The organism is Hymenobacter sp. BT491 (assembly GCF_014349165.1).
GTDB lineage: Bacteria > Bacteroidota > Bacteroidia > Cytophagales > Hymenobacteraceae > Hymenobacter > Hymenobacter jejuensis.
This window is the reverse complement of record NZ_JACSJJ010000006.1, coordinates 56,052-110,341: the sequence shown is the minus strand read 5'-3', so window position 1 is coordinate 110,341 and position 54,290 is coordinate 56,052. Positions and strand designations below refer to the sequence as shown.

Annotated in this window: 62 protein-coding genes and 1 pseudogene (2 of these 63 cut by a window edge); 33 read left to right on the top strand and 30 right to left on the bottom strand. The window is 61.9% G+C overall.

Annotation, left to right across the window (positions count from 1 at the left end; translation table 11 throughout):
• The 10 genes in view from H9I52_RS21030 to H9I52_RS20985 are tightly spaced (at most 49 nt apart) and all read left to right on the top strand, a layout consistent with a single transcriptional unit that may run on beyond the window.
• Positions 1–305 carry the 3' portion of a hypothetical protein gene (locus tag H9I52_RS21030; RefSeq protein ID WP_187455483.1) on the top strand. 25 nt of this gene lie to the left of the window's left edge, so only the last 305 of its 330 coding nucleotides appear in the window; its start codon lies beyond the left edge, outside the window; its stop codon occupies positions 303–305.
• The gene (locus H9I52_RS21025; protein ID WP_187455482.1) at positions 274–2,889 is read left to right on the top strand and encodes a type IV secretion system protein VirB4; all 2,616 of its coding nucleotides are present in this window, start codon (positions 274–276) and stop codon (positions 2,887–2,889) included. Before H9I52_RS21030 ends, H9I52_RS21025 begins: the two co-directional genes overlap by 32 nt.
• Positions 2,886–4,031, top strand: a complete 1,146-nt coding sequence (locus H9I52_RS21020) for a conjugal transfer protein TraG N-terminal domain-containing protein (protein ID WP_187455481.1) — start codon at positions 2,886–2,888, stop codon at positions 4,029–4,031. Before H9I52_RS21025 ends, H9I52_RS21020 begins: the two co-directional genes overlap by 4 nt.
• Positions 4,032–4,054: 23 nt before the next feature.
• Positions 4,055–4,714, top strand: a complete 660-nt coding sequence (locus tag H9I52_RS21015) for a hypothetical protein (RefSeq protein WP_187455480.1) — start codon at positions 4,055–4,057, stop codon at positions 4,712–4,714.
• Positions 4,715–4,763: 49 nt separating this feature from the next.
• Positions 4,764–5,513: a conjugal transfer protein TraK gene (locus H9I52_RS21010; protein WP_187455479.1), complete on the top strand. Its 750-nt coding sequence runs from the start codon at positions 4,764–4,766 to the stop codon at positions 5,511–5,513.
• Positions 5,514–5,532: 19 nt separating this feature from the next.
• Complete coding sequence (locus H9I52_RS21005) at positions 5,533–6,432, top strand: DUF4138 domain-containing protein (protein WP_187455478.1); 900 nt, start codon at positions 5,533–5,535, stop codon at positions 6,430–6,432.
• 17 nt (positions 6,433–6,449) lie between these two features.
• Positions 6,450–7,844, top strand: coding sequence for a conjugative transposon protein TraM (gene traM, locus H9I52_RS21000; RefSeq protein ID WP_187455477.1), 1,395 nt, complete (start codon positions 6,450–6,452; stop codon positions 7,842–7,844).
• A 30-nt stretch (positions 7,845–7,874) separates the two neighbouring features.
• A complete protein-coding gene (locus H9I52_RS20995) occupies positions 7,875–8,765 on the top strand; it encodes a hypothetical protein (protein ID WP_187455476.1) in 891 nt (296 codons plus the stop codon).
• 6 nt (positions 8,766–8,771) lie between these two features.
• Positions 8,772–9,311, top strand: coding sequence for a hypothetical protein (locus tag H9I52_RS20990; protein ID WP_187455475.1), 540 nt, complete (start codon positions 8,772–8,774; stop codon positions 9,309–9,311).
• A gap of 17 nt (positions 9,312–9,328) precedes the next feature.
• The gene (locus H9I52_RS20985; RefSeq protein WP_187455474.1) at positions 9,329–9,715 is read left to right on the top strand and encodes a hypothetical protein; all 387 of its coding nucleotides are present in this window, start codon (positions 9,329–9,331) and stop codon (positions 9,713–9,715) included.
• Between the two features lie 107 nt (positions 9,716–9,822).
• Here the strand turns inward: H9I52_RS20985 and H9I52_RS20980 are convergent, their stop codons facing one another.
• Positions 9,823–10,080: a hypothetical protein gene (locus tag H9I52_RS20980; protein WP_187455473.1), complete on the bottom strand. Its 258-nt coding sequence runs from the start codon at positions 10,078–10,080 to the stop codon at positions 9,823–9,825.
• Positions 10,081–10,686: 606 nt separating this feature from the next.
• Between H9I52_RS20980 and H9I52_RS20975 the strand changes: the two genes are divergently transcribed.
• The 5 genes from H9I52_RS20975 to H9I52_RS20955 all read left to right on the top strand — a co-directional run bounded on the left by H9I52_RS20975 (position 10,687) and on the right by H9I52_RS20955 (position 16,566).
• Positions 10,687–11,070, top strand: a complete 384-nt coding sequence (locus H9I52_RS20975) for a hypothetical protein (protein ID WP_187455472.1) — start codon at positions 10,687–10,689, stop codon at positions 11,068–11,070.
• A 249-nt stretch (positions 11,071–11,319) separates the two neighbouring features.
• The gene (locus H9I52_RS20970) at positions 11,320–12,279 is read left to right on the top strand and encodes a site-specific integrase (RefSeq protein ID WP_187455471.1); all 960 of its coding nucleotides are present in this window, start codon (positions 11,320–11,322) and stop codon (positions 12,277–12,279) included.
• 895 nt (positions 12,280–13,174) lie between these two features.
• Complete coding sequence (locus H9I52_RS20965) at positions 13,175–14,227, top strand: ABC-three component system protein (protein WP_187455470.1); 1,053 nt, start codon at positions 13,175–13,177, stop codon at positions 14,225–14,227.
• Positions 14,193–14,714: an ABC-three component system middle component 2 gene (locus H9I52_RS20960; RefSeq protein WP_187455469.1), complete on the top strand. Its 522-nt coding sequence runs from the start codon at positions 14,193–14,195 to the stop codon at positions 14,712–14,714. The genes H9I52_RS20965 and H9I52_RS20960 overlap by 35 nt, the downstream gene beginning before the upstream one ends.
• Positions 14,715–14,718: 4 nt before the next feature.
• Positions 14,719–16,566: an AAA family ATPase gene (locus tag H9I52_RS20955; RefSeq protein ID WP_187455468.1), complete on the top strand. Its 1,848-nt coding sequence runs from the start codon at positions 14,719–14,721 to the stop codon at positions 16,564–16,566.
• 272 nt (positions 16,567–16,838) lie between these two features.
• Here the strand turns inward: H9I52_RS20955 and H9I52_RS20950 are convergent, their stop codons facing one another.
• The 5 genes from H9I52_RS20950 to H9I52_RS20930 all read right to left on the bottom strand — a co-directional run bounded on the left by H9I52_RS20950 (position 16,839) and on the right by H9I52_RS20930 (position 22,452).
• Positions 16,839–18,206 (bottom strand): Fic/DOC family protein, encoded by a 1,368-nt coding sequence (locus tag H9I52_RS20950; protein ID WP_187455467.1) that lies wholly within the window; start codon positions 18,204–18,206, stop codon positions 16,839–16,841.
• Positions 18,206–18,478, bottom strand: coding sequence for an antitoxin VbhA family protein (locus H9I52_RS20945; RefSeq protein WP_187455466.1), 273 nt, complete (start codon positions 18,476–18,478; stop codon positions 18,206–18,208). Before H9I52_RS20945 ends, H9I52_RS20950 begins: the two co-directional genes overlap by 1 nt.
• Before the next feature lie 80 nt (positions 18,479–18,558).
• The gene (locus tag H9I52_RS20940) at positions 18,559–20,817 is read right to left on the bottom strand and encodes a TraM recognition domain-containing protein (protein WP_187455465.1); all 2,259 of its coding nucleotides are present in this window, start codon (positions 20,815–20,817) and stop codon (positions 18,559–18,561) included.
• Positions 20,818–20,852: 35 nt separating this feature from the next.
• Positions 20,853–21,887 (bottom strand): DUF5712 family protein, encoded by a 1,035-nt coding sequence (locus tag H9I52_RS20935; RefSeq protein WP_187455464.1) that lies wholly within the window; start codon positions 21,885–21,887, stop codon positions 20,853–20,855.
• 49 nt (positions 21,888–21,936) lie between these two features.
• Positions 21,937–22,452 (bottom strand): BfmA/BtgA family mobilization protein, encoded by a 516-nt coding sequence (locus H9I52_RS20930; RefSeq protein WP_187455463.1) that lies wholly within the window; start codon positions 22,450–22,452, stop codon positions 21,937–21,939.
• An 866-nt stretch (positions 22,453–23,318) separates the two neighbouring features.
• Here H9I52_RS20930 and H9I52_RS20925 point away from each other — a divergent pair.
• On the top strand, positions 23,319–24,086 hold the full coding sequence (locus H9I52_RS20925) for a ParA family protein (RefSeq protein WP_187455462.1): 768 nt from the start codon (positions 23,319–23,321) through the stop codon (positions 24,084–24,086).
• Entirely contained in the window at positions 24,086–24,571 is a 486-nt protein-coding gene (locus H9I52_RS22885; protein ID WP_222940592.1) for a hypothetical protein, read from the top strand. Before H9I52_RS20925 ends, H9I52_RS22885 begins: the two co-directional genes overlap by 1 nt.
• Before the next feature lie 131 nt (positions 24,572–24,702).
• On the opposite strand, the gene H9I52_RS20915 is transcribed toward H9I52_RS22885, so the two are convergent.
• Both H9I52_RS20915 and H9I52_RS20910 read right to left on the bottom strand, forming a co-directional pair.
• Entirely contained in the window at positions 24,703–25,200 is a 498-nt protein-coding gene (locus H9I52_RS20915) for an SRPBCC domain-containing protein (RefSeq protein ID WP_187455461.1), read from the bottom strand.
• On the bottom strand, positions 25,197–25,517 hold the full coding sequence (locus H9I52_RS20910) for an ArsR/SmtB family transcription factor (protein ID WP_187455460.1): 321 nt from the start codon (positions 25,515–25,517) through the stop codon (positions 25,197–25,199). The genes H9I52_RS20915 and H9I52_RS20910 overlap by 4 nt, the downstream gene beginning before the upstream one ends.
• Positions 25,518–25,984: 467 nt before the next feature.
• On the opposite strand from H9I52_RS20910, the gene H9I52_RS20905 reads away from it, so the two are divergent.
• Both H9I52_RS20905 and H9I52_RS20900 read left to right on the top strand, forming a co-directional pair.
• On the top strand, positions 25,985–27,097 hold the full coding sequence (locus H9I52_RS20905; protein WP_135533088.1) for a sensor histidine kinase: 1,113 nt from the start codon (positions 25,985–25,987) through the stop codon (positions 27,095–27,097).
• Positions 27,094–27,873 carry a LytR/AlgR family response regulator transcription factor gene (locus tag H9I52_RS20900; RefSeq protein ID WP_073112399.1) on the top strand — a complete coding sequence of 260 codons (780 nt, stop codon included), beginning with the start codon at positions 27,094–27,096 and terminating at the stop codon, positions 27,871–27,873. Before H9I52_RS20905 ends, H9I52_RS20900 begins: the two co-directional genes overlap by 4 nt.
• 85 nt (positions 27,874–27,958) lie before the next feature.
• Here H9I52_RS20900 and H9I52_RS20895 read toward each other — a convergent pair whose 3' ends face one another.
• A complete protein-coding gene (locus tag H9I52_RS20895; RefSeq protein ID WP_187455492.1) occupies positions 27,959–28,117 on the bottom strand; it encodes a hypothetical protein in 159 nt (52 codons plus the stop codon).
• Positions 28,118–28,171: 54 nt separating this feature from the next.
• On the opposite strand from H9I52_RS20895, the gene H9I52_RS20890 reads away from it, so the two are divergent.
• The 4 genes from H9I52_RS20890 to H9I52_RS20875 all read left to right on the top strand — a co-directional run bounded on the left by H9I52_RS20890 (position 28,172) and on the right by H9I52_RS20875 (position 32,862).
• Positions 28,172–28,438, top strand: coding sequence for a DUF305 domain-containing protein (locus H9I52_RS20890; RefSeq protein ID WP_222940591.1), 267 nt, complete (start codon positions 28,172–28,174; stop codon positions 28,436–28,438).
• Positions 28,439–28,534: 96 nt separating this feature from the next.
• On the top strand, positions 28,535–29,941 hold the full coding sequence (locus H9I52_RS20885) for a YncE family protein (RefSeq protein WP_135533086.1): 1,407 nt from the start codon (positions 28,535–28,537) through the stop codon (positions 29,939–29,941).
• Between the two features lie 111 nt (positions 29,942–30,052).
• Positions 30,053–31,282: a hypothetical protein gene (locus H9I52_RS20880; protein ID WP_073112403.1), complete on the top strand. Its 1,230-nt coding sequence runs from the start codon at positions 30,053–30,055 to the stop codon at positions 31,280–31,282.
• A gap of 107 nt (positions 31,283–31,389) precedes the next feature.
• Complete coding sequence (locus H9I52_RS20875; protein ID WP_187455459.1) at positions 31,390–32,862, top strand: hypothetical protein; 1,473 nt, start codon at positions 31,390–31,392, stop codon at positions 32,860–32,862.
• A 102-nt stretch (positions 32,863–32,964) separates the two neighbouring features.
• On the opposite strand, the gene H9I52_RS20870 is transcribed toward H9I52_RS20875, so the two are convergent.
• The 13 genes from H9I52_RS20870 to H9I52_RS20810 all read right to left on the bottom strand — a co-directional run bounded on the left by H9I52_RS20870 (position 32,965) and on the right by H9I52_RS20810 (position 42,269).
• A complete protein-coding gene (locus tag H9I52_RS20870) occupies positions 32,965–33,246 on the bottom strand; it encodes a YidH family protein (RefSeq protein ID WP_073112405.1) in 282 nt (93 codons plus the stop codon).
• 8 nt (positions 33,247–33,254) lie between these two features.
• The gene (locus H9I52_RS20865) at positions 33,255–33,917 is read right to left on the bottom strand and encodes an MBL fold metallo-hydrolase (protein WP_073112407.1); all 663 of its coding nucleotides are present in this window, start codon (positions 33,915–33,917) and stop codon (positions 33,255–33,257) included.
• An 87-nt stretch (positions 33,918–34,004) separates the two neighbouring features.
• Positions 34,005–34,490, bottom strand: a complete 486-nt coding sequence (locus H9I52_RS20860) for a hypothetical protein (protein WP_073112409.1) — start codon at positions 34,488–34,490, stop codon at positions 34,005–34,007.
• 83 nt (positions 34,491–34,573) lie between these two features.
• Complete coding sequence (locus tag H9I52_RS20855; protein WP_084539176.1) at positions 34,574–35,224, bottom strand: TMEM175 family protein; 651 nt, start codon at positions 35,222–35,224, stop codon at positions 34,574–34,576.
• 3 nt (positions 35,225–35,227) lie between these two features.
• On the bottom strand, positions 35,228–35,515 hold the full coding sequence (locus H9I52_RS20850) for a hypothetical protein (RefSeq protein ID WP_073112411.1): 288 nt from the start codon (positions 35,513–35,515) through the stop codon (positions 35,228–35,230).
• 65 nt (positions 35,516–35,580) lie between these two features.
• On the bottom strand, positions 35,581–35,787 hold the full coding sequence (locus tag H9I52_RS20845) for a hypothetical protein (protein WP_073112413.1): 207 nt from the start codon (positions 35,785–35,787) through the stop codon (positions 35,581–35,583).
• A gap of 116 nt (positions 35,788–35,903) precedes the next feature.
• Entirely contained in the window at positions 35,904–36,668 is a 765-nt protein-coding gene (locus H9I52_RS20840) for a substrate-binding domain-containing protein (protein WP_073112416.1), read from the bottom strand.
• 13 nt (positions 36,669–36,681) lie between these two features.
• Positions 36,682–37,638 carry a molybdate ABC transporter substrate-binding protein gene (locus tag H9I52_RS20835; RefSeq protein ID WP_019949220.1) on the bottom strand — a complete coding sequence of 319 codons (957 nt, stop codon included), beginning with the start codon at positions 37,636–37,638 and terminating at the stop codon, positions 36,682–36,684.
• Between the two features lie 53 nt (positions 37,639–37,691).
• Positions 37,692–38,186: a DsrE family protein gene (locus H9I52_RS20830; RefSeq protein WP_019949221.1), complete on the bottom strand. Its 495-nt coding sequence runs from the start codon at positions 38,184–38,186 to the stop codon at positions 37,692–37,694.
• A 74-nt stretch (positions 38,187–38,260) separates the two neighbouring features.
• Entirely contained in the window at positions 38,261–39,391 is a 1,131-nt protein-coding gene (locus tag H9I52_RS20825; RefSeq protein ID WP_019949222.1) for a c-type cytochrome, read from the bottom strand.
• A gap of 140 nt (positions 39,392–39,531) precedes the next feature.
• Positions 39,532–40,602 carry a YeiH family protein gene (locus H9I52_RS20820; RefSeq protein ID WP_187455458.1) on the bottom strand — a complete coding sequence of 357 codons (1,071 nt, stop codon included), beginning with the start codon at positions 40,600–40,602 and terminating at the stop codon, positions 39,532–39,534.
• Positions 40,603–40,829: 227 nt separating this feature from the next.
• Entirely contained in the window at positions 40,830–41,231 is a 402-nt protein-coding gene (locus tag H9I52_RS20815) for a hypothetical protein (protein ID WP_019949224.1), read from the bottom strand.
• A 126-nt stretch (positions 41,232–41,357) separates the two neighbouring features.
• On the bottom strand, positions 41,358–42,269 hold the full coding sequence (locus H9I52_RS20810) for a LysR substrate-binding domain-containing protein (RefSeq protein ID WP_073112418.1): 912 nt from the start codon (positions 42,267–42,269) through the stop codon (positions 41,358–41,360).
• Between the two features lie 104 nt (positions 42,270–42,373).
• Between H9I52_RS20810 and H9I52_RS20800 the strand changes: the two are divergent.
• The 3 genes and pseudogenes from H9I52_RS20800 (at position 42,374) to H9I52_RS20790 (ending at position 45,076) form a co-directional block, all read left to right on the top strand.
• Positions 42,374–42,706 (top strand): annotated as a pseudogene (locus H9I52_RS20800) (recombinase family protein).
• 1,111 nt (positions 42,707–43,817) lie between these two features.
• Positions 43,818–44,768, top strand: coding sequence for a replication initiation protein (locus tag H9I52_RS20795; protein ID WP_187455457.1), 951 nt, complete (start codon positions 43,818–43,820; stop codon positions 44,766–44,768).
• 41 nt (positions 44,769–44,809) lie between these two features.
• Positions 44,810–45,076 (top strand): thioredoxin family protein, encoded by a 267-nt coding sequence (locus H9I52_RS20790; RefSeq protein ID WP_187455456.1) that lies wholly within the window; start codon positions 44,810–44,812, stop codon positions 45,074–45,076.
• A 9-nt stretch (positions 45,077–45,085) separates the two neighbouring features.
• Here the strand turns inward: H9I52_RS20790 and H9I52_RS20785 are convergent, their stop codons facing one another.
• Entirely contained in the window at positions 45,086–45,340 is a 255-nt protein-coding gene (locus H9I52_RS20785; protein WP_187455455.1) for a hypothetical protein, read from the bottom strand.
• A gap of 209 nt (positions 45,341–45,549) precedes the next feature.
• On the opposite strand from H9I52_RS20785, the gene H9I52_RS20780 reads away from it, so the two are divergent.
• Positions 45,550–45,720 (top strand): hypothetical protein, encoded by a 171-nt coding sequence (locus H9I52_RS20780; protein ID WP_187455454.1) that lies wholly within the window; start codon positions 45,550–45,552, stop codon positions 45,718–45,720.
• 40 nt (positions 45,721–45,760) lie between these two features.
• Positions 45,761–46,009 (top strand): hypothetical protein, encoded by a 249-nt coding sequence (locus H9I52_RS20775; protein WP_187455453.1) that lies wholly within the window; start codon positions 45,761–45,763, stop codon positions 46,007–46,009.
• A gap of 12 nt (positions 46,010–46,021) precedes the next feature.
• Here H9I52_RS20775 and H9I52_RS20770 read toward each other — a convergent pair whose 3' ends face one another.
• From H9I52_RS20770 to H9I52_RS20750, 5 genes are all read right to left on the bottom strand, one after another.
• Positions 46,022–46,648, bottom strand: coding sequence for an RNA polymerase sigma factor (locus H9I52_RS20770; RefSeq protein ID WP_187455452.1), 627 nt, complete (start codon positions 46,646–46,648; stop codon positions 46,022–46,024).
• Between the two features lie 471 nt (positions 46,649–47,119).
• Positions 47,120–47,413, bottom strand: a complete 294-nt coding sequence (locus tag H9I52_RS20765; RefSeq protein ID WP_187455451.1) for a hypothetical protein — start codon at positions 47,411–47,413, stop codon at positions 47,120–47,122.
• Between the two features lie 137 nt (positions 47,414–47,550).
• Complete coding sequence (locus H9I52_RS20760; protein ID WP_187455450.1) at positions 47,551–47,829, bottom strand: hypothetical protein; 279 nt, start codon at positions 47,827–47,829, stop codon at positions 47,551–47,553.
• Positions 47,830–47,906: 77 nt separating this feature from the next.
• Positions 47,907–48,509, bottom strand: coding sequence for a hypothetical protein (locus tag H9I52_RS20755; protein WP_187455449.1), 603 nt, complete (start codon positions 48,507–48,509; stop codon positions 47,907–47,909).
• A gap of 249 nt (positions 48,510–48,758) precedes the next feature.
• A complete protein-coding gene (locus tag H9I52_RS20750) occupies positions 48,759–49,163 on the bottom strand; it encodes a hypothetical protein (RefSeq protein WP_187455448.1) in 405 nt (134 codons plus the stop codon).
• Positions 49,164–49,218: 55 nt separating this feature from the next.
• Here H9I52_RS20750 and H9I52_RS20745 point away from each other — a divergent pair, with 55 nt between their 5' ends.
• Complete coding sequence (locus H9I52_RS20745; RefSeq protein ID WP_187455447.1) at positions 49,219–49,470, top strand: hypothetical protein; 252 nt, start codon at positions 49,219–49,221, stop codon at positions 49,468–49,470.
• Positions 49,471–49,562: 92 nt separating this feature from the next.
• Here H9I52_RS20745 and H9I52_RS20740 read toward each other — a convergent pair whose 3' ends face one another.
• Entirely contained in the window at positions 49,563–49,853 is a 291-nt protein-coding gene (locus H9I52_RS20740; RefSeq protein WP_187455446.1) for a hypothetical protein, read from the bottom strand.
• A 92-nt stretch (positions 49,854–49,945) separates the two neighbouring features.
• Positions 49,946–50,953, bottom strand: coding sequence for an ArdC family protein (locus tag H9I52_RS20735; protein WP_187455445.1), 1,008 nt, complete (start codon positions 50,951–50,953; stop codon positions 49,946–49,948).
• Between the two features lie 397 nt (positions 50,954–51,350).
• On the opposite strand from H9I52_RS20735, the gene H9I52_RS20730 reads away from it, so the two are divergent.
• From H9I52_RS20730 to H9I52_RS20715, 4 genes are all read left to right on the top strand, one after another.
• Complete coding sequence (locus H9I52_RS20730) at positions 51,351–51,818, top strand: LexA family protein (protein ID WP_187455491.1); 468 nt, start codon at positions 51,351–51,353, stop codon at positions 51,816–51,818.
• Between the two features lie 2 nt (positions 51,819–51,820).
• On the top strand, positions 51,821–53,119 hold the full coding sequence (locus H9I52_RS20725) for a Y-family DNA polymerase (RefSeq protein WP_187455444.1): 1,299 nt from the start codon (positions 51,821–51,823) through the stop codon (positions 53,117–53,119).
• Between the two features lie 108 nt (positions 53,120–53,227).
• Positions 53,228–53,557, top strand: coding sequence for a DUF6660 family protein (locus H9I52_RS20720; protein ID WP_187455443.1), 330 nt, complete (start codon positions 53,228–53,230; stop codon positions 53,555–53,557).
• 176 nt (positions 53,558–53,733) lie between these two features.
• Positions 53,734–54,290, top strand: partial view of a CusA/CzcA family heavy metal efflux RND transporter gene (locus H9I52_RS20715; RefSeq protein ID WP_187455442.1) — the beginning only. The gene runs 3,877 nt beyond the window's last position; only the first 557 of its 4,434 coding nucleotides appear in the window; its start codon is at positions 53,734–53,736; its stop codon lies off the right edge, out of view.

Here is a 54,290-nt window from a genome sequence, read left to right as displayed (position 1 = left end):
GGCCCGCGCAGGTGCTGGGCATGAACATTCAGGACCTGGGCATCATGGTGGGCCTGTTCATCGGCTCCGTGCTGCTGCTCGGCTTCCTGGGCATGGCCGTCAAGATTCCCCGCCTGGTGTACCTGCTCGTCATCCTGGTGGAGCTGGGCCTGATTCTGGGCCTGCGCTACCTGAGCAAGCGGCAGGCGCCCGGCTTTTTGATGGGCTGGCTCTCCTTCACCTTCATCCAGCCCCGCCGCTTGGCGGTGGGGCCCATTCCCACCCCTTCCCGCAATGACCAAAAAGCCCAAAACGGCCGCGTTTAACGCCGTGATGCCCGTGCACAGCTTCGAGGGCGACAAGGTGGTCTTCAAAGACGGCCGCGTCGCGGTGGGCTTCCGCGTGGAGCCCGCCGAAATGGAAAGCTGGACCTCGGACGACTACGAGGCCTTCCAGACCGCGCTGGTGGGCGTGCTGCGCCCGCTGCCGGTGGGCACCATCGTCCAGAAAACCGACATCTACTACGACCGGCCCTACCGCGAAGACAAAACCCAGCAGACCTACTTCGAGAACAAGATGAACAAGCACTTCTTCGAACGGCTGGTGCTGTTCCAAAAGTCCTACCTGTTCCTCTCGTTCGCGCCGGCGGCCGTCAAGTCGCCCAAGACCAACGCGGTGAATGCGCTGGTGGCCCGCGCCGGCGAGGCCGTGCTCAAGAACCCCTTTGCCCAGCTCGTGCACACGCTCGAAGCCGCGGAAAGCGGTGCCGTGGAATTCATTCAGGGCATCAAGAACCTGGGCGGTGTGACGTTCGAGCGGCTGCAAAGCGCGGAGATTCACCAGCTCTACCTGCAGTACTTCAACCTGAACTTCGACGGCCAGCCCACCCGGCAGGAGCGCGAAATCGGCAACGACCTAGGCACCTTCAGCGTGGGCGAGCACAAAGTGAACGTGCTGTCGATGGTGGGGCAGGGCTCGGATGCCTACCCGGCCGTGCGCAACGGGTACGGGGTGACGGCGCCAATGCTCTACCCGCTCACCCACATCCTGCAGTGCCCGCACGTGCTTACCCAGGCCCTGCTCATTCAGGATACCCGCGCCGAGCTCAGCTCGCTCGATACCGACCGCAAGCTTAATGCCTCCCTCTCGTTTCTGGCCACCCAGGACAACCACCTGCGCGCGGCCGAAGTAGAGGAGTTCACGGCCGAGGTGCGGGCCGAGAACAAGCAGATTGTGGGCCTGCACCTCTCGTGCGTGCTCTGGGACACCAACGACACCAGCCGGCGCGAGAACGTGGAGCGGGCCACGGCCGCCTTTCGCTACATGTTCGGCACGGAAAGCGTGGTCGAAAGCTACCTGGCTTTGCCGGTGTTTTTCGGCCTGCTGCCCGGCAACGCCTGGCAGGTGCCGGACCGCTGGCTGACCAGCACCGCCGACCGCGGCGCCTGCTACACCCACTGGACGGCCACCTACCGAACCGACCCGGTAGGGGAGTTCCTGACCGACCGGTTCCGCAACCTGGTGCAGGTAAACCTGTTCAACACCGCCCTGGACAACCAGAACGCCATTGTCATCGGCCCCTCGGGCTCGGGCAAGAGCTACACCTTCGGTAACCTGATTGTGCAGCGCTTCGAGAAGGGCGCCCGCCAGATTATCATGGACGTGGGCGGCACCTACCGCAACGTGCTGCAGTCGCTCAACGGCGAGGACTTCGACAACACCTACTTCGAGTACGACCCGCAGCGCCCCATCGAGTTCAACCCTTTCGTGGTCCCGCGCGACGCCGCGGGCAAGTGGCTCTACAACGACGAAAAAACCAACTTCCACCTGGCCCTGCTCGCCGCGCTCTGGAAGGGCGGCAAGGACACGGCGCTGGACAAGTCGGAGCGCACCATACTCTCGCGCTTTCTGATTGAGTACTACGCCTGCCTCAACGAGAGCCCGCGCCTGAACCAGAAGGACGAGGAGTTTCCCGGCATGGAAAGCTTCTACCGCTTTGTCGAGCAATACGACCAGGAAATGCAGAAACCGGTGGCGCAGCCCGGCGACGGGGTGGAGCCGGACCCGCTGGATGGGGCCCGCCGGCAGTACCAGAAAAACCTGAAGTACATCGACATGCACCAGTTCTTCCTGGTGCTGGGCCAGTACATCACCGGCGGCCGCTACGAGCGGGTGCTCAACGCCCAGCGCGACGTGGACTTGAGCGAGTACCGGCTCATTTGCTTCGACCTGGCCAAGGTGCAGGCCGACCCCGACCTCTACCCGGTGGTGGCCATGCTCATCACCGAGCTGAGTCTGGATTTGTTCCGCAGGTTCCCCGACGACATCAAGTACATCGCCCTGGACGAGGCCTGGACCATGCTCTCGGGCGTGCTGTCAGAATTCATCGAGTCGATGTACCGCACCATCCGCAAAACCAACGGCTCGGTGACCATCATCACCCAGGGCATTACCGAGATTACCAGCAGCAAAATCGGGCCGGCTATCATCAACAACTCGGCCACCAAGATTATCCTGCGCCACGTCAACCCTGACTCGCTCACCCAGCTGCAGGCCCCGCTGGGCCTGACCGGCCACGAGATGGATTTGATTAAGTCGGTGCGCTCCACCGAGGCCCTGCGGGAGTTTTTCATCAAGCAGGGCGCCAAGGGCAAGGTCTTCGCCCTGGAAGCCTCGCCGCAGCTCGATGCCATCCTGACCTCCAAGCCCGTGGAGCGCAACCACCTCAACAAGCTGGTGAAGTTCTACCAGCAAACCCAGCAGCGGCCCCGGACCGACAAAAACGGCCACGTGCTGCTCAACGACGAGGGGCAGATGGAGTACGAGCCCGTGCGGGTGCAGCGCCTGGACTACGCCGTGGACCAGTTTGTGGAAGATAAACAGGCCCGGAAGGGGGCCCTGGCACCATGAGTATGCTGGGGAGTATGCTCGCGATGGTCGCCTACGGCATCGACCCGGGCTTTCTGCGGGCCTGCGACCAGACCCTGCAGGTCGTGCTCACCGCCTGCCGCTTCATCACGCCCAGCCTGATGGGCATTGCCCTGCTCTACACCATCGGGCGGGGCTTCATCTCCGGCAGCGGCCTGGCCATGGACTGGGGGCCGATTATCAAGGCCACCTGGATATTCTTCCTGCTCTTCTTCTACCAGACGCTGATGGACACGCTGGGGGCGGGGCTGGCGGCCTTTACGGCCATGTTCTCCACCGACAAGTCGGCCGCCGAAGCCATCCGCGACCTGACCACGCCGGCCTCGGTGGCCGCCGCGGCCCGCAACGACTCCATGGGCATCGGCGACATCGTGGCGGGTGCCAGCTCGCTGATGACCAGCATTTCGCAGACGCTGAGCTCGTTCACGCTCTCGGGCATCCTGACCCGCCTGTTTACGGCCACGGCGGTGCTCATCATCCGCCACATCATGCAGTTTATCCAGCAGTTCATCCTGGGCTTTCTGTACGTGTGCGGGCCGATTGCCATGACGCTGTCAGTGATTCCGGCCTTTGGGCAGCTGGCCATGAAGTGGCTGCAGAACTTCCTGGCCGTGCAGCTCTGGGGCCTCACGTTCGTGCTGCTCGACACCATCTACGGCTTTTACGCCGAGACGGCGCAGGCCCCCAACGGCCTGTTCGGCGGGCTCACCAATGGCCCGCAGCAGTCGGTGGACGACGAGAAGTTCATGGTCATGTCCGTGGCCTTCGTGCTGCTCTACGTGATGGTGCCCTACCTCACCTCGATGTTCATCGGCTCCTCGGCGGTGCAGGGCTTCGTGGGCTCCATGGTCGGCTCGGCCGTGGGCGCCGCGACGGCTGCGGCCGGCGTGGTCTCGCCCGGTGGCGGGGGCCTGTCAAGTGCCGTGGGCCGCGCCCTGGGCAACGGCGGCAGCCGCGGGGGAGGGGGAAGCCACGGCACTGGTGGGGGCGGTGGTACCGGTGCTAGCAGCGAGGCGGGCGAATCAGCCGCGTCCTCGGCTTCCTCGGGCCTGCCCACCATCACCATGTCGGAAGCGCTGAACCCGTCTTATCGCCAGCGGGCCTCGGGCATCTGGACCAAATAACCCATCCTTCTGACTTCCTATCCATGAAGAATCTTCCCTCATTCATCGTAGCCGGCTTTACCCTGGGCCTGACCGCGGCCTGCCAGTCCAACCCGACGCCGGAAGCCGCTACCACCCCGGACGCGCCGGCCGCCACCCGGCCCACTACTCCGCCCACTACTGCCCGGCCGGCCCACCTGCCCATCACGGCCGTGGACCTCAAGCCCGGCGTAGCCGAGCAAACTCCCCGCGAGGGCTACCTGCAGGTCGTTTCCGCCAAGGTGCTGCAAGCCGAGCCCATGCAGCTACGGCTGCCGGCTATGTGGCAGGCAGACCCGGACCGGGCCGACGGCGTGAAAGCCGCGCCCGGCTACCGCATTTCCTACGAGGCCGTGTTGCAGTGGATACCCCAGGGCTTTGGCCGCCAGCAGGTACCGGCCTCGCTGCCGCTGTACTCACCCAACGGCCGCGACACCCTGGCCTCCTTTCGCGTCGGCGGCCTCAACCTGAATGTCCCGGGCCGGGAGCGATACTCGGTCACGCCGATTGCGCCCCGCAAGCCGCTGACCGTGCGCGGCACGCTCTACGCCTACCTGGGCCAGAACGAGCAGAAGCAGCCCGCCCTGGTCGTGTACCCGTACCGCGGCCGCGCCGGCGGGTTCGATGACTCCTTCAAAAAGGTGCTGCTGCCCATCAGCCAGTAAGGGCCGTGGGAAGAAAACGCACCATTTACCACAACCAGACTCTCAATCAATGGATTCCGCCAAAGACTTAAGTACCTCCTTTTCCACCATGCGCAACCTGGCGCTGGGCAGCGTGCTGGCCCTGCTGCTCGTGGCCCTGGCCTCGGGCTTTCTCGTGTACCGGGCCTACGAAAACAGCGGCCGGCGCGTGTACGTCGTCTCGCAAACCGGCTCGGTGGCGGCCCTCTCGGCCGGCAACGACGCCCACACGCCCTACGAGGCCCGCAACCTGGTGCGCCAGTTCATGCAAACCATGTTCGGCCACGACCAATACACCTACAAGGCCAACCTGGACGCGGCCCTGCCCCTGATTGAGGGCCGGGGTGGCCGGCGCATCTACGAGGGCTTCACCCGCGGGCAGGTGCTGCAGAACTACGAGCGCTACGCCGCCCGCAACGTGGTGACTGTGGACAGTGTGCTGGTAGACATGAGCAAGCGGCCCTGGTCCGGCGCGGTCTACATCAAGCAGCGCATTTTCATTGGGGGCCAGCAGAAGGAGCCGCTGCCGCTGGCCGCCAAGTTCAATCTGGTGGAAACCAACCGCTCGGATGCCAACCCCTACGGGCTGCTCATCACCAATTTCGACTACATCCCCTACACCCCGCAGCTGACGCGGGAAGAGCAGGAGTTGCTGCAGTCCCAGGAAGCCGACCGCCAGCGCCGCCTGCAGGAAGCCGAGCGCGGCCTGGCTCCGGCCGGCCCACCCACGGCCCCGACGGCCCCCGCCGCGACTCCGGCCCCCACTACCCCGGCTAAGTAACCCTTTATCCTTCTCACTCATGCGTCTTCACACCCTTCCGGCCCTGTTGGGGCTGCTCACACTCCTTTTCCAAACTACGCCAAGTGCCGCGCAGGGCGCCGCCACTTCCCCGGCCACGGCCGTGGTGGCCAGCGATAACCTGCTGGACGTGGCCGTGTCCGACTCTTCCACCACCTACCTGGTCTTTGGCGGGCCGGTGTCGCTGGTCGACGTGGGCATGGCCAACAACTACCTGGTCAAGATTGAGGCCAACGCCGTGTTTGTGCGCGCCAGGCGCAAGCACGCCCCGCCCACGCCCATCCTCATCCGCTACGGCTCGAAGTACTGGATGGGCCGGCTCGTGTACGTGAACCGCCCGGTGCTGCAGCTCTACGACTTTCAAAAGGACGGCACGCTGAGCATCAACGGCAAAAACGCCTCCTCCACGGGCGCGGCCCCGGAAAACGAGCTGGCCCTGGACAAGGAGCGGGAAAAGAAAGCCGTCGTCGAGGGCAAGCTCCAGCAGCTGCGCAAAGTCCGCGAAGAGCACCAGGCCGTGGCCGTGGTCGACAACGACCTGGTGCTTTCGCTGGCCAACGTGCGCAACGACAAGGATTTTACCTACCTGCGCTTCAAGGTCATCAACAAGACCAACATCGACTACAACGTGGACTTCACCGACTTCCAGCTGGTGGAAAACGCGCAGAAGAAGTTTCTGGCCCGCAAAAAGAACGAGGCCCGGCGCCCGCTGGCTCCCTCCGGCGGCGGACCCAACCAGGTGATTACCGGGCGCACCACCGGCTACCTGACCTACGCCATTCCCCTGTACGCGGCCACCGAGCGCGGCTACCTGGAAGTGACCCTGCGGGAGCTCAACGGCGCCCGGGTGCTGGTGCTGCCCGTGCCGTCCCGCGTGATTAACCGCGCCGCTACCATCTAATGCTGCCCGCTATCTCTATGGAACCCATCACTCCCCCTACCCAACCAGCCGCCCCGGTTGCCCGCCCGGAAAGCGAGCAGCCGGCCCCGGCGGTCGCGCCCGTTAAACGCACCCCCACGGAAATACTGCGCGCGAACTGGATGGCCTTCGCCGGCCTGCTGCTGGTGCTCGTCATCGGCGGCCTGTTTCTGTGGCTGAAATCGGCCAAGGAAGCCGCCCAGCAGCAGCGCGAGCCGGTAGCCGCGGCCTCGGCCAACATCGAGCCCGAAATCCCCTCGGTGGAAAACGCGCCCCCGGCGCCGACCACTTCCCCTTCGGCCCAGATTGAAGCCCAGCGCCGCGCCGAGCAGGATGCCCAGAGCGCCCCGGTCCGGGCCACGGACCAAGATGTCGTGGACGTGTTTGCGGTCGACACCACCGGCCTGGCCCTGCGCAAGCGGCGCCGGGCGCAGGCGGCCGCCCAAGCGGCAGCCCGCCGCACCGAAGCCGCCCGCCTGGCCGCGGCCGACGTGGACACGATTGAAACCACGATTCAGGACCCTGCCACGGGCTCCTACCGGGCGCAGACCCTGGTGGTGCCGCGCCGGCGCCTCACCGCCAGTGGCGGAGGCCGACCCCGGCCGGTTACTAGCCGAAGCGGGCGCAGCCTGATGCCCACCCGCGACGTGGACGGCACCCCGTTTGAAACCGACCCGGACGTACTGGCCATGCTGGGCTCCTCGCCGCCCGAAACCCGCGCCGCCTACGAGCGCATGACCGGCAAGCGCTACCGCGACCCCAACCAGACCGCGCAACTGCTGGCCAACCGGATGAATGCCCCCGGCATGGATGGCTTCAATACGGTGAAGGTGGCGGGCGCTACCCGCATGATGGCCCAGGGCAGCCAGCGCGAGCAGCAGTTGGCCCCGGACGTGTTTTTCAAGTGCGTCATCAACGGCGAGCAGAAGGTGCGCACCGGCTCGGTGGTCATCCTGCGCCTGCTGGAGGATGCCGTGGTTTCCGGGGTCACCTTCCCCAAGAACATGGTTTTTGCCGGCGTGGCCACCGTGGGCACCAACAACGTGACGCTGGAAGTCAACCGCCTGGGCCCGACGCGGGTGCAGGCCGACATCTACGACTTCAACTACATGCCGGGCATCATGATTGACCCGGTGAAGCGCGTGGCCCGGGAAGCCGGCATGGCCGGCAACGAGCTGCAGCAGCAGACCACCCAGGAAATCAGCACGGCCATCGACCGCTCGGCTTCAGCCGCTAACTCGGTGGTGGGCGTGGGCGGCCGGGTGGCCGCCTCGGTGCTCGCCCGCCCCAAAACCCGCACCAAGCTGCGCGACGTGCTGCTGCCCGATGGCTACCCCATCCTGATTACCACGGCGGCCGCCGGCCGGCTGGGCCCGGAAGCCGCGGCGCGCTAATCCTTTCCTTTCACTTAACCGGATAAGACGATGAAAAAGATGCTTTTGCCGGCCCTCGTGGCCCTGGCACTGACGCTGGCTACCGCTGCTGAGTCAAAGGCCCAGATGGTGGTGAATGACCCGCTGCACATGGGCGTGCAGATTGGGGAGTTTGCCAAGCGCCTCGCGCAGTGGACCGAAACAGTCAAAAACTACCAGGTCATCAAGGATGCCAGGCAGATTGCGGGCGTCACCAAGGACATTACCGGGGAGGTCAAGAACATCACCGATGAGACCCTCCAGCTGCAGCGCCAAGTGCAGGCCGACCTGCGCAAGGTGCAGAGCATTCAGGACCTGCGCCTCTCCAACCCGCAGGAGCTGTTTGCCCGCGCCCTGGCCATGTCGGGCCGGGGGCAGAGCAACCAGTACATGCCCGTGTTTCAGAAGGCCGAGCGCCTGCGCCAGGCCCTGCAACTCAATAACCCCCAGCAGGACCTGAATACGGTGTACGACGTGTTTTCCCGCTTCGGCTCGGGCGCCACGGCGGGCAACAACCGCATGAGCTCCCAGCAGTACCAGCAGAAGCGCGAAGAAGCGGCCGTCTCCACGTTTGCCTACGAGGAGATGATGCAGAAAAAGAAGATTGCCACGGCCTTCGGCTACTACAAGATTGCCGACGAGATGACTCAGCAGAGCATCGAGATGAATGCCACGCTCAAGAACCCCGGCCGCTACGCCATGACCGAAGGCGAGCGAATGGTGGCCTTGAATACTTCGAACGACAACATGATTAAGGCCATGCAGCTGCGCCAGGAAGCCGACCGGCTGCTGGCCGAAGCCTCCCAGCCCGGCCCCTCCCGGCAGGCGGCCGAAATGGTCTATTCCGACATTCTGGTGCAAAACGCCCTTATCAAAGCGGACCGGGCCCGTCCCCGCAACTAACCCCTTATGAAGAACCTACTGCTAGTGGCCCTGCTGCTGGCGGGGGCCGGCGCCGTGCCGGCCTCCGCCCAGCGCCACGTCCAACACATTTCCAGCTGGGGCGCCCACCTGGGCCGCTCCGAGAAGGGCGACTTCTACGAGCTGAGCTACACCAGCATGCTCACCAACCGCCTGGCCCTGCGCGCCAGCGGGCTGCGCGAATCCGGCACCCTGAACGGCCGCGGCGAATACTCCAGCTATGTGGGCCGGGTACTGCTCGCCCCGCAGCTTTTCCGACTGGGCGAAATAGCCTACGTGCACCTGCTGCTGGGTGCCGGCGCCGGCTATGAGCGCACCGGGGAGAACGGCACCGCCGAGCTGGCGACCGACGCCAAGGCGCCGCAGCGCTTCACCTACGGCCCGCAGGCCGGGGCGGAAGTCGACTGCTTCCTGGGCAACCGGCTCTCGCTCGTGGCCACTGCAACCAAAGGCTACTTGTTCAACAACCCGCTTATCGACCAATGGCCGGGCCATACCAGCGCCGGCCTGCGGTACCACTTTCGCTAACCCTGTTTTTCTGACCTATGAAACGACTGACTTATCTGCTGCTGAGCGGCCTCACCCTGGCCACGGCCGGCTGCTCCAAAGACGGCGCGACGCCCACCGGCACCAAGGAATACCAGGTGGAATACCGCATTTCCTCCACCACCGCCCATCTATCCGACTACATCAGCTACGATAACGAGAGCGGCGGCACAACTACCCTGAGCAACGTGCCGCTGCCGGCTACCTACCGCTTCAAGCGCACGATGAAGCAGGGCGACCACCTCAGCTTGCTGGCCAGCCTCGACGGAGGCACGGCCGCGTCCGAAATCACGGCCGCCATCCTGCTCGACGGACGGGAAGTGAAGAAAGAAACCGGTCGCGGCGCCGATGCTCAGGCCGTGCCGGTGTACGTGATTGGGCAGTAGGGAAGCAAGCTGTACGCAGCTACTTGTTCACCTCACGCCTTACTAGACCAAAGAGAAAGCCCGACCAGATTCCTGGCCGGGCTTTTCTTATGGGGCGGAGCATTCTACTACGCCCTGGTCAGCTCGCGTTGCAGCACGGCCTGCAGCTGCTGGTAGGACTCCGGGCAGATGCGAATGGCGGGCTCGGCAGCGGTGCAGTAGAGAAATGTGGGGTCGGCCAGTGCCACGGCGCGGGCCCAGGCAGCCTCGGAAACGTCAGCGGAAAGAGATAGTAAGGGGGTGAATTCTTCTTGGATGAGCCGAATGACCAGCTTCTGCACGGTAGGGCAAATGCTGGAAAAGCGGCGATAAGGACTCGCGGCCATAGAAAATGTCAACGAAAAGGATGGGAAACGCCCCGCCTGCAGCCGCAGCACGCGGCCGGGCAGGAATCAGCTTATCAGTACCGCCGACCGCTTAAAGGTCCAGCAGAGTACCGATTTCAGAAAGTAGGGAGCGTTACCCGAGAGAGCCGACAAACAGGGCGGGCCGCTGCTGGATGGGCAGCGGCTGCCGGTGAGCCCAGCGCAGCCAGTCCGCAAAAAGAACCGCTGACGAGGGGCAGCTATGCAAAGCGTAGGATTTCTGGGCTAGCATACTCAGCTATCGGTTTGGCAGGCAAAGCTAGCCAATACGGTCAAAACAGGCAGCTGTTGTGCTTTATAACCGGCAAAATTGATAGCATCCGGGTGCTCCATCTGCATCACCGCAGGGTGCAGAATCTGCCAATCGGTGCGGATGGCTTTACTTGCTTAGTGCTGCTCCAGCCCGGCAGCCAGCAGCTACGCTCGTCAGTGCACGTTTCCTGCGGCAACGTCTGGCAGAAGATGCGTGGGAATAACCCCGGTTTAACCCCTGCAAGCGGACGGGGCTACTGTACGAAGACAGCCGCGCATTATATTGTCTGGCCAACCAAGAGCTGGCTGAATAACATGGAAGAACTGCTCCAGCCGCGCCACCCGCTCGACAAAAATCATCAGGCCCAACTGCAGGCCTTGCAGCAGCTACCCGAAAGCCAGCGGGCCGAAATGGCCCGGCTGTTTCGCTTGGGCAACGCGACTTACCGTTACCAACAGCTGGCCGCCGGAGAAGTCACGGTGGCCGACTACCAGGACTGGCTCGAAGGCTTACCCGAACGGATGCGCCGGGCCATGGACAAGGAAGGGTTTGAAGGCTGTAAAACCAGTCTGGCCCTGCGCCGGCACGCGCTGGAGCGGCGCGACGTGGGCTACGGGGAATTTATGCAATCCATCTTGTCGCCCGAGGACTGGGCCTTCGAGCAGCAGCACAGCCAGCGCGCCAACTCCTCTTTATAAGGAGTAGTTGTTGCTCGTCACTTTGCCCCGAGGTTCGGGCTTCGACCAGCGCATAAGTACGTTTTAAGTCACGGGAGCTTTTCGACTGGTTAGGTATCATAATTCTTACTTATGATACCTAAAGGTCACTAAGCACATCAGCTTTGCTCGCCAGACAATAGGTATCGATTAGTAAGTTTTATCGCTACCTATCTACTATCTTGCTTGCCCAACCCAAAACCGGGCAAGTATACCTTATATATAGACTGCATGGAAAACGACGTCGCACTCACTGTGAATCCCGTGGGTCACGGGTTGGCGCACCACACCGGCGCGGCCGCCCGCTACGTCGAGGCCGGACTGACCGGCGCGCCCAACACGGCCCGGTCCTACGCGGCCCACCTGAAGCGCTTCAGTGCCTGGTGCACCGAACATGGCTTCTTAGCATTGCCAGCACCCGTCGATGCCCTGGTTGGCTTTTGTACCCACCTGGCCGAAACGGGCAAAAAGGTCGGCACCCTGGAACAGCACTGCGCGGCCATCAGCAAGGCCCACGCCGTCCGGGGCGTTGACTCGCCGACGGATGACAAGCAGTTTAAGATTTTCATGGACGGCGTGCGCCGGGTGCACGGCGTGCGACAAAAGCAGGCACCGGCGTTTTCGCTGGTGCAGCTCAAACAACTGGTTCGCAGCCTGGATGTGAAGACACTGACCGGGCTGCGAGACCGGGCCATTCTGCTGCTCGGGTTTACGGGGGCATTTCGCCGCTCCGAGCTGACGGCGCTCAATGTGCAGGACTTGCGCTTTACCGAAGAGTGCCTCGTCGTGTCGCTAGGCAAGAGCAAAACTAACCAGCTGGGTGACTACGAGGAAAAGGCCATTTTCTACTCCCCTGAGCCAGCCGTCTGCCCTATTCGCTCCTTAAAAGCTTGGCTGGAGCAACTGGAACGCAGTGAAGGTCCCGTATTCGTGATGTTGCGCAAGGGCAACCGACTCACCACGAACCGCCTGTCGGACCAGACCATCAATACGTTGGTGCAGCGCTACCTAGGGCCGGGTTATACAGCTCACTCATTGCGGGCTTCCTTTGTCACGGTGGCCAAGCTCAACGGGGCCGATGACAGCAAAATCATGAATCAGACCAAGCATAAGACTAGTGCGATGATTCGCCGCTACACTCGTTTGGACAACGTGCAGCAACACAATGCCGCTAAAGAATTAGGATTATAACAGCCTATAAACGCTCGTTTACAACATGTAAAATCGCAGTTCTGCTCCCCTACCCCAGTAAACATGGTTAGCATGTTCTACAACCTCGAAGGTGTCCATCCTGAGCCGACATGATGAGAAGGCATAGAAGCATGTTTGCTGGGGTTGGGCTATCCAGCAAGGGCTAGATTATCAATCATGTCAAGTGGTTGTGGTTTAATACGGGCTGGGCTCCGGCTATACAACTCCGCCTTTCGTGCCTCTTTTCGTTACCACGGCCAAACCGAGTGGCGCGGATGACAGCATAAAATCTGAACCAGACCAAGCACAAGACGAGCGCTGTGATTCGCCGTCACGCCCGCCTCGACAACGCACGCGAACACAACTCCGCGAAGGCGTTGGGTTTCTAATGGCGTGCCCATGACATGTTAGAATTGTCGTGCTTTCCGCTACTTTTGGCTAGGTGCGCCGGGTTTGCGCCGAAATTCAATGCGTATCCGCTCGCCGAACATCTTAACCCGGCCTTGTCCATCAAACGGGCCCGGGTAACACCCAAACCGTGCACCTGAAGCCGGTGCAGCGGCTGCGCCCGTGCCGGGCCGGCTGCGAGGCGCGCACGCGGGAGTTACCTTGCGACAGACACTGGTGGCGGCCAAAGAGGAGATGCTGGTGCTGCTGCGAGGAAGTAGTGACTAGGCCGAGCTAAATGCTCACCGCCTGCTCATCTACTCGTAGGACGGAGCCATCAATCAATGAGCTTATCGTTTTAGCTAGCTGTACAAATCCTTAATCAATCAATCCGTTGGCCCAGCTTACAATACCTCTGATGTCGTCGCTAACAGTACTTCCCCAACCACAGGCTTGGCCTAATGGCAATAGAACTCGGTTGTTGGGCAGCGCTGCAATCGGAGATTTCATGACACCTGAAGAACGACTGTCAACATTTGATAGTAAGAAATTTGAAACCTTTGTTCTTCAGTGGGCTGATGAATACTTGCGCAGCCGATACGATTTGGTAGAATGCCGTGGGGGAGCTAATGATAAAGGACGTGATGTTGTGGCTTGGATAGACCCACCCGGCACTCCAAATCGCCGCTATGACACCTATCAGTGTAAGTACTATGGAGATAAGTTAACGCCGGGAGAGTTTTGGGAAGAATTAGCGAAGCTTTGTCACTACACTTACACGGGAGAAATCAACATACCAAATAGGTATGTACTTATGACATCCAAAGGTGTCGGCTCATCACTATCAGAACTCATTGATGCTCCGCATAGACTTCGTAAAGAACTTTTGCAACGGTGGGAGGGAAAGGGCATCAAAGGCGCTGGTAAACATATACCAGAAATATTATCAGGCGATTTCAAAAAGTACGTTGAAGCCTTCGATTTTTCCATTGTCGAAAGTGTTCCTCCAGGGGAATTTATCAAGCAACACCAGACCACAAAGTATCATGCACACGTTTTTGGTATAGTAACGGAAAAAGAGAGGCCAGTTCTACAGCCTCCTGCGGAAATTGACGAGACAAGAGAATCAATCTATATAAAGCTAGCACTCGAAGCCTATGGAGATGCGTGTAACAAAGCAGGATACACGCAGACTGATTTGGATTCTTTTCCGCATTTCAAAGACCATCTCGCGCAAACCAGAATTGATTTCTATTCCGCAGAAGCCCTAAAAGAATTCAGTAGAGACAACTATATAGAAACTGCTTTTGACAGTTTACTTACTCAGTTTGAGGCTGGGATTAAGCCGACTTATACTCGAAGCCACGCAAATGCTTTTGAGCGCCTACTAAACGTCACTCAGACGGCATCTCTGCTACCCATTAACCATAGCTTGCTTCAAAATGAAGTATCTGCCAACGATAGAATTGGCATTTGTCATCATTTAGCAAATAACGGTCGGATAACATCTTGGATTTTTAGCTACTATGGAACAAATCAAATCTCTAGCACCTCCAAATAATATTCCGAGGCCATTTAATCAGCCACTTGAGCTAGGCTTACGGGCTCTGTATATACTAGGCGCATTACGACCGCTGAAAACAGACCTTCAAAGGCTTCTTTTTTTAGATTATATCCTTGTACACTCTGCTGACATAGAAGGCGGGCCGGAGAGCCTGCATGCAGCTGTGCCATATCGAACAGGAGAGTGGCTTGCACACAAAACAAATTTGGAAAAAGGACTTTTGATGTTTGCAGCAAAAGAGCTAGTTACCAAAGAGTTTTCGAGCGAAGGTATCGTTTATTTCGCTTCTGACCTGACGATTCCATTCACTGACCATTTAAGTTCCAGCTATTCTAAAGCGCTAAAATCACGCGCACGATGGCTGGTTGAAAGGTTTGGTCAAACCTCGCTAGAAAGCATGTCTAAGCTAATGCTTTCGAATATCTCTGTCTGGGGTAGCGAAATGCAGCAGATGAGCAACGCACGAAACAAGATTACTCCATAAGGCGATGTTGGGATTTAGAATTACAAAATTGGTTGTCACAGGTGAAAATATGGCACCAGCCTCTCTAGATTTCGGACCTGGCCTGAATATTATTACTGGCCCTACAGACACTGGTAAGAGTTGGGTATTTGAATGCATCGCCTTTTTACTCGGGAGTAGCAATAAGCCCAGAGAAATAGCTCAATCTAAAGGCTATACAGAAGCTTACTTAGAACTACTCGCTTTCCCTACGATGCAGTACACTCTTAAACGAAAGTTTGAGGATACAGACACCTTGCTTTTTAGAGGGGCTTATCAAGCTATTTCAGAGCTAAAATCTACTTTATTAAAGCAAAAAGAGCCAAGCAAGAAACATCCACATACCATATCCTCTTTTCTGCTCCAGTTGTGCGGTTTTGGGGAGGCAACCCATCTACCCAAGAACGAGGAAGGAATAACGGAGAAATTTTCGTTTCATACACTTCGCCCCTTACTATTAGCTGATGAAGTAGGTATTATCGAAAAGAATAGCCCGCTCACGGTAAAAGGTTTTGCAAATTCAACGAAAGCAGCTTCGCTTTTCAATCTGCTCCTTACCGGGATTGGTGCTGCCGAACCTGTTAAAAAGCTTAAAAAAGAAGTAGTATCAGCGGGACGTAATGGAGAGTTGAAGATGATTTCAACCCTTATCAAACGTCTCGAAGATGAACTAGCTGCATTACTTGAACTCGAGTCAGCAGATGTTGAAAATGAAATAGGTCAAACCAATATCAGATTGAACCGGGCGTTATCAATGCTAAACACTCTTGATAGCGAACGCAGAACCCTATTAAATCGAGCTTCGGACATAGAAACGAAAGCGCTTACACTTTCAGAAATAAGGATTCGGTTTGACACCCTTAAAGAGCATTATTATTCTGATGTCCAGCGTCTAGAATTTATCTCTGAAGGACTTTTTCTTTTCGACGACTTACATTACATCGCCTGCCCTTTCTGCGCTACACCTCTAGGAAGCGACCATCGCAGGGCAGTCTGCGAAAGAGACTCCTTATCCAATGAACTAGTTCAACAAGCCTGCCAGCAGGAAGCAGCAAACATCAGAAGACAACTTTCTGAACTAGAGCTAGCCTTAGGTAATATTTCTACTCAGCAGGAAGAATTATCCACTGAAAGCAACACTATTTCAGCTCAGTATCAAGAAATTGATAATCGTATTGCACAAGGCATTGTTCCAGAAATCGAGTCATTACGCTATCAGTTATCGTCATTCGCTGAAAAGCGGACGCAAGCTTTTGAAAGAGAGCTATTGGTCAGAAGGCTTGAGCAGTTTCGGGATTTAGAAGACAGCTTGTCAATTACTTCTGGTGAAAAGGCCACCAAGCTGGATAGGTCTCTTGCACCAATGGCAATAGCCTCCTTTTGTCAGCAAGTAGAATACTTGCTGACAGAATGGAAAATAGAATTTTCCCCACCTATTACATTTGACCAATCCCCTAAAGTTCTCGATATAGTTTTGGGAGGAGAACCCCGCACAAACTCGGGTAAAGGAACGCGGGCTATTACTTACTCAGCTTTCTTGTTGGGACTTTTGATGCATTGCAAGGTGTCGCAGATACCTCACAGTAATTGTATAGTCCTTGACTCTCCACTCACAACACGGCAAAACCCTGAGCAGACTACTGATGACAAATTACTGCCTCAGGAAGTCCAAGCCAGTGTTTTGCGTATAATAGCCGAGGTTTTCAGCAATGAGCAAGTCATTGTTATTGAAAATAAGATACCTCATTTCGAATCTAAAGCCCCTGTACACTACAATATTTTTACAAAGAACCCGAATAATGGTCGTTATGGGTTTTTTCCGTATTTACAATAAGTAAATGAAACTCGCCCGCCAGCTTCGCCTCGACGCCTTGGCCGCTGACGGCACCGCCCCCATCCAGCTCACCATTACCTGGCAGGGTGGCCACAATAGCCTTAACGCAATTGGATAATCCTCTTGAACTCTGTTTACAAAGGTTTCCTTTGCTGAATAAGGTTCGATAAACTACCATTTTCCGAATAGTAATTCTATCCTCGTCCAAGGCCTAAAAACCCATATTTCTATGCTATTTTTTTCGTAGGTTTTTCGAACCCTGTCTTTGATGCCTATCGTTCTATACCTCTGACATCGCGGCCATACGCTTCCATCTTGGCTGTGCCAAGTTCCAATTCTTTAGGGGGCTTTTCCATTATACCTACCGCGCTTTTCAACTCGTCCAGTTGTCGACTGCCATTCAGCGCCGCAATCTTATCCGCTGCGTCGATGGATTTACCGATGTTTTCCCGATTCAACCCGCCAATAAACGGCGTACGCTCTACGTGCCGGGACACTTCCTGCAGTCGGGTCGCTTCCAGTCCTTTTCCGTGCTCGCGTAGGCCCTGGGCCACCTGCCTGGCAGCGTCCTTAAAAACGGTCTGGGCTTCCGCGTGAGTTTGGGGTAGCGGCCGTTGGGCACTAGCTGCTTCTCTAGTCACTGCTATTACCTGCACCTGTTCGGCCGCCGCGCGAAACCGCCGCGCGTCCCGCTGGTCCTGCGCGGCATCGGGCCCCTGCAAAGCCGGATGCTTGCTGATTTTCTCCGCCGCCTGCTGAAACTGCCCCAAGTGGGTCTGAATAGCCGCCGGATTCAGGTTAGTAGCCTCTACCCCCTTCCCGACCGCGACGCCCTTCTCATAATTGCCGGCCCCGGGCATGTTGGCCACAATGTCCATTACCCGATAGCCCGTCACCTCAAATTCGCGGCGCGCATCCATGGCTTGCATCTGCGCGGATAAGGCAGCTAATGGCCGCGCCTGGCTGGGGTCACGCAGCTTTTCAGCTTCGAGGCCCGGCGCCGGGCTGATGACCTGCTCAAACATGGCCTTCAGCGCCTGCAGGTTCTTCTCTGCTTCCTGGGGCGCATGTGGGCGCACCATCGCCAGGTCGCGGGCCCGGTTGAGCGTGGCCGGGTCGATGCGGGCAAAGTCAACCTGGTAGCCGGCTTCCTTGCCCAGCTGCACAAACGTGGCCTGCAGCGTCCGTCCGTTGCCGTCCCGAAAGGCATGGGCATGGTTATACTGGTCGAGGTAGTAGGCCGCCCGTTCGGCAAACTTCTCTTCCGGCAGCCCTTTCAGGTAGTTCTCTTTGCCCAGCTGCTCACCGATGGCGTTCAGGCGCGGCTCTATCTCCTTGTAGGGCGCGTAGGTCATCGTTTCCTTGAAGCCGGTGACGTACGTGGGTTTGTGCCCCTGAAACTCCCGGTCGGCCCGGGTTTCGCCGGCCCACTGGTAGACGCCCTCAAACAGCTTCTCGTGCACCTGCTTGAGATGGGCGTGGTCATAGCGCCCGCCGGGTATGCCACCCTGCATATTAAGCCGCTGCAGGCGCAGCAGCGAGGAATCGGTTTCGGCCTGGGCCAGTTGCTGAGAGTCGGTAATGCCCAGCCGGTTTATCCGCACCCCGTTCTCGTCGCTGAATCGGTCGCCGGCTACCATCAGCGCGCGGGGTTAGGCTCGGAGGTAGCGGAGTCGGCTGCCGGCCGGTAGCGGGCCAGCAGCATGGCGTCAGTCAGCTCAATGGCCTCCTCGATGCTTATATCCCCGTCCACGTGTCGCTGCATGATGGCCAGGGCCTCCGGGCTGGGCGCGGGCCCGTTGCTCATCAGGATGGCAATGGAGTTGTTGGCGTGCCGCTCGCGCTCCTGGCGGGCGGTCAGCTGCTCGGGGGTGAGGCCGGCCGGGGCGGGCGTGAAAAAGGTCTTCATCATAAGGTTCTGGGTGTGGATACTCGGGTACTTACTTAACAGTAAAAAGGGCTTAAACGTCGCTTTTAACGGTCTTTTTGAGGCTAATCCACCTCATTCTTTGTGCCTCCTGCTAAGGTGTTTACATGCAGGGCCAGCGTTTCTTTTACCTGCTGGCTGACCCGCCGGTAGTTCTCCTGCACCACCGTCGACAATACGGCGGCGCTGTCCTCTTCGCCAGTCCCGAACGTGGCCACGGGGTGCAGCGGAAACCGCTCCTGTGTGGCGTCGGCCCGGGAGATGACGCCCTGGAAGAAGGTGCGCTCGGTTTCCACCGTCTGCCCGATAAACTCGCCCTGCTGCAGGCCGATGGCGTCCTGCACCCGCACCAGGTTGCGCTCCTGGTAGCTGGTGCTCAGGTTGGAGCTGTGGCTGCCGTGGCCCCCTCCCCCGCCCTGGCTCTTGCCCGTGCTGGTGCTGTGCATCTGCTTGTCCTCGCGGCCCACGAGCTCCGAGATGAACTTGGCCGTATCGAGCGAGTTGACCTTGCCGAAAAACTGGTTGTTGAGGTTGCTCACCATAACCTTCATCTTTTCAGGGCCATAGGCATCGGTCATTTGAGCTAAGTCCTGGGTCATGTAGATGGTGGCCACCTTGTTGCTGCGGGCCGTGGCCGGCAGCAGCTCCAGTCCCGGCACGTACACCGTGGCGGCCTCGTCGAGGAACACGTAGCTGCGGTGCTTGTGCTGCTGGTTCATGAGCTTGATGGCAACCGTGATGATGCAGCTGACCACCGGCGAGAAGGTTTCCTTAAGCGTGGGGTCGTTGCCGATGCACAGCAGCGCGGGCTGCTTCGGGTCATTCAGATTAAGCGAGAACCCCTCCCCTTTCGCCTCGTCGGGCGTGAGCACCCACACGATTTCCGGCGAGTTAATGCGGTTCAGAATCACCTGCAGCGTGCCCACCACGGCCGCCACCTGCTTCTCGGCCCGCTGCTCCACGGCCGTCACGATGCTGCGCACCATGCCGGCGCACTCCGGGTCCGTTTCCAGCATGCTCAGCACGTGCTTGAAGTCCTTGTGCACGGCCGTGGCCACCACGTGGGGAATAGTGCAGTAGCGGGAAAAGTGCTTTTTGTAAAACCAGATGATGCCCGTCAGGTAAGCCACCGCGCTGATATCGAAGAACTCCATCTTGCGGATGCTGGCCGGGTTGAGGTTGTTGATGATGGCCCGCGAGTACTCCTCGGCGAAAGCTACCACCGGCATGTCCTCGGCCCGCAGCGGGTTCACCCGCTCGCTGCGGGTCAGGTCGCGGAAGTTGATGACGTGCAGCACCACCGCCGGCTCGGGCTCTCCGTTGGCCAGCAGCCGCGGCGGATTCTGTCGGCGCCCGGCCAGCTCCAGCGCTTTCTGCGCCGTTTCGGCCAGCACCGGAAACTTGAAGTCGTAGATGAGCCCGGCAAAGTTCTTGGCCGCCAGCTGCTCGATGAGCGGCTCCCCGATGGAGTAGGTCTTGCCCGCGCCAGCACCGCCCAGCACCAGCACGCCGCGGTAGGGATTGGGCACGTTCACCCAACCGCCCCCTTCCGTGGGCAGGTTGAACCCATCCGGCGTCTCCAGCTTCTTACGCTCCACACTTAGCCCAAACTCCGGGCTCCTGGTTGCGGCCCGCAGCAGCCCCACCACAAAGCCGCTGGCCAGCGCGATAGTCACTGCGACGGGGTAGCCCACGCGGATGAAGCCCGGCTGGTAGGAAGCCATGGTGAGCAGCCCGTAGGCGCTAAGCAGAAACAGCCCCGCGCAGCTGGCCACGACGACGCGCACGGCCTGGGGCCGCAGCGGCTTGCGCCGGGCCGGGCCGCCGGGTTTGCGCTCCGGTGCGGGCAGCACAAATACCAGCACTCCGGCCCCGAGCAGCACCAGCGCCCGCAGATAGCCGCCGGCGGCTTCGTAGAACCGGCCCGCCTTGACCAGCAGCTTGCCTTTAAACCCCTGCCCGGCGGTGGCCACGCGCAGCGCGGCTGCCCCTCCCCTGCTCACTACCTGGTCGCCGGCCCGGCTCGTGGCCGTGGCCAGTCCGGCGGCCGGCTTGCCTACTACCGGCGCCGTCTGCCGCTGCAGCCGTGCCCGGCGGGCTTCGGCCCGTTGCTGGTTAATGACGGCCATCCGGGCCGCCAGGCGCTGGCCGGGCGTCAGGCCGGGAGTTTGCGCGGCCTGGTGCTGGGCCGCTCGGGCCGCCGCTAGTTCCGCCGGGTGCTGCAGCACGTACCATTCGCCGGCCAGCAAGGCCAGCAGCAGCAGGCCGATGAGCAAACCAATTGATTGGGACTGGGCCGCCGGCCGGGGAGGTGAACTGGTCATAGGATACAGGGAAAGGGGGTAGATTGCTGGTGGGCTTACATCTCGATGTCGAGCTCCGCGCCGCGTCGTCCGGGCTTCTCGGCCACGTGCTCGGTGCGCTCGTCTTGGGTGTTCTGCGCGCGGCGTACCAGGTGCTGCACCGCGTGCAGAGCAGTGGCGGCCTGGCGCTGTGGTGCCGCCGCCTGCTCCCGTCCCGTACTAAGCAGCTGCAGGGCGTTGTCAATGGGACGTCCGTCGCGGGCCCGCTCTTCCACCCGGGCCAGCATCCGGTAAAAGGTCTTGTCAAATTCCCGGGCCACCGCGATGCCCTGCACCGTGTCCGGCGCCAGGTGCTGCTCACGGGGCACCAGCAGGTTAATGCGCGCCACGCGCTCGGCAATCTTTTCCAACCGGCCGGCGTCGTGGGTACTGTCCCGCTGCCGGGTGGCCTGGGGCCGTAGCTTCTCATGCTCCTGGGCCACGTAGCCGAACTGCCGCTCGAACTGCCGGCCCGAAGCCGCCTGCCAGCGCATCAAATCAAACCGCTGCCGGCGCCCGCCGGGGTTGAGAGTTATCTGTTGCTCCGCGTCGCGGGCGCTGACAATGACGTGCACGTGGGCCTGTAGGCCCGTCCGCTTCTCTCCGGCTTTGGCCGTGCCGGCCACAACTTCGGGGTCCGTGCCCCGGTGGGTGCGGTCCTGGTGGAGCACGGCGCCCCACACGATATCCTGGCTGCCCAGCTTTCGGCCGCCGGGCAGGTTGAAGTTCTGCGCGTACTGCTGCATCACTTCCCGCGTGTAGGCCCTGAGCTTTTCCGGGTCGCTGCCGATGTGAGCCAGCTCCTGCTCGCTCGGGCTCAGCACCAGGGAGTAGAATTTAGCCTCGGTGGCCCGCAGGCCTTTCACGTTGGTGTCGATGGCCTGCCGCACCTGCGCGGCATTCAACTCGTCGGCGTCGGCGCTGAAAAACGTGGCTTCCCGCCCCTCCCCTACCGCTTCGTGCTGCAGGTACTGGAGCGTCTGCGCGCTGCTGCCGGTGTTGGTGTAGGCCGCTTTGCCGTGCGTTTTGGGGTTGATTAATTTGACGTACATCAGAAGGTATACCGGTTTTTTACTCGCGTATTGTGGGTGCTTTCCCGCCCTATTGCCCCTGCCCTGCTGCTGCTTCGGTTGTCTTACTGCGCTTGCCGGGCCCCTCTTTCCGGGCTGCTTCCAAGGTTTCTTTCACCTGCTTTTCCACCGCTTCCTCGTTGCGCTGACGCAGCAGCTGGAGCGCCTGCTGCTGCCGTTGCAGCTGCGCTTCGCTGAGCGTTTCCAGCTGGGCATTGAGGTTGCTCACCAGGATTTCGTTCAGGCGCAGCACCCGGTCCAACGTGATGCGGGTGCGCAGCATCTCCTCCAGCATGGCCGTGAGCAGGGTGCGCTCCTGCTCCTGCAGAAACCCGAATACCCGGTCCCCGAGCTTCTTTATCTGCTGCATGATGAGCTGCCCTTCGCGGGCCTCTGTCTCGCGGGGGTCCAGGCCCCGGGTAGCAAAGTATTCCACCGCCGCGCTGGTATACACCCCCAGGCTGGTGCCCACTTCCGTCGCGGCCGCTTCGGCCTTCCGGTGGGCGTTGTTGTCCAGGGTGACCCGTTTGCGTAGCTCCGTGTTCATCGTGCTGTTTCCGGTTTAGCGGCCTTGTGGGCCATTTTTCAATCTTTAAATCAGGCACTTAGCTTCCTGTGTCCCATAAATCAGCTTTGCTGGTTTATAAACCACTCAAGACTAAGGCATTAGCCGCAGGAGTGGGTTGTTCTTCTTGCTAAGACTAATCTACACTTAGTAAAAAGTTAGTCAGAAGCTAGTACGCAGCTTTCCGCTTTCGTGTTAGAAGCTGCCGCCTTTTTCTTCACTGCCCGCTATTCCTTCTCCTTTACTGGCTTCCGACTTAGCCCGCATTTCCCGGATACGGAACAACAATACCCTACTAGCCGGCCTCCATCAGACACGCACCTTGCTTCCCATCAATCGCTGCCTACCGCCCAGCAGCGACGTTTCCGTGACTCGGATTAATACTACAGTTCTGCAATTCTGTTTTTCTGTTGTTAGCAGTTATCAGGGTTTGCCGGGTGAGGCAGGGCTACACTGTATTTCTGCTTTTCTGCAGTTCTGTGTTTCTGCTCTCTGCATCCTCCTGCTGGCAGTTGACTAATTCTGCTTTTATACAATTCTGTTGTTCTGCATTTCTGTTTCGACAATACAGGTATGTCCACTTCGTGCTCGTGCAGAACCGCAGTCCTCCAACTCTGCAGTTCAGCAAAAGTTCATTTCTGCTTAAATGCTTTTATACAATTCTGTTGTTTTGCATTTCTGTTTATTAACTATACAACAGAACTATTTTCCTGTTTAATTGCGTAAAAACATTTCTGCATTTCAGCAGAAGTGATGTTCTGTTTTTCTGCTTTTCTATTACATTTGGGCTTCTGTCCCGCTGGTCCTCGTAACCGGCAGCTACTAACGCCCGCAACCCCGCACCGACTATGTCCAAGGTTATCAGTTTTGCCACCCAGAAGGGGGGCTCCGGTAAATCCACGCTGGCCCTCGTGCTCGCCGCCCCGCTGGCGACCGAGTACGGCCTGCGCATCGCCGTCCTGGACTGCGACTACCAGCAGAGCATCGTCAAGACCCGCGAGCAGGTCGACGCGGCCAACTTCGCCAAGCTGCGCGAAGCCAACCCCGACGCCCAGTATCCCTACGACGTGTACCCCTGGCAGCTGAACCGGATTTTCGACTTCATCGACAACCCCGAGCACAACTACGACCTGATTATCATCGACGTGCCGGGGCGAGCCGACGGCGACGACGTGTTCAACGCCCTGACGGCCTGCGACGCGGTGATTGTGCCCCTGGTGTCGGATTACCTGGACCGGGCCTCCACGGCCGAGTTTATGACCATCCTGGAGGCCATCAAGAAAGCGGCCGACGACGCGCAGATTGACTTTCAGTACTACGGCCTGCCCACCAAGCGCGTGGCAGGGCAGCGGGAGGAAAAGGAGATGGACGATTACATCGACGGGCTGGGCCTCTCGCGCTTCAACTCCTACCTGGGCCACCGCAAGGCCTACACCCGGGCCTCGACGCTCTACAGCCTGCTCAACCCGGCCTGGGCCCGCTACGCCGGCGGCACCAAGGACACCAGCGACGAAATCCGCCGCGTGTGCGAGGAGCTCATCGAGCGCCTGGGCCTGCCTGACCGCCGCGCCACGGCCGTGACTTCTGTATCCACCACTTCAACCTCCGCGAAATAATGGGCTTCGAGAAACCACAAATCACGCCGCGCCGCCGCATTGAAGTGCCCGAAGAAGCCCGCCAGCAGGCCCGGGCCGGGATGGGAGGGGAGGCCACCCGCACGGCCACGGCGCCGCCCGCACCGGTAGAACCCATCGCACCGCCCGCCGCGGCAGCCGCTCCGGCTACCCCAGCACCGGCGCCCGCTCCGGTGGCGGCCCCCGCGCCAGTTGCGGCAGCCCCGTTAGCCCCGGCGGCTGCGCCCGTACGCGCCTCCACCCGGGGCCGTAAGCCCGCCGCGGCAGCCTCGCCCGCGCCCGAGGCCGAAGTGCCGCTGCACACGGTCCAAATCGCCAAATCCGTGGTGCAGGAGATTAAGATGAGCCTGCTGCTGGCCACGCCGAGCCCGGACACGCCTACGACCATCAAGAATTACCTGGAAGCCGCCCACCGTTTCTATGATGCCCACCTGCGCAAAACCGGCAAGCTGCCGCCTGCCAAGTAGGGGAGGGGTAGAAAGTGCTGAATCTGCAAAGCCAGCCTCTTTGGGGGCTGGCTTTGTTTTTTGGGCGGTGGGGGAGGAGAGGGGCTAGCCGTCCCCGATTGAAGTGGCCGCTGGCTCTTTTTGAGATGGGATTACCTGCCCGTTAGGGTTGCTAGCAGGTTCTCCAGGTTGCTCAGAGACATCTTCATGCCCGTGGTGAAGCCTTCGAGGATTCTTTCCATCCGTTCAAGGGATTCATTGTACACCGCAATGCGCACCGTGGTGGTGCCGTTTTGCTCGCTGAATGTATGATTCCATTCCGAGCCGGGCAGTTCGACGTTTTCCTCTTTGTCGGCAAACGCATTGTACATGCTGAAGTGGGTCTTGGGCGTAATGGCGGTGTATTCCTGCAGGGCCCAGCGCTCCTCGCCTGCGGGGCTGACCATGGCATAAAAGCGTTTGCCCCCCACGTGGAAGTCCTGGTATTTGGTTTTGGCGGTCATGGGGTGCGGGGGCAGCCATTGGTCCAACAGGTCGGCCTTGGTAAACGCATCCCACACCAAGGACAGGTCCGCGTCAAATTCCCGGGTGATGGTGACGGTTTTGGCGGCTTTGTCGACCGCAAACTCAAATGCTACAGCGTCGCTCATTTCTTCTGGTTTTTTAGGGTTGATAATACCTGGTCCAATTGCTTGAATCGCGTTTCCCACAGCTTCCGATAGTCGCTTAGCCAGTGGTCCACTTCTTGCAGCCGCTCCAGTTGCAGGGAATAGTAAATTTCCCGGCCGTGTTGCTGCTGTGTCACCAGTTCACATTCCGTTAGCACACGAAGGTGTTTGGACACCGCTTGCCGGCTGGTCTGGAAGTGTTCGGCCAGGGTGTTAGGGGTCATTGCCTGCAGGGCAATCAAGGCGATGATAGCCCGCCTAGTGGGGTCGGCTATGGCTTGAAAAATATCTCTGCGCATGGGTCAAGGCATTTTTATGAAACCGATTGGTTGCAAATATATGCGCAACCAGTTGGTTTCGCAAACAACTTCGCAGTCAATTTTCCCGAGGACGGCCACCGCAGCAGTGACACAGTAAGGCAGTAAGGTGGGTTAGCCGGCAATGCACGGAGGAAGTCGCACCGCGTTTCCCAGGAGCGTTCTGAAGTCTGGCACTCAGTGCCCCGTGTGAGCTACCGGCGCAACGAATCGGCCTTGGTTAAAAGTTTGGTACAAAGGTTAAACAGGCTAGTGAGAATTGTCTGACTCTCGGCGGGAGGCCCGCGCCTGCTACGGCTAACCTTTTTCACAAACTTCCCGTGCGCTTAGCCCCGGCGGGGTAATCGAGCTCGCCCAACACCGGCCCGAAGGCCCATTGGCCCGCCAAAAAGGCCAACCTGGAGGCCGGGCCAGCGCGGCAGCGGCGGGTTTCGCTACCTTTAAAGCCTATGAGCACGACCGCCCGGCCCCCAGAACCGCAGAAGACCCCGCCTCTGGTGAGCGGCGCCACCATTGCCCTGGCGTGGCTGCTGTTCAGCGGGTTCATGGTGCTGCTGATTTTCGTGCAGAACCTCTCGGCCGGCACGCCCACCGACTGGCGCGAGGCCTTGGGCGGGCGCCTGCTGCACGGCCTGATTTGGGGGCTGCTCACGCCGGTGGTGTTTGCCCTGGCGGCCCGCTTCAACCTCCTCGAGAGCCGCCACCGGCTGCGGCACCTGCTGGCCCACGCGGCGGCCAGCTACGTCCTCACGCTTGCTTACCGCCTCGTGTACGCCGCCGTGATGCACGGCAGCGGGGCCGTGCCGGGCCGGGTTTCCCTCGCCGAGGTCGTGGCCAACGCCAACAGCTGGGTGCCCATTTACTGGATGCTGCTCTGCATCGCCTACGCCGTGCAGTACCGCGAGCGGTACCGCGAAGGGCGGGTGCGGGCCGCCCAGCTCGAAACCCAGCTGGTGCAGGCCCAGCTGCAGGCCCTGAAAATGCAGCTCCAGCCGCACTTTCTCTTCAATTCCATGAACGCCGTGTCGGCCCTGATGAGCCAGGACGTGAAAGCTGCCCGGCGCATGCTGGCCCAGCTCAGCCAGTTTCTGCGGCTGGTGCTGGAAGGCACCGACGAGCAGGAAGTGACCCTGGAACAGGAGCTGCGCCTCACCCGCCTCTACCTCGAAATTGAGCAAACCCGCTTCCCCGACCGGCTGGCCGTGCGCTACAATATTGCCCCCGATACCGAAGGGGCGCTGCTGCCCGCCCTGCTGCTGCAGCCGGTGGTAGAAAACGCCGTGCGCCACGGCCTGGCGCCCCGCGCCGGGGCCGGTGAGCTGGCCGTGCGGGCCGAAAAACAGGGCGACCGGCTGCTGCTGCAGGTGCAGGACAACGGCCGGGGCGCGGCCGACACCGCCGCGCGGGGCATCGGTCTGCGCAACCTGGAAAGCCGGCTGGCCACACTCTACGGCCCGGACTATGCCCTGGCGGTGGAGTCGGCCCCGGCGTGCGGCTACTGCCTGCGCCTGTCCATCCCGTTCCGGCGGGCGGCGGCCGGCGTTACCCCGGAGCCCGCATGAGCCCCATCCGCACGCTGCTGGTCGACGACGAGCCCCTGGCGCGCAGCCTGCTGCGCGAGCTGCTGGCCGATTTTCCGGCGCTGGCCGTAACAGGCGAAGCCGCCAACGGCACCGAGGCCCTCGCCGCCCTGCACACCGGCGCATACGACGTCGTTTTCCTTGATGTGCAGATGCCCGACCTTGATGGCGTGCAGGTGCTGCGGCGGCTGCAGGCGGCCGGCCAGCCGCTCCCGCTGGTGGTGTTCGTGACGGCCTACGACCAGTACGCGGTGCAGGCCTTCGCCCTCCACGCCGTGGATTACCTGCTCAAGCCCCTGGACCCCGACCGGTTTGCCGACTGCGTAGGCCGGGTGCAGCAGCAGCTGGCGCTGCGCCAGGACCAGGCCCGCGTCCCCGAACTGGAGGCCCTGCTGCACGGTTGGACCGCCCCGGCGGCCGACTACCAGGACCAGTTTCTGGTGAAACTGCCGGCGCGCAGCTTCTTCGTGCCGGCCGCCGAGGTGTGCTACTTCGAAGCCACCGGCAACGGCGTGCTGCTGCACGCGGCCGGCGGGCACTACCCGCTGCGCACGGCCCTGGGCCAGCTGGCCGAGCGGCTCGACCCGGCCGTGTTCCTACGCATCCACCGCTCGTGCATCGTCAACCCGGCCCACATCGTCGACTTCAAGCACTGGTCGCATGGCGAGTACCTGTTTCGCATGGCCAACGGCCAGCACGTCACCTCCTCGCGCAGCTACAGCGCCGGGGTGCAGCAACTGCTCAAGCGCTTCGCCTGAGCCCAGGCCGGGCCGTTGAAGTCCGGTTCAAACTGGTATTGGTCCAGTTGGCCCTCCGGCGGCAGTCATTTCCCCGGGTTGCGCGTTAGCCCTCCAGCCCCCCGCTCATGGGGCGGCCCCAGTGCACGACATGACCAAATCCCTCCTCTTTTTGCTGGCGCTCACCTTCGGCGGAGCCGTTGCGGCCCGCGCCCAACACCACCCGGCCAGCGCCCCCCCGATGCCGGGCATGGCCGGCATGCACATGAACCACGGCATGGCCGCCCCGGGCACCCCGGTCGCCGCCTTCCAGCACGGCATGGATTCGGTGATGGTGGTGATGGACGAGGGCATGCGCCGCATGACCGGCGCCACCCCCAACGACATCGACGCCAGCTTCGCGGCCATGATGCTGCCCCACCACCAGGGTGCCGTGGACATGGCCCGCCTGCAACTGCTCTACGGCAAAGACCCGGCCCTACGCCGCCTCGCCCAAAGCATCATCGCCGAGCAGCAGGTCGAGATTCAGCAGATGGCCGCCTGGCTGAAGCAGCATCCGGTGGCGAGCCAGAGTTCTGGCAAATAGCGCCCAATCAATCAGAACCGTCATGCTTCGACTACGGCTGCGCTCCTGGCTTGATGCGCCACATGCTCAGCATGACGTTCTTTTTCCCAATCCCAAATGAAATTTTCCCTTCTCCCCGGTCTGTTGCTCATTACCAGCGCCGCCGCGGCCCAGGCCGTGAGCCACCGCGACCGGGTGTACACCGCCGACCAGATTTCCAACACCGTTTCGGTCATCGACCCCGTCGACAACAAGCTGCTGGGCCAGATTGTGCTGGGCAAGCCGCAGCCCGATTTGCTCTCGGCGCTCTACAAAGGGCAGGCGCTGGTGCACGGCCTGGGCGCTTCGCCCGACCACAAATTGCTGGCCGTGGTGTCGGTGGGCTCCAATAACGTCACTTTCATCGAAACGGCTACGAATGCCATCCGGGGCAGCGTGTACGTGGGCCGCGCCCCGCACGAGGCTACGTTCCGGCCCGACGGCAAGGAGGCCTGGATAACGGTGCGCGGCGAGGACTACCTCTCCGTCATCGACGTGGCCACGCTGCGCGAAACCCGCCGCGTGCCCGTGCCCAACGGCCCCGGCCAGATTGCCTTCAGCCCCGACGGCAAGCGCGCCTTCGTGTGCTCCAGCTTTTCGCCCGAGCTGGCGGTGGTGGACGTGGCCACCTACAAAGTCATCAAAAAAGTCCCCGTGGTGAGCCCCTTCTCGCCCAATATCTTCCCTACCCGGGACGGCCAGCAAATCTGGTTCACGCACAAGGACGTGGGCAAGGTGTCGGTGCTGGATACCAAGACGCTCACCATCAGCGGCGTGCTGACGACCGGCCCCATCTCCAACCACGTGGCCACGGTGGACGTGGCCGCCGGCAAGCTGGCCTACGTGACGGTGGGCGGCGAGGACGTGGTGAAGGTGTACAGCCGCGCCCCGGGTTTTAAGCAGCTGGCCACCATTCCGGTGGGGGCGCTGCCGCACGGCATCTGGCCCTCGGGCGATGGCAGCCGGGTGTACGTGGGCCTGGAAAACGGCGACTCGGCCGTGGCCATCAGCACCGCGAGCAATAAAGTGCTGGCCAAAATAAAAGTCGGCCAGGCCCCGATGGCCCTGATGTACGTGCCCAACGCCGTGCCGGCCGGCGCGGCCGGCGCCACCGGCCTGGGCCGGCAGCTGGTGGACCAGCCCGCCATCGTCCGCACCCTGAAGCCGCCCACTCCCGGCCCCGCCACCGGCACCATGACCCTGCGCTCGGAAGGGCTGGTGGATTTGGCCACTTTCGCCCTGCGCGGCCTGACGCCCAACACCGACTACGACATCTTCCTGACCAGCGGCACCAAGGCACCCTACCCCCGCGACTACGCCCTGACCACCGTGCGCACCGACGCCAAAGGCGGGGCCATGGGCCAGGCGCTGGGGCCGGTGCAGCGCATCGCGGGCGGGGATTTGAATACATCCGGCAAAAAGTTTTCGCGGGTAATCGTCGCGCCCAAAGCCGCTGACAGCGAACCCGTTTTGGTGGCCGAATAGTCCGCCTTTGGACGGCCACCCAAAGGCCATTAATGGCCGCCGGGACAACCATTCCTGCTGCAATGCCGAGCTAATCTAAACTGAATTCACTTGTAACCACAACCCTACAACATGCAATCCATTTTCAATCAACACACTGGCATCAGCTCGCGGGCGCAGTCGCTCAAACGGTTTCTGCTGCCGGTGGCGGCGTGTGCGCTGCTGCTCGGCGGCTGCAAGAAAGACAACGAGGCCATCGCCGACACCAGCGCGCCGCCGGTGCTCAACATCGTCTCGCCGGTGGAGGGCGCGACCATCATGCCCGGCGGGCGGCTGGGCAACGCCACCACGGCCGACTACAACGGCACGGGCTTCGCCATCAACCTGGAAATCGTGACCAAGGACACCGTCACCATCCCCACCAAGGAAAGCCTCAACATCCGCAACACCGCCGCCCTAGGCCAGCCCAACGTGAACCTGCCCGGCTTCACGGCCAGCCTCGACGTGGACCTGATTAAGCCCGACGGCGGCACCATCCCCAAGGGAACCAACCTGGCCTCGCTCTTCAACATTGCGGGCACCGACGACACGCCCGGCCCCGGCGTGACCACCTGGGTGAGCTGGCACGTGCTGGAGTCGGTGGCGGCCGGTACTACCAGCTGCACGCTGACTACTTCCGTAACGGACCGCGCCGGCCGCAAGGTCACGGCCACCCGCTTGCTGAAGGTAGGCCCCGGACCCAACGGGGCCCTCAGCGGTGAGGCCCTGACGCCCGCCCCCAAACCCATCACTTACGGCACGGTGGACAACCCCGACGGCCCCACGGTGACCATGATTGCCCCGCGCACCCCCTCCAGCATCAGCCCCGGCATCCAGACGGCCGGCGTGCTGCCGGCCCCGCCCACCAGCGGCGCGCTGTTTTTCATCCAGGTGTCGGCGCTCGATAAGTCGCGCAACGGCATCAACGTGGCCGAAAACGGGGACGGCACCTTTGGCAAGCCCGCCGCTGACCGCGGCACGATTGAAGACAAGACGCAATCCAACGCCGGCGTGAACCGCTACGTGCCGGGCCTGAAAGTCACCTTCGACGTGCCCCTGCTCCAGCCCAACGGCAACGTGATTCCGGCCGGCGGCAACCTGGCCCCGGTGTTCAACACGGCTGGCAGCGAGTTGGACCCGAGCGGCTTCGTGCGCACCACCTTCGGCTGGAGCGTGGGCGGTACCCTGCAGCTGGGCGGCAAAACCAGCGTCACCATCAAAGCCGCCGTGACCGACGCGGCGGGCAAAACCGGCAGCGCCACGCAGGTAGTGCAAATCAGCCCCGTGGCCAACGGCCAGCTGCTGACCCCGGCCCCGCGCTAAGGCCCTGAATTTTAGGACGTAGCTCCGCAACGGCCCGAAGGCTGGCCCGTTTCACGACGAGCCAGCCTTCGTTTTTTAGCATCCCTTCCACTCCATTTTATTTTTCCATGCGCATTACTAACTTCTCCACTTTGGTCCTCGCAGCCACCCTGCTACTGGGGGCCTGCTCGAAAAAAAACAGCGAGGAAACCCTGCCCGACATGGTGGTGCCGCCCGACCCCGGCCCCATCGCGGCCAGCGCCGCCGACCGGGTGTACCTGGCCGACCAGTCGTCGAACACGGTGTCGGTGCACGACCCGAGCACCAACCGGCTGCTGGGCGTGATTCGCCTGGGCAAGGGCCGGCCCGAGTTTTTGAGCCCGCTCTACGACATGGAGTCCAACGTGCACGGGCTTGGCGTGTCGCCCGACGGCAAGACGCTGGGCGTGATTGCCACGCTCACCAACGCCGTTATCTTCATTGACCTGGCCACCAACACCGTGAAAGGCAAGGTATACGTGGACCGCAACCCCCACGAGGGCTTTTTCACGCCCGACGGCAAGCAGTTCTGGGTGGCGGTGCGCGGCAAGGACTACGTGACGGTGATTGACGTGGAGAAGCTGCAGGTGGTGAAAAACATCGCCACCGAGCACGAGCCCAGCATGGTCGTGTTCCGGCCCGATGGCAAGGTGGCGTTCGTGGACCACTCTCAAACGGCGATGCTCGACGTGATTGACGTGAAAACCCGCGAGGTGACGGCCCGCGTGCCGGTGGTGAGCAAGTTCTCGCCCAACCTAGTGGTGACCGCCGATGGCCAGCAGGTCTGGCTCACGCACAAGGACGTGGGCAAAGTCACCGTGCTAAATGCCCAGACCTACGCCGTGGAAGGCGTGATTGATACCGGCCCCGGCACCAACCACGTAAACATGGCCGGCCCCGGCGGCGGCACCCGCTTCAGCGGGGCCAGCGCCGGCGACTTCGCCTACGTGACCGTGGGCGGCGAAAACGCCGTGAAGGTGTACAGCCGGCAGCGCCAGCTGCTGGCCACTATCCCGGTAGGAGCTAACCCGCACGGCCTGTGGCCCAACGGCGACGGCAGCAAGCTCTACGTGGGCCTGGAAAACGGCGACGCGCTGGTCAGCATCGACACCAAAACGAATACCAAACTCACCGAAACCGGCAGCGGCCAGGCCCCGCAGGCCCTGCTCTACGTGGTGAAAGCCGGGGGCGGCAGCCCCGGCACGGGCAACCTCGAAGCCTTCACGCCGGTGACGCCAGTGAATATTCGGCTGGTGCCCCTGGGTACGCAGCCAGTGCCCGGCGTGGGCGGCGGGGCCACCATCCGCCCCACCGAAGACCTCGACGAAATGGTGCTGGCCCTCAAGCAGCTGGCCGCCAACACCACCTACACGCTGTACCTGTCGGACAATAAAACCACGCTGGTAGCCCCGGAGCCCGTCATTTCTTTCAAAACCGATGCTGAGGGCGCGGTCGAAGTCAACGCCTACTACCAGATTCGGCTGCGGCTGGCGGGGCGCTTTGCCGTGGTGGTGCTCGGCGACAAGAATCCGGCCGGCGCGGTCACGCTCACGCAGCCGTAAGCCGGCTGCTGACCAAAAAGGCCCTTGGTGCATGACGCATCAGGGGCCTTTTTTATGGGTGCAAACGCTTTTGCCTCGGGTAGCACCGGGGGTGTTTGTTGCTCAACTACCGCCGCCAGCCGGGAGCTGGCAGGCCGCCAGTTCCCGGCGGTGCGCCCGAAAGCGCAGCAGCCCTACCGCCAGCACCAATCCCGCCACGGCCAGCGCGGAGTACCCCAACCGGCCGCCCCGCTCGGGGTGAAATTGAAGGAGCGCCAACCCGAAGCCCACCAGTGCCAGGCTGGTGCGCACGTAGGTGAGCAAGGTCCGCTCATTGGCCAGCCGCGTGCGTTGCAGGGCCAGCCGGTCCGACAGGGCGAGGGGGTTGGTGGGGGTAAGGGGCATGGGGTGGGCTACGTGAGGGTAATGGCCGCGCCCGGTTCGGCCAGCCGGTGAAACGTGATGCCGTGCTTCTCAAAGTACGGCCCGTAGTTCGCGTATCGCTGCTGCACGAAGAAGGGCTTGATGTAGCCGTCGTGCACTGGCAGAATCTGCTGCGGCCGCATTTTCAGGGCGAAATCGGCCACCACCAGCTCCGTGAGAAAAGGCGCGGTGACGGGCAGAATGAGCAGCTCCACGCCCGCGAAGGGGAGCAGATTATGGGCAAAAGAGTCGGCCGGGTTCAGCACCGTGTCGTTCACCAGCCAGGCCGTCATCTGTGGCAAGGGGCTGTCGAGAATGGCCTCGTGCTGCACCGGAATGGCTTGCAGCTGAAACGCGCCCAACTCCAGGGGGCCTTCCTCGTGGAGTTGCACGGCCAGGCCGTGCTTTTTCAATTCGGCCGCCACCTCGCGGTTGGAAATAACCACGGCCTGGCGCAGGGCCACGATTTTCTTTAGCGCCGCCACATCAAGGTGGTCGGGGTGGTCGTGGGTAATGAGGACGACCGAGACGTCCTTAAACGCTTCCGGCTGCACCAGGCCTTCGTTGAAGGAAAACTTGCCGGGGTCGAAGAGAATTTGTTGGCCGTCGAGCTCAAACAGCAGGCAGGAATGGATGTACTTGGTGATTTTCATGACCAGACTTAATAGGGGGGCAGGACGGAAATGCGCGCCGAGAAGAGCGGAAATTTAACTAGCAAACGCTTACGGAAACCAGCGCTGCTAGACCCCTGCCGCCGCCTGCTGCTGGCGCAGGTACGCATACAGCCCGCCCAGCACCAGCCCAAACACCGCGTTGGCAACAAAAAAGTACGCCATGCCGCCGGCCGTCAGCACGTGCCCGCCCGCCAAGCCCTGCCCCAGCAGCGGCAGCACCACGAAGCCGTTGAGGACCCAGGGCAGCAGCGAAAACAGGCCGCCTTTTACCCAGCCATTGCCCGGCAGCCGGGGTTCGAACACCAGCACGTACAGCCCCACCATGCCCAGCCCCGTGAGGTAATGAAACAGCAGCTTGAAGCCCTCGGCTTTGACCACGGGCAGCGGCCCGGCCGGCAACACCGGCGTGGTATGCAGCAGCACAAGCTTGAGCAGGCCACCGCTTTCGGCGTTGACGGCCATCAGCGGGGCCGCTTTCAGCACCAGCGTATTGGCGGTGATGGCGACCACGCCGGCCAGCAGGCCCAGGTACAGGCAGGGGTGTTTTTTCATGGGAGGGAGCAGAAAGGAAATAGGACAGGCAATGGGGGAGTATACGGCCACCCACGCGGCACCATTTGGCCCCGATGGGTTCTTCAGTCGCCCAGCCAGCGGTCGGCCACCAGGCCCAACGCGTAGTTAAGCTGCACCAGCAGCAGCAGCCCCGCCCCGGCCGGCACGCTGAGCAAGCACAGGCCCGCCGCTGCCGCGTACTGCACCTGCATCAGGCCCAGGCGGCGCATCAGGGCCCGGCCCACGGCCGCGTGCTCGGGCCGCAGCAGTCCGTGGCGCTGGGCGTAGCGGTAGCTGCCCAGCAACGCCCCGCCCAGCAGCAGCAGGTTGGCCCAGTACACCAGCACGGCCCCGCGCAGGGGAAAATGGGTGGTGAGAAACGCCGTGGAAAAGGGCAGCAGCCCCACCACCAGCAGAAAGGCAATGTGCCACCAGGCCAGCCGGCGGTCGCTGCGCGCCAGGTAGGTGAACTGCGTGCTCTGGCACACCCAGAAAATGCCCAGCGAGAGAAACCCCAGCACGTAGCCCCCGATGCTGGGCAGCAGCGCCCGCAGGGCCGGCCCCACGTCGGCCTCGGTGCGCACGAGGGCGGCGGCCGGCACCCGCAGGTTGAGCACGAGCAGGGTCATGGCGATGGAAAACACGCCGTCGCTGAGCGACTCGATGCGGCGCAGGCTCTGGCCCGCTACTTCAGTGTAGGCCAGGGGCGGTGCGTGGGACGAAGACTGGGCCATCGGCTAGCGCGGCGAACCGCCCGCCCGCCGGGTTTTGCGCGGGGCGGGGGCCTGGCGATGGTCCAGCCGGTCTTCCTCCCGAACGAGCTTGGGCTCTTTGCTCAGGCTTTGGCCGTGGTTCACGCGGCCGTCGCGCATCATGCGGCGGTTTTCGCGCAGCAACTTGTCGTCGGTTTTGCCTTCTTTTTTGAGCATTTTGCCGCCTTCCTGGCCGTGACCCGGTGGGTTGATGGCGGTGAGCAGCAGGCCGGTCAGGGCGAGCAGGCCGGGGTGTTGAGCGAGACGGGTCATGGGGTTTGGATGATGGAGAAGCGGTTGCCGCAGGTACGGCGGCCCGTATTTTCAAACTTGCTTTGTTAGCCCAGCTGCAAGCGAAACAGCGTGGAAAGCGTGCCCGCCACCAGAGCCCAAGCCATGCCCGTAAGCAGGTACTGTTTGGCAATGGTCTTGGGGTCCTGGCTGAATACGTAGCGAAACAGCCAGTGCGGCGTTTCGTGGTCGGCCGGGGGGGCGGCGGGCAACGGGGTGCTAGGCACCGGCATCGGAAGCGAAGGAATAGCCATGCGAATGCGGGAAAGCAAGGTGGAATAGTGAAAACCAAGAGCCATTTGCCCGTCCTGCTGAGCGCAGCCGAAGCAGGACGTTCTTCGTGTTTGCTTTCCGGCCGCCAACGCCCGGCCTATTCCCAGCCGTTGCGGCGGAAAATGGCGTGCCCGTCGGCCGACTGCAGAAAGGCCACGAACTGCCGGGCCGCGGCGGCCTGCGTGGTGCGCTGGGTGAGGGCAATGGGCGTGCCCCGACTCACGCGCTGGTCGCGGGGCAGGCGCACGAGGGCCGAGCCGGGCAGGCGCGGCTGCCAGGAGGCATAGGTTATCCAGGCGTCGTAGTCCTGGGGCTTTTGCTGCCAGAGGGCCACGGCCTCGGCGCTGGTTTTGACCGACGTTTTGGTGTTGTGCTGCAGGTTGCTGATGAGGGCCGGGGTGCGGGCCATGTCCTCGGTCATGCCCATCTGGCCGGCCCCGTTCACGTCGAGCAGGCGCACGCCGGGCCGGGCCAGGTCTTCGAGCCGCTTGATGTGCAGCGGATTGCCCGGGCGTACCAGCACCGCCGACTCGCGGGCATACAGGCTGGTGCGGCTGGCTTCGTCGATAAAGCCGGGGTGGGCCAGCGCCGTTTGGGTGAGCATGTACTCGGCCCCGCCGTACACCAGGTCGGCGTCCTGCTGCGCCTGGGCCAGCCACTTGGGCTCGGGGCCGGCCGTGACGGCCACGTCCAGGCCGGTTTGTTTGGTGAAGGCGGCGGCGCATTCCTTCATGGCCGTGGCCGGGCCGCCGGGGCCGTACACGTGCAGGGTTTGGGCGGCGGCCGGCGCGGCCGCGAGCAGAGCAGGAGACATGAGCAATAGAGCGAAGCGGCGGAGCCGGGTAAGCGGGGATGTTTTCATGGGTATTAGCGCGTTACTTAACGGGCGGCAAAAAGCCGTATTTCTGGTACACGGCCTGCCCGTCTGGGCTGTTAAGGAAGGCCACAAAGTCTTCGGCGGCCTTGGCGTGGGGCGCGGCTTTCATCACCCCGGCCACGTAGTTGGCCATGATGTTTTCCTTGGCCGGGATGGCCACGCTTTCCACCGGGTGGCCCAGCATTTTCTGATAAAAGGCCTCCGTGTACCACACCGGGGCCGCGTCGGACTGGTCGTAGAGCACCCTCAGGGGCGACTGGCGGTGGTGAATCTGGGTCAGGTAAGTGCTGCCGGCTTTCACTTTGGTCGTCATCACGGCCGTTTTCAAGGCCGCGCCCCCGGCCTTCTCGTACGATTCCTCGATGCGCTTGCCGATGCCTTCCCATTCGGGGTTAGGCATGCTCACGCGCACCTCGGGCCGGCCCAAATCGCGCAGGCTGGTCACCTTCTTGGGGTTGCCCTGGCGCACGAGGATGGCCAGCCGGTTCTGGGCGTAGCTGGTGGTGCGGGCAAACCACTCCGGCGTCATATCCATGCGGTTTTTGCCGGCCGCGTACACGTCGGGCTTCAGCTCGATGCGCAGGTTGCCTACTACCAGGCTGCCCTGCGTAATCTGCTTAGCTAGGATGCCGGGCGGCAGCGTTTCCACGAAAATGCGCACGTACTCGGGGTGGGCCTTGCGGAACTCCTTCAGCAAATCATCGAGCACCATGAACTGGTTGCCCCCGAAAAACACCACCAACTGCGGGTCCACCACGTCGCCGTAGAGGTCGGGCGCGTTGTCGATGCCCGGCACCGTGAAGGGCACTCCAGCCTGAAACGGCGCGTTCCAGGGCGGGTCAAAGCGGTGGGCCGGCTCGGGCGGCGTGGGCTTTTGGATAGGCATGGTCTGGGCGAAAAGGGCGGCCGGGGCGGCCAGTGCCAGCGCCAGCAGCAGGTGCGGAAGGGGTTTCATGGGGTTGGGTAAGGAAAGCGGAGAAAAGCACGAAAGCAGCGGAGAGCCCGGCGCTACGGATGCACCAGCGACCAGCCCTGGGCCTGCCGGATAATAAGCTCGCCGTTGCCGCTGGGCACGTAGGAAATCAGCGGCAGCAGCTCGTCCTTGCTCATTTTCCTTTCCTTCAGCGTGTTCAGGCACTGGGCCAGAATCACGCCTTTCTGCTTGAGGGCCGTGAGCTGGGCCTCGTAGGGCTGGTCCTTGCGGTAGAGCGTGGTGCCCCCGCCGAAGGCAATCAGCTCCACGGTGAGCTTGCCTTTAAGCCGGCTGTCCTCCAGCGCGTTGCCGATGTTACGCAGCGTCTGCTGGATGAGCTTGGGGTCGTCGCTGTCGAGCTGGTAGATGACATGGTACTGGGCCTGGTCGGCCGTGGCCCCTTGGAAGGCACCTTTTTGAAAAGCTTCGCGGTCATGCATGGCGGTGGCGTTGCGGGTGGCGGGCGTCTGGGCGCGGGCCGAGAGGGTGAGGCCGGCGAGCAGCGCGGCGGTCAGCAGCAGGTGTTTCATGGCAACTGGGGAAAGGGCACCACCGAAGCAGCGCGGTGAAAACGAAAGGGGTGAAACTGGAAATCGGTGCGGGGCTACTCGCCGCCCTTTTTGCCCGCTTCCATCGCCGCGTAGGGACCAAACTGGTGCTGGTGCTGCGTAAACCGGTCGGCGTAAGGCGGGTAAGGGCAGTCGGCGGGCTTCTTTTTCAGGTTGGGGTAGTCCTTTTCCAGGTGGGCCATGCGCGGGCGGGGCAGCGAGTTGATGTAGGCCGCCACGTCGTAGGCGGCGTCATCGGTGAGGATGCTGTGCTCGGCCGTGGCGCCGAAAGGCATGTTGGCCTTGATAAAGCGGGCCGCCGTTTGCAGGCGGTGCATGCCGGCCCCGTCGTTGTAGCTGTCGGGCCCCCACAGCGGCGGGTACTGGTAGCCATCGGCGGCCAGCGTGCCGTTGAGGCGGCCCTGGCCATTGGCTCCGTGGCAGCTGGTGCACTGCTGGGCGAAGACGATTTTGCCCTGCCCGAGATTCGCCTCGCGGTTGGGCATGGTGAACTTAACAAAACCCTGGCCCTTCACCTTCTCCCCCACTGGCACCTGGCGGCCCAGCCATTTCATGTAGGTGATGATGGCCTTCATCTCCTTGCCGTCCACCGGCAGGGGCCGGCCGTTGAGGCTGCGCGTCATGCACCCATTGATGCGGTCCTCCAGGGTGCTGATGGCATCCTCGCGCCCTTTGTAGGTGGGGTAAATGCCCCAGATGCCCACGTAGGGGGCCGAAAACGCCTTCTGGCCGGCCTGCAGGTGGCAGTTCTGGCAGGCCAGGTTGCTGCCGGCCAGCCGCAGGGCCGGGTTGGCCACTTGCGGGCCGAGGTAGTGGGCGGTGTGGGCAATCAGCTCGTGGCCGTAGCGGATGAGCTGGCCCTCCGGGTCGGGCTTCACGCTGTCGAGCACGAAGCGGGCGGGCTGGAAGAAGTTGGTTTTGCTCCCCACAGCCCCCCCGGCAACGTCAGGCAAGCCCGCCGCAGGCCCACTCGCAGCGGCGGCCGTCGTGGCCGGGGCATCGGCCAGCAGGTCGGGCGTTTTGGGGTTGAAGACGACGATGTAGGCCGTCACGGCTACTACCAGCACCATCAGGGCAATCACCCAGGTCAGCAGGCCAGCGATTTTGATGAAGGCCTGCTTGTCTTCCGGCTGCAGCCGAGGCGAGGGGTCGGGAGTGGTTTCCATGAGGCCAAGGAGAGAGGTGAAACAGGCGGCAATGGCCAGCCAGCGCGCAAAACAACTTGTTTTGCGGAATGCAGACAGTCAATTAGTTAAATCGGGCAAAGCAAGCGCTACCATTCGGCCGCTCTGCCCCGTTCAGGCGGCTAGACCGTGTGCAGAATCACGTAGAGCGAGCCGGTCGAAATCACTACCCAGAGCAGAATGCCCAGCACGTAGGGCTTTATTCCCACCGAGCGCACCACCTTGGCCGAGAGGCCCGCGCCGATAAAGAACAGCGTCACCGTGAGGCCGATTTTGGCCAGGTTCACCATCACCGGGCCCAGGGGCTTGGCGGCGGGAATAAAGGTGTTGACCAGCATGGCGGCGATGAAACCAAAGATGAAGTAGGGAATTTTCACCTTCACGCCCTTCTGCTTGAATAGCATGGCCGTGCCGATGGAAATTGGGATAATCCAGAGGGCGCGGGCCAGCTTCACGGTGGTGGCCACTTCCAGGGCCTGGTTGCCGTAGGCCGCCGCCGCCCCCACCACCGAAGAGGTGTCGTGGATGGCAATGGCGCACCACAGGCCGAACTGGTTCTGCGTCATGGCCAGGGCGTGGCCGATGGGCGGGAAGGCGAATAGGGCCACGGCATTGAGCACGAACACCGTGCCCAGCGCCACCGACATTTCCTCGTCCTTGGCCCGCAGCACCGGTCCGATGGCCGCGATGGCCGAGCCGCCGCAAATGGCGGTGCCGCACGAAATCAAGTGCACCACGTGCTTGCCCAGACCCAGCCACCGGCCCACGACCAAGCCCAGCAGCAGCGTGCCGAAGATGGACACTACCGTAAACAGGATGCCTTCCTTGCCGGCCTGCACCGCCGCGTGGGCATTCATCCCAAAGCCCAGCCCGATAACCGAAAACTGGAGCAGCTTGGCCGTGGCCTGCTTGGTTTGCGTGGTGAAGGGGTTGCCGATGGTTTGGGCCAGCAGCAGGCCCAGCGCCAGGGCAATGGGCGGCGAGGCCCAGGGCGTGAGGCAGAACACGAAGAACAGCACGAACACCACCTGCTTCAAGGTGAAGTCCTGCCCGAAGGCCACCCGGGGCGTGTGCAGGTGCCGGAAGAAGCCGCTGGTTTCGTTGAATTCGGGGGCGGCGGTTTCCCCGGCCGGGGCAGGGGCGGGCAGCGGGGTGGAAGCTTGAAGCGGCGTGGGCTGAACTGGGAGGGCCATGAGCGGGAGGGGTTTGTTTCTGAGGCAAATATACGGCGTTGCCCACCGGTTGGATTATCCAATAATATTATCCTGCATAACCAAAGGTTATTGACTGCCCGGGCCGAGCCAGGGTGGCGCGTCCGTTTTGCGTGGCCAAGCCGGCCGCCGCGAGGGCTGGAAACGCCAGCGGCCGGCTCGTACACCACGAGCCGGCCGCTGGACGGATGAACTACTGGTCTGAGGGCTTAGAAGCCGGTTTGCTCGTCCTTCAAATCGAATACGTCGCCGCCAGCGTAGCGCGGGTCGTCGAGGGCGTAGGCGGCGCGCTCTTCGGCGTCGCTGCCCCCCTCGGCTGCGGCAATGGCTTCGGGGTGCTGGTTTTGCTCGACGTGCCCGCGCTGCAAATTTGGGTCAGCAATAGCACCGGGTAGGCAGTATTGCTCGGTGGCTGAGGCATTTTTGCCGCGAAACTCGCTGAACTCGTCGGGGTTGTCGTTCGAGCCGTCGTTGGTCGGGGCCTGGTAGTGGCGGGGCGCGGTGGGGTCGGCGGGGTGGCCGAAGTCGCCGTAGTGCGGGGTGCCATCGTGGGCGGCCGGTTCGGCGGCGGGTTGCGCATCGGTTGGGGCGGGCTGCGGAGTGTTTTCCATGAGGATAAGCAAGTAGGGTGAAGATGGGCGAACCACCCGGTCCGCACTACGCTGCAATGGTACGTAAGCTGCTCATAAAGTGGTGCTTTCAGCGGATACCGAATGGTTATCCGGCATCACCATTTTTTATTTGCCCCCCTTCAGCTGCCCCTGCACGAAGCTCAGGAACCGCTGCGCCGGCCGGGCCAGTGGCTGCCCCTGCACCGATACCGCCTCAAACTGCCGGGCCAGGTGCAGCCCGGCAATGGGCACGATTTCGAGCAGCCCGGCCGCCAGCTCGCGGTCCAGGGCCCGGCGCGACACGAAGCCCAGGGCGGTGGGCGCGGCTTCGAGGTAGCGCTTGATGGCCTCCGTATTGTCCAGGTAAATGGCCACGGGCAGGGCGCTGAGCTTGATGTGCTGCGCCCGCAGGGCAAATTCGAGGATTTCCAGCGTGCCCGAGCCCCGCTCGCGCAGCACCAGCGGGTGGGCCAGGGCTTCGGCCAGGGGCAGCGGGGCGGCGGGCGGGCCGCCGGGTGTGGCGCGGCGCACGGCCACCAGCTCGTCGGGCAGCAGCAGCTCGTAGTGCAGGTCGTGGCTCTTGGTGCGGCCCTCCACGAAGCCCAGGTCCAGCTCGCCGCGCAGCAGGGCCTCAGCAATGCGCTCGGAGTTGGCGTTCAGAAACGAGAGCTGCACCTGCGGGTAGCGGGCCTGGAAGGCGGGCAGCAGGCCCGGCAGCACGTACTGGCTCAGGGTGGTGCTGGCCCCCAGGCGCAGGCGGCCGGCGGCCTCGTCGGGGTCGCGCAGGGCCAGCAGCTGGTCTTCCAGCTGCTGCTGGGCGGCGGCGGCGGCATCGGCGTGGGCGTGCAGCAGGCGGCCGGCCTCGGTGAGGGTCACGCGGTTGCCGCGCCTCTCCAGCAGGCGCTGGCCGTACTGTGCTTCCAGCTCCCGGATGTGCTTGGTGACGGCCGGCTGGCTCACAAACAGCTCCTGGCCGGCCTTGGTCAGGCTCAGGTGCCGGGCCACGGCGGCAAATACGCGCAGACGGAAATCGGACATGGCGGCAAAGTACGCAGATGTGACATTTTGATATGGACAACTAAAGGTCGCGGGCGTAGACCGCCTGATTTGGGAAAAAATCAGCGGCACGCTCACAGCGCCCGGTGCTCACCGAGCGGCTGGCCACGTTGCGTGCCGGAGACACGGTGACTTTAGCCCGCCTGAACCGGCTGGGCCGCAACAGCGCCCACATCACGTAGGTGGTGGCCGCTCTGCACGCCCGGCAGGTCCGCTTCGTCGCTCTGGACCCAGGCATCGATACGGCCACCCCAGCCGGACGGTCGGTCTTGGGCCTCTTCGCCGCGCTGGCTGGGTATGGCCGCGAGAGTATCCATGAGCGGGCGACGGCGGGCATGCGACCACCCACGCAAGCAGGCCCTTGCAAACGGCTGGTGCAGAACGTAACCGTCTGTTGGAATTGCCTTTGTCCCAACTAGTAGCTGCTTCATGCCCCGGCGGCCGAGCGCTAGTCCGTGGCAGATTGATGTGCTGCCAGCTCACGGGCGAGCTGGCAGCACATCAATCTGCCACGGCGAGTTCGATTTCTCGGACGACGCCCTAAAAGATTCACTCCCCTTCGATTTAGAGGCCCTTTTTGCCTTCGACTGGGAGTTTCCTGCGGCCCCGCCCGTTTAACCTTTGTACCAAACTTTTAACCAAGGCCCGAATCGGAGGTTGTTCAATAACACCCGGTGCTCGGCGTGAATATGATTGTGTCCAGTGACCGGCGCGCAACAGCTCGCTTAACTTTTCAATCAAGGCCATCTCTCACATTTTATAAGCAAGGTTGCCGAAGCTTCTATTGGAAGCAGTTCAGCCCGTAACTCATTACCCGAAGCTGAAAAATTCAATAAACCTTACCAACATGCTCAATAGGGCGTTTTGGGAGGGCAAAATCGAAGCTTTACTGTAGTTGCTGCGCTGAGGTTTCGCTTATAAAACGTGCTAGTTGGCTCCTCTGAGGGCTCAGGCGACTTATAAAACGTGGTAATTCGTTGTTAGTTAGAAGTTAGTATAAAGTTAGTAATTAATAATTACTCCTTGAAAAAAGCCGGAATGACTTATAAAAAGTGGTGCAAGCGCATGAGCAGCCCGAGGCTCAGCAGTAACTGGAGCTACTTATAAAACGTGGTTTTAAGCGGGTAATATACTGCCGCTACTTAGAAAAGTGCAATCCCTGTGGTCGTTAGGTCAATCTGTTTTTTTGTTGTTTTCTTGTTTGTTCTGGCCCGTGGTTTGAACCACCACCCTAAAAGCTATTCCGAATGCGCATCAACAACCTTTGTGAATTTATTTGTTAATCCTTGTCTATTTGTAGGGCTCACAAGTACCTGATAATCAATAGTATATAAAGGTATAAAACCACTTTTTATAAGCGAAAAACCACTTTTTATACCTTTTATTACCACGTTTTATAAGTGAACTCTCACGTTTTATAAGTCTAGCCACCACGTTTTATAAGTGAAAAACCACGCCCAACTACCACTGTGGTTTTTTAGCTACCGGCTCATTACATTTGCTTCATCCCGCCGCCTTATGTCCTAGTCTATGAAGCCCGAAGATACCGCCGTTGTCCTAGTTGAGCCTGCTCCGGTCCCGGTCGTCCGCCAGCACAATGCCATCACCCAGGCCCGCTACGACTACACGGCCTGCCAGCTGGACATCTTCTTTTACCTGCTCTCCCGGCTGCGCCGGGACGACACGGCGGACCAGGAGTACACCATCTACGTGAAGGACGTGGAGGCGCTGACCGGGCGGCAGTGGAACTACCAGCAGCTGCGCGAAGCGACGGCAGATATGGGCTCGCGCATGTTCGAGGTGGAAAACGAGCGCACCTACCAGCAGCTGTGGATGTTTCAGCGGGTGGAGTACATCAAGGGCAAGGGCTGCCTGCAGATTCAGCTGGCGGCGCCCATCCGGCCCTTCCTGTTCAACCTCAAGGAGAACTTCACCTCCTACCAGCTGCACTCGGCCCTGAAGCTGAGCAGCAAGTACGCCAAGCGCATCTACCAGCTGGTAAGCCAGTGGAAGGACAAGACCTCGACGCGCACCTACCCGCTGGACGAGTTCAAGCAGATGCTGCACCTGAAGGACCCCAAGGGCAAGGAGCCGGAGCTGTTTCAGAACATCAGCCAGCTCAAGGCCCGCGTGCTCGACATCGCCGTGCGCCAGGTCAGCGAGCACACCGACCTCAAGATTAACTACGAACTGGTCAAGAAGGGCAGGGCCTACGACGCGGTACGTTTCACCATTGCCCGCCAGCAGCCCCAGCAGCTGCCCATTCCCTTCGAGCAACCTTCGGAGGATGCCCGGGCCAACGCGGCCCGGCAAAGCCTGGAACAGCTGGGCATCACCCAGCCCCAGCTGGTGGCCACCATCTTGGGCGACCCGAAGCACCTGGACCAGCTGTTCAAGTTTACCTATCAGCTCAAAACCGACAAGGTCAAGGCGACCAAGAATCCCGGTGGGCTATTTTTGAAAATCTGTGGGTTACGATAAGCCGCTGACTAAACCGACTACCGTTCCCATAACCTGAATTAGTGGACCTGGTCATGTTCACGGCCGACCACTGCGCGACCAGCGAGCAGCTGCGGCCCGTATTCGAGCTGTTTGCGACGTATAAAGCGTACGCGGGCATTGCGTTTTTGCGCTTGGATGCCGACCAGACCCCGGTTGCCAAGCAGGCCTTGCAGCAGAATGCGCCGTTTTTTGTCTCCTACGACCAGGGACGCCTGGTGCACTGCGACACGTTGCACACCGAACAGCAGCTGCGCGCCCTACTGCACACCCTGCGCCAGCCCGCTTAGCCGGTTGCCTTACGCCACTTCCTGCCAGGCGGGCGCTACCACCGGCTCGGGGCGGGGAGAGTGGGCGGTATGCGCCAGCAACTCCCCCGAAACGGAAACCAATGTGCTGGCCAGCACCGGTCGGGAAGGCATCGGCTCCCTCCGGCCCGGGTCGGCCTGGGCCTTCCAGCGGGCCACGTCCTGCGGGGTGTATTTCGTCCAGACTCCCTCCCGAAAACAGGCCAGGCAGCAGAACAGCAAACCAAACAACACGCAAAAACTCATGGCAACGGACCGGGTGAAGGCTCCTGATGGGAGCCGATGGGCGGTGTACCCCCGGGCCCTGGGAAAAGTTGCGGCCTTTGGGCTTCTTCTTCTATCTTTGGGTACCTGCTGGGCAGTGGGTTGCCACTTTTGTAGCAGTAGAAGGAGAACGGCCCCGCTGGGCGGTTCTCCTTCGTCTATTTAGGGCAAGCCGGTTAATTGACGACTATATGACGTGGCTGGAGGCAATTCTGGGGGTGCTTTTCGTCGTGTCCAGCGGCTTGGCCGTGGCCGCGCAGCGACGCTACCTGGCCCTGCAGCGTAAGCACAAGGTGCTGCAGCGGCTCTACGACAAAGCCGAACAGCAGCTCAGCACCTTGTGGGCCGGTAATAAGGAATAAGAATAACAGCCTTGGCAGTCCGCTGCCGAATTAATACCCCATGACGCGACAGGAACTGGAAGCCGCGGGCTTCGTTTACGCCGATTACCTGCCTCAAGGAACCCGCTACGGCAAGGGTGACCTGTACGTGCTGCTGTCCGGGCGAAAAACCGTCCGCGTCTACTTGCCGACGGCCTCTGACGTGGTGGAAATTGCGACCGGGGACATTTTCGCGCCGGAGGTGCATTACCAGGGCCCGGTCACCGACGTGGAAGAGCTGCTGCGGTACGTACACGGCGCCCTGCTCTAAGTCCCGACGCCCTTACAGCGCGGCCGCCCGGCCCTTCGCCAACTCGAACAACAGCTCGCGGGCCCGAAACAGCTGCGCTTTGACGGTGCCCAACGGGGCTTGGGTTTCGGTGGCAATTTCATCGTAGCTGCGTTCCTCGAAATAGCGCAGGCGTACGAGCTGCCGGTACTTGGGCGGCAGCCGTTCCACCAGGGCCTGCACCAGCTCCTTCCGCTGCTGCCGGATGTAGGCCTCCTGGGGGTCGGGGTCCTGGGCGGGTACTTCCAGGAAGAAGCCTTCGCTGGTTCCCGTGGATACTTCCTGATGAATGGATTGGGTGTGAAGCTTTTTGCGACGAACAAAGTCGATGCTGTGGTTGCTGGCGATGCGAAACAGCCAGGTGCTGAAGGCGTACTCCGGCCGGTAGCAGGCCAGGGAACGAAAGGCCTTGGCAAACACTTCAAGGGTGAGGTCGTCGGCGTCGTCGGGGTCGTGCACCATTTTCAACACCACGTGGTACACGGACCGGCGGTACCTGTCCAGCAAGGCTTCGTAGGCGTTGGCCTGGCCGGCCAGCGCGGCTTGAATGCAGGCCACATCGTGTTGGGCGCGCGCGGACAGCTCGGGTTTGGGGTCGGTGTTACCAGCAACAAAAGTCATGGACAGGGAGGGAAAGCAGAAGCGCCCCAAGAACCGAACAAAAGAGCGAACTACGGCCCCGGGCGGGGAGCCGCTCTTCGGGGTAATTACCCGGATAAACCGGACGGTTTACCAGAAGTATCCGGCTATGGTGGAAAGTAGTCCGGGCTTTCCCGGCCAACGCCACTGCAAAAGCCCCTTGCTGCTATAAAAAGGCCGGATACGGTGGCGCTGATTTAAAAATCAATGGGCTGATTGAAGAGCACTTCCCGCCGGACGGACGCATTTATCTTGTTGAACCTTATTCTCATGCGGATACCCAGGGTTTTCTCACCCGCTTTAACGCGCAGCTAGTCCAAAAACTACCCGGTGACCTGCTCTTAAAGACTTCACCTTGTCGCGGTGCCACACATTCCGCACCAGATTTCATTATACTTCCTTCTTACCCGTACAACGACAGGAGGCCTAAACCGGCCTGCGCAGTGCCTGGTGCTATTCCGTTGCGGACGCCGCTGAGTGATTGGCTTCGTTGCGAACTATAGCAAACAACTCCTCTTCGGACACCTGGAGCACCCGCGCCAGCTGCTGCAACTCCTCCACGGTGCACGTGCCCGGGCGGAGCTTGCGGGTGTCGTAGGTACGGGCCGATACTCCCCAGGCCGCCACGATGCGCTTGCGGGTGCCGGCTACTTCGAGCAATTCCGCCAAGGTGCCGGGGTGGTGTACCCGGGGAGGACTGGTCAGCGGCTCGGTAAAAGCGACGGTAAGGGCAGAAACTTTCGACATCAGAAAAAGCTAAAAAAGGCACAGAATAAAGCGCGTAAGGTATGCTCTTTACGTCGTAGCTGAAAAACCAGCTTAGCCATTTTTAGAAAATCAAGCCGGCTGGGCTTTCGCAATGCCATTGCTACTGCTACTGACCATTACCACTGACACAAGTCCTCGCCCCGCAGCAGCAACCGATGGCCGCCGCCGCCCTGGGCTGCTTCCGTGGCCAGAGTCTGCTCTTCCCAACTCGCGCACTCGGCTACAACCAGCGCCAGCCACTGCCGCAACTGCCCCGCGGCCGTGCACCTGCTGATGTACTGCTCGGCGGATTGCCGGCGGGCCGGGGTGATGGCAGGGTGCTGCAAAATGCAGCGCAGCTCGGCGCGGAGTGCCTCCACTTCCGGAGCGCCGGGCAACTGGGATACTGCGGGCATGAGTGAGCGGGTAAAGTGAGGCCGGCCGCGAGTTCAGCCGCCCCGGGTCCTGGCGGAGCGGCTGAGCGCGGGCGGGGTTAGCGCATCAGGTTGGACTTCATCAGCAGCACCGGGCCGGCCACCACATCCACGGGGGAGTACTGGTCGAGCGGGTAGGTCTCAAACCAGGCGGCCGTGGCCAGCGGGTTGATGGGCCGGCGGCGGTCTTTGCCTTCGTCATCAAAAACGAGGATATACCCTTCGTAGGGCCCGTGCTGCGGGCAATGCACGTCGATGTAACTCGCCTCCAGCGCCGCGCAAAGCTGGGCTAGCTGAAAGGTTTTGCGGCCCTTCTCCGGGCGCACCTCGCGCACGCTGCCGTCCACGCCCAACAGCATGGCGGCGCCCTCGGCGGGGAGCATCGCGGCGTGCTGGCTCCGGAAGTATTCTCCCAGCGCCTCCCGCGAAGGGTATTCCAGCGCGCCCACTACCTGCAGCGGGCTGCGGTCGTAGGTCGTGGGAGGGAAGAGGTTGCCGGTGGTGCCACACAGGGCCACAATCTGGGTGGGCTGGCCGGCGCGGGTGCGCAGAAACAGGCGGGGAGGCAGGGGGAAATTGGCTCCCTCGGGCTTTACCAGTTCCGTGTTGTGCAGACTAAAGAGCAGGGCTTGCGGGCGAGTTGAGCGAGGGGCTTTTTCCATGATACAGAGCTGATTTATTGCTGGTTGCTTCTGTATTATAAACGAATTAACGCCTCCCGTAGTTCTCTTTTTGCGCTATATTTAATACCTTTTTGCTCTTTTCATTCAGCTTTCTTTACCCCACTGCCCAGCCCTCACTAGACCCCAAAAGCGCAACAGCCTGGCTCAGCTGTTGCGCCCGGAATGGATAGCCGTTCGTCCACGGCAAACATGGGTGCCTGCCGGGCCATCCGGTGCGGGAGCCTGCCCTCAGGATGGGCTGGCGGTCGGCGTCGTCGGTGCCCCTGGAATTGCCAGGCGCCGGTGCGGGTTCCGGCTGGTTGCGGGCGGCTGCTCCAGCGAGGGCTCAAACCAATCCCGGTAGGCAGTCGTCAGCCGGTCGGCCACGATGGCCAGGCGCTCGGTTTCGCCGGCGCGCAGTACCCAGACGTGGGCGCTGCCGCAGCCGACCTCGTAACTGGCACCCAGCAATTTCTTCACTGCCCCCGCCAGCCCGCGCAAATCGGCGGTGTGGGTGTGGGCCTGCACGTGCCGGCGCAAGGCCTCCAGGCGGCGCTTTTCAGCGGCGTCAGCGGGTTTCTGCTCAATGGCCAGGTAGGCCTGCTGAGGCGGGAAGGGATTAGCCAAGGGAGCTGATTTCAGGAACTGAGTCATGAGAGTAGGGTAGGGGGGTGGAGGGAAGCCAAAAAGGAGGTGCTACTCAGCGCGCGTGCAGGTAGCGAATGTCCCGGAAGCCGGCCAGCAGCCGGGCCGTGGCAAAAGCCTGGGCCAACCGGCCGCGGTGGTAGTCAGCGTGCAGCTGGCCGACGTGGGTGAATTCGTAAGCAAGCCCGGTAGGGCCCAGAGGCTGCAGGAACTGGTCAGCCTCCTCGGGACTAAAGCCGCTCAGGTCGCGCCCGCCCCGGCTGAGCAGCACCTGCACCCCCGGCCGCTTCCCGGGCCCCGCTCGTACACCTCGTAGATGAGGTCCACGGCCTGCTCGCGGGGATAAAGCACGGCGTCGCCGATGGTTAGCTGGTGGGGAGTATTTATCGGGAGGGGGTGTAGTAAGGTTTAAAGCAAAAGCAGGCTATACTGGCCGCCCTGGTTTTCACGGGTGGTGCGAACCGCCTCGCGCGCAATGGGCCGCAAGGACTTTACCAGGGCTTCGAGGACCTGAAAGTCATCAACTGTGGCCACGCCCAGCTGCAGGCGCCCGGCTACTTCCAGCGTCAGGCCTTCGTTGTTGAGGCCGTAGCCGCGCTGCTGCATGTCGGCTTCCACGTCGGTCAGCGCGGCGGCAACCCGGGCGCGGTACTGGTTCCAATCGGGGTCCCCGAAAACGGGGGCTTCGGCTGCATTCATGGGGCGGTGGGGAAGTAATGAAAGGGTAGTGATGAGCAGGTAAGGAGCCGGCCGGAGGGGCAGCCGCCGGCAGCGGCTGCCCTTGGCGGAACTCAGGCCGCGGCCAGCCAGCTGAGTTCGGCGTCCCGGTACTGCCGGCTGACCTCGTCCTCGGCCTGCGCGAATTCCAGCACCCGGGCCGGCGCGGGGGCGGGGGCTGCTTCGCCCGCTTCTGCGACTTCCAGAATCAGCTTGGCGGCGCGCTGGGCCTTGCTGGCGGCTTGCAGCACCAGCTTTTTATCGTTTTTGAGGCGCTCCAGCCACGTCTGGATATAGGCCACGGCATTGGTCTCGGTCTGCGCGGTATCGAGGCCGGCGGCGGCGCACAGGAAGGAAGCGCCCATCTCCGCCGTCAGCTCCTCACGGGCGTAGCTGGCCGAAAGCTTGCCTTCGCCGGCGGTCAGGTCCGGGCGGTCGAGCCGGGAAGCGTGGCCGGTGCTGTGGGTCAGCTCGTGAAACAGCGTGGCGTAGTAGCCTTCGCCCGTGGTGAAGGTATCCCGGGCGGGCATGTTGACCACGTCCAGCGACGGGGAGTAGTAGGCCCGCTGGTGCCGGTGCTCAATGGCGGGGCGCCCCTCCCAGCGGCACACAATGGCTTCGGCCGCCTCAATAGGGGTGTGGTCGTGGCGCTCCACGGCGGGCAGGTCAAACTCGATGCCCTCAATGTCTTCCACCGAAAACACGGTGTAGTACTTCAGGAAGGGCAGCTTTTCCTCTTTGCCGGTTTGCTCGTTCTCGCGCACCGACACGTTGTAGTACACGACCGGATGCCCCTTGGCGCCCTTGCGCACATTGCCCCCCAACGCCAGCGCCTGTTTGAAGGTCAGGAAAAAGGGCAGGGCGCCGCTGAAGTGCAGCAGAAAGGCGTTGATACCCGAGTATGCGGCACCCGTGGCGTAGTTGCGGGGCAGGCCATACACCGCGTTCCACGGCTTGCGCCACGGAATCACGCCGCCTTCCAGCGCCGCCACAATGCGGTCGGTTACAATCTGGTACACATCGGGGCGGGTAGGGGCGGCGGTGGCCGTTGTGCGGGTGGCGGACTTGCGGGTCTTTTTCATAGTAAAGCGCTGTTTTTGTGAGCGTTTGTTATACCTATTAAACGAAAAAAGCCCTCCCATAGTTTACTTTTTGCTCTTTATTTTATATCATTTTGCTCTTTTCATTCAGCCTTCTTTCCCCACTGCCCCCTCCGGGAGCGGGTTAAATCAACCACTCTTTTCAACTGGTCAGCTTCAAGCCTGAGGAGTTGAAAAACCACTTTTTATAAGCGAATGGGTGCCCCGACGCGGGCCTGTTATTGGGCAGGCGGGCGTCGGGGCGCGGCGGGCTGGTGACGGTTGCGCCTGGCCCGGCAGGCCTGACCCGGCGTCAAGTTTGACTACTATTTTTAGCTTTCTTGTTACTAATTTTATTAGTAGCGCGTATCATTGTGGGTACGCCTACTCTATACCACCCATGCGCAACGTCGAACTAATCCCCGTCCATGACTCCCAGACCCCGTTTTTACTACCGCTTTTCAGCTGTTCGGTATCCGCCGGCTTTCCCTCGCCGGCATCGGACTATACCGATGAGCTCTTCGATTTGAACCGCCTGCTGCTGCGTCACCCGGACGCCACGTACCTGGTGCGGGTGAGCGGGGAGAGCATGAAAAACGCCGAGATTCACGAAGGCGACCTGCTGGCCGTGGACAAGCAGCTGGAAGCCGACCACAACCACATCGTGGTGGCCGTCGTGGATGGGGAGTGCACCGTCAAGCGCCTGGTCTGCGTGCACGGCACCTGGTGGCTCAAGCCGGAGAACCCCGACTACCAGCCCTGGGAGATTCGCGACGCCGGCGACGTGCGCATCTGGGGGGTGGTCACCCACGTGCTTCACGAGCTGATACCTGGCAAATTGGCGGCTTTGCTGCGCACCCGCGACTAGCCATGTATGCCTTAGTCGACGCCAACAACTTCTACGTGTCCTGCGAGCGGGTCTTCCAGCCCCGGCTCGACGGCCGGCCCGTCGTGGTCCTTTCAAACAACGACGGCTGCATCATCTCCCGCTCCGCCGAAGCCAAGGCCCTGGGCCTGCAGATGGGCGACCCGTACTTCCAGGTCAAGCCCCTGCTGGAGCAGCACCACGTGGCCGTCTTCTCCAGCAACTACGCCCTCTACGGCGACATGTCGCGCCGGGTGATGTGGTACCTGAGCCAGGTAACGCCCGCGGTGGAAGTGTACTCCATCGACGAGGCCTTTCTGGACCTGCACGGCATGGAGCCCTTCGTGGTGGACAGCCTGGATACGTTTGCCCGTGACATCCGCGCCAACGTGCTGGCCCGCACCGGCATTCCCACCTGCGTGGGTATCGCGCCCACCAAAACGCTGGCTAAGCTGGCCAACCGCCTGGCCAAGAAGAACCCGGCCCTGGCCGGGGTGTGCTACCTCGACACGGCCGAGCGCCGCCGCTGCGCGTTGGAGCAAGTGGCGGTGGAAGATGTATGGGGCATCGGGCGGCAGTACGCCCAGAAGCTCTACGCCGCCGGCATCACCACCGCGGCGGGGCTGGCCGGCTGCTCCGAGGCTTTTGCGCGCCGGCACCTGGGCGGGGTGGTGGGCGCCCGGCTGGTGCGGGAGCTGCAGGGCTTTCCCTGCCAGGGGCTGGCCCCGAGTGAGGACGGCACGCTTTCCCGGCGCAGCCTGTGCTGCTCGCGCACGTTCGGGCGGCCGCTGACGGATTTTCCCGATGTCACCGGCGCCGTCAGCGCATTTGCCTCCCGGGCGGCCGAGAAGCTGCGCCGGCAGGGCGACGCGGCTCACCTCATCACAGTTTTCCTGAGCAAGAGCCGCTACGGGCTGGAAGCGCCGCCGTACTCCAGCTCGGCGGTACTAACGCTGCCCACGGCCACCAACGACACCATGGAACTGGTCCGGTTTGCGCGGGCGGCGCTCAAGCGCCTCTGGCAGCCGGGCAACCGCTACACCAAAGCGGGGGTGATTCTCGACGGCCTGGAGCCGGAAGGGCAAACCCAGCTGACGCTGTTTGAAGCCGGGCCCGTTTCGGAAAAGCGGAGCCGACTAATGGCCGAGTTGGATGCGCTGAACCGCCGCTTTGGCAAAGGCACCGTGAAGCTGGCTTCTCTGGTGTTGCCTCGGGGACAGACCCGCGCGCCCTGGGAAGGACAGGCCCGGTGGCGGACCCCGCAGTACACCACCCGGCTGGAAGATTTGCTGCTGGTTGGTTAAGGACCGTAATCGGGGCCGGGCCACTACTAGGCGGCCAGCCAGGAACCTTTAGCGGACCTATACGGTAGAAGCAGCACCCACTGGCGGGAATTACTACCTTTGCCCCTGATGCGCTTCCTGGCCCTGTTTTTTGCTTTTTACTTCGCCTGCCTCTCGTGCCTTTCCTGCACGGACGAAGTACCCGTGTGCAAGGACCAGCGGCAAACCTCAGTTGCGGCCACTCCTCATTCCGATTGCGGCAGCAACATGATGGGCGACTGGTGCTCGCCGCTGTGCCAGTGCCACTGCTGCGGCGGGGCCCTGATGCCCGTACCGCTGGGCAATCAAATGGCTTACTCGGTGCCCACGGAGTGGGCTACCAGCCCCCGGCACGGCCGGCTGGTGGTGGCCGCCCCGACGCGGGCACTCGGGTCCGTGTGGCAGCCGCCCCAGGCCTAACCCTTCCCCTTTTTTCCTGCTGACCACCCTCTCCGGGTGGCCCGTCGCGGTGCGTGACGGGCAATTTAGCGCTTGGCGCTGAATCGGTTATACCCCGGTTGCTCCCGCAGTTCGTGCCGGAGCCACCGGGCCGCAGGCTTTCACGGAAGCGTTAGACCTAACCCCCACAGCAACGGATGTTCGACCGGCTGATTCATTTTTCCATTCACAACAAGCTCATCATCGGGCTGCTCACCCTGGCCCTGGTGGCCTGGGGCGGCTACTCGCTCCGACGCCTGCCGATTGATGCCCTGCCCGACATCACCAGCAACCAGGTCGTGGTCTACACGGTGGCCCCCTCGCTGGCCGCGCAGGAGATTGAGCGGCTCGTCTCCTTTCCCGTCGAGCAGAGCATGGCCACCATTCCCGGCCAGACGGAAGTGCGCTCCTTTTCGCGCTTCGGCCTCTCGGTGGTCACCATCGTCTTCGAGGACCAGATTGATATTTACTGGGCCCGCCAGCAGGTCAGCGAGCGGCTCAAGGAAGCCGAAAGCCGGATTCCGGCCGGCACCGGCCGCCCCGAGCTGGCCCCGGTCACCACCGGCCTGGGCGAGATTTACCAGTACCTGGTGCGCGCCAAGCCCGGCTTTGAAAAGAAGTACAACGCCACCGAGCTGCGCACCATTCAGGACTGGATAGTGCGCCGCCAGCTGCTGGGCACGCCCGGCGTGGCCGACGTGAGCTCCTTCGGCGG

Coding starts and splice junctions, on each gene's coding strand:
- H9I52_RS20765 (WP_187455451.1), bottom strand. CDS start 47,413: ATGTCGAAAGTTTCTGCCCTTACCGTCGCTTTTACCGAGCCGCTGACC.
- H9I52_RS20750 (WP_187455448.1), bottom strand. CDS start 49,163: ATGACTCAGTTCCTGAAATCAGCTCCCTTGGCTAATCCCTTCCCGCCT.
- H9I52_RS20940 (WP_187455465.1), bottom strand. CDS start 20,817: ATGACCAGTTCACCTCCCCGGCCGGCGGCCCAGTCCCAATCAATTGGT.
- H9I52_RS20910 (WP_187455460.1), bottom strand. CDS start 25,517: ATGCGCAGAGATATTTTTCAAGCCATAGCCGACCCCACTAGGCGGGCT.
- H9I52_RS20995 (WP_187455476.1), top strand. CDS start 7,875: ATGAAAAAGATGCTTTTGCCGGCCCTCGTGGCCCTGGCACTGACGCTG.
- H9I52_RS20780 (WP_187455454.1), top strand. CDS start 45,550: ATGACGTGGCTGGAGGCAATTCTGGGGGTGCTTTTCGTCGTGTCCAGC.
- H9I52_RS20925 (WP_187455462.1), top strand. CDS start 23,319: ATGTCCAAGGTTATCAGTTTTGCCACCCAGAAGGGGGGCTCCGGTAAA.
- H9I52_RS20740 (WP_187455446.1), bottom strand. CDS start 49,853: ATGAATGCAGCCGAAGCCCCCGTTTTCGGGGACCCCGATTGGAACCAG.
- H9I52_RS20810 (WP_073112418.1), bottom strand. CDS start 42,269: ATGTCCGATTTCCGTCTGCGCGTATTTGCCGCCGTGGCCCGGCACCTG.
- H9I52_RS20735 (WP_187455445.1), bottom strand. CDS start 50,953: ATGAAAAAGACCCGCAAGTCCGCCACCCGCACAACGGCCACCGCCGCC.
- H9I52_RS20980 (WP_187455473.1), bottom strand. CDS start 10,080: ATGGCCGCGAGTCCTTATCGCCGCTTTTCCAGCATTTGCCCTACCGTG.
- H9I52_RS20725 (WP_187455444.1), top strand. CDS start 51,821: ATGTATGCCTTAGTCGACGCCAACAACTTCTACGTGTCCTGCGAGCGG.
- H9I52_RS20785 (WP_187455455.1), bottom strand. CDS start 45,340: ATGAGTTTTTGCGTGTTGTTTGGTTTGCTGTTCTGCTGCCTGGCCTGT.
- H9I52_RS20820 (WP_187455458.1), bottom strand. CDS start 40,602: ATGGCCCTCCCAGTTCAGCCCACGCCGCTTCAAGCTTCCACCCCGCTG.
- H9I52_RS20905 (WP_135533088.1), top strand. CDS start 25,985: ATGAGCACGACCGCCCGGCCCCCAGAACCGCAGAAGACCCCGCCTCTG.
- H9I52_RS20955 (WP_187455468.1), top strand. CDS start 14,719: ATGTTGGGATTTAGAATTACAAAATTGGTTGTCACAGGTGAAAATATG.
- H9I52_RS20990 (WP_187455475.1), top strand. CDS start 8,772: ATGAAGAACCTACTGCTAGTGGCCCTGCTGCTGGCGGGGGCCGGCGCC.
- H9I52_RS21015 (WP_187455480.1), top strand. CDS start 4,055: ATGAAGAATCTTCCCTCATTCATCGTAGCCGGCTTTACCCTGGGCCTG.
- H9I52_RS20970 (WP_187455471.1), top strand. CDS start 11,320: ATGGAAAACGACGTCGCACTCACTGTGAATCCCGTGGGTCACGGGTTG.
- H9I52_RS20825 (WP_019949222.1), bottom strand. CDS start 39,391: ATGGAAACCACTCCCGACCCCTCGCCTCGGCTGCAGCCGGAAGACAAG.
- H9I52_RS20840 (WP_073112416.1), bottom strand. CDS start 36,668: ATGAAAACATCCCCGCTTACCCGGCTCCGCCGCTTCGCTCTATTGCTC.
- H9I52_RS20855 (WP_084539176.1), bottom strand. CDS start 35,224: ATGGCCCAGTCTTCGTCCCACGCACCGCCCCTGGCCTACACTGAAGTA.
- H9I52_RS22885 (WP_222940592.1), top strand. CDS start 24,086: ATGGGCTTCGAGAAACCACAAATCACGCCGCGCCGCCGCATTGAAGTG.
- H9I52_RS20865 (WP_073112407.1), bottom strand. CDS start 33,917: ATGAAAATCACCAAGTACATCCATTCCTGCCTGCTGTTTGAGCTCGAC.
- H9I52_RS20830 (WP_019949221.1), bottom strand. CDS start 38,186: ATGAAACACCTGCTGCTGACCGCCGCGCTGCTCGCCGGCCTCACCCTC.
- H9I52_RS20985 (WP_187455474.1), top strand. CDS start 9,329: ATGAAACGACTGACTTATCTGCTGCTGAGCGGCCTCACCCTGGCCACG.
- H9I52_RS20870 (WP_073112405.1), bottom strand. CDS start 33,246: ATGCCCCTTACCCCCACCAACCCCCTCGCCCTGTCGGACCGGCTGGCC.
- H9I52_RS20885 (WP_135533086.1), top strand. CDS start 28,535: ATGAAATTTTCCCTTCTCCCCGGTCTGTTGCTCATTACCAGCGCCGCC.
- H9I52_RS20845 (WP_073112413.1), bottom strand. CDS start 35,787: ATGGCTATTCCTTCGCTTCCGATGCCGGTGCCTAGCACCCCGTTGCCC.
- H9I52_RS20860 (WP_073112409.1), bottom strand. CDS start 34,490: ATGAAAAAACACCCCTGCCTGTACCTGGGCCTGCTGGCCGGCGTGGTC.
- H9I52_RS21025 (WP_187455482.1), top strand. CDS start 274: ATGACCAAAAAGCCCAAAACGGCCGCGTTTAACGCCGTGATGCCCGTG.
- H9I52_RS20730 (WP_187455491.1), top strand. CDS start 51,351: ATGCGCAACGTCGAACTAATCCCCGTCCATGACTCCCAGACCCCGTTT.
- H9I52_RS20915 (WP_187455461.1), bottom strand. CDS start 25,200: ATGAGCGACGCTGTAGCATTTGAGTTTGCGGTCGACAAAGCCGCCAAA.
- H9I52_RS20850 (WP_073112411.1), bottom strand. CDS start 35,515: ATGACCCGTCTCGCTCAACACCCCGGCCTGCTCGCCCTGACCGGCCTG.
- traM (WP_187455477.1), top strand. CDS start 6,450: ATGGAACCCATCACTCCCCCTACCCAACCAGCCGCCCCGGTTGCCCGC.
- H9I52_RS20975 (WP_187455472.1), top strand. CDS start 10,687: ATGGAAGAACTGCTCCAGCCGCGCCACCCGCTCGACAAAAATCATCAG.
- H9I52_RS20755 (WP_187455449.1), bottom strand. CDS start 48,509: ATGGAAAAAGCCCCTCGCTCAACTCGCCCGCAAGCCCTGCTCTTTAGT.
- H9I52_RS20950 (WP_187455467.1), bottom strand. CDS start 18,206: ATGGTAGCCGGCGACCGATTCAGCGACGAGAACGGGGTGCGGATAAAC.
- H9I52_RS20770 (WP_187455452.1), bottom strand. CDS start 46,648: ATGACTTTTGTTGCTGGTAACACCGACCCCAAACCCGAGCTGTCCGCG.
- H9I52_RS20835 (WP_019949220.1), bottom strand. CDS start 37,638: ATGAAACCCCTTCCGCACCTGCTGCTGGCGCTGGCACTGGCCGCCCCG.
- H9I52_RS20965 (WP_187455470.1), top strand. CDS start 13,175: ATGACACCTGAAGAACGACTGTCAACATTTGATAGTAAGAAATTTGAA.
- H9I52_RS21010 (WP_187455479.1), top strand. CDS start 4,764: ATGGATTCCGCCAAAGACTTAAGTACCTCCTTTTCCACCATGCGCAAC.
- H9I52_RS20795 (WP_187455457.1), top strand. CDS start 43,818: ATGAAGCCCGAAGATACCGCCGTTGTCCTAGTTGAGCCTGCTCCGGTC.
- H9I52_RS20960 (WP_187455469.1), top strand. CDS start 14,193: ATGGAACAAATCAAATCTCTAGCACCTCCAAATAATATTCCGAGGCCA.
- H9I52_RS20720 (WP_187455443.1), top strand. CDS start 53,228: ATGCGCTTCCTGGCCCTGTTTTTTGCTTTTTACTTCGCCTGCCTCTCG.
- H9I52_RS20890 (WP_222940591.1), top strand. CDS start 28,172: ATGGATTCGGTGATGGTGGTGATGGACGAGGGCATGCGCCGCATGACC.
- H9I52_RS20900 (WP_073112399.1), top strand. CDS start 27,094: ATGAGCCCCATCCGCACGCTGCTGGTCGACGACGAGCCCCTGGCGCGC.
- H9I52_RS20760 (WP_187455450.1), bottom strand. CDS start 47,829: ATGCCCGCAGTATCCCAGTTGCCCGGCGCTCCGGAAGTGGAGGCACTC.
- H9I52_RS21005 (WP_187455478.1), top strand. CDS start 5,533: ATGCGTCTTCACACCCTTCCGGCCCTGTTGGGGCTGCTCACACTCCTT.
- H9I52_RS20880 (WP_073112403.1), top strand. CDS start 30,053: ATGCAATCCATTTTCAATCAACACACTGGCATCAGCTCGCGGGCGCAG.
- H9I52_RS20945 (WP_187455466.1), bottom strand. CDS start 18,478: ATGATGAAGACCTTTTTCACGCCCGCCCCGGCCGGCCTCACCCCCGAG.
- H9I52_RS20930 (WP_187455463.1), bottom strand. CDS start 22,452: ATGAACACGGAGCTACGCAAACGGGTCACCCTGGACAACAACGCCCAC.
- H9I52_RS20775 (WP_187455453.1), top strand. CDS start 45,761: ATGACGCGACAGGAACTGGAAGCCGCGGGCTTCGTTTACGCCGATTAC.
- H9I52_RS20935 (WP_187455464.1), bottom strand. CDS start 21,887: ATGTACGTCAAATTAATCAACCCCAAAACGCACGGCAAAGCGGCCTAC.
- H9I52_RS20815 (WP_019949224.1), bottom strand. CDS start 41,231: ATGGAAAACACTCCGCAGCCCGCCCCAACCGATGCGCAACCCGCCGCC.
- H9I52_RS20875 (WP_187455459.1), top strand. CDS start 31,390: ATGCGCATTACTAACTTCTCCACTTTGGTCCTCGCAGCCACCCTGCTA.
- H9I52_RS21020 (WP_187455481.1), top strand. CDS start 2,886: ATGAGTATGCTGGGGAGTATGCTCGCGATGGTCGCCTACGGCATCGAC.